We start from the raw sequence: 54,611 nt of genomic DNA on the forward strand, positions 1-54,611 counted from the left end.
TTATGTCGATCGGTGAATCCGGCCCGACAGCGGGCACCGCCTCTTCCACGCGACGCTTGGGCGCCGCCGTTCTCGGCCTGCTTCACAGCCATGTCGAATTGTTCGGCATCGAATTGCAGGAGCAGAAATCACGTACCGTCAGCCTGCTGCTGTTCGCAGGCCTGGCCCTGGTCTTTGCCCTGTTGTTGCTGGTGGGTTTATCGACATTGGTGATGATCGTGTTCTGGGACACCTACCGTCTCGCCGCAATCATCGGCCTGTGCGTGTTTTATACCCTGGCTTCGATCTTCTGCGGGCTGCGTCTCAAGGCTGCGATCTTCGATGAGTCCTCGCCTTTCCACGGCACGCTCGAAGAGCTGGCCAACGACCGGGAGCGCCTGCTGCCATGAGCCTGCCTGAACTGCCACACAACAGCTCGCGTCGGGAAATGCGCAAGGCGTTGATCCGTCTGCGCATGGAAATGCACCGCCAGGAAATCCGTCATGAAGCCGGGCAAGTGCTGCAACCTCTGCATCGCGTGCGCGGCATGACGCAAAACCTGCAAGGTGGCTTCGGCATCAAACACGCGCCATTGTGGGGCGTGGCCGCCGTTACGCTACTGGGCTTTATCACTGGCAAAGGCGCGAAAAGCGGCGGCGTCGGCGGTTTTAGCCGTTTGATCAGGCTCGGCACCAGCCTCGGGCCGCTGATCAAACTGGTCATGCAAAGTTCGGCCAAACGCTGAACAGATACATCTGGCTACATTCTTGCAATACCGGCGGGATGAACCTCTTTATCCGGAGGTTCAATCCCGTGCGCCTACCCGGTCGACGGGGTTCAATCAGAACAAGAACGACTAAGGAGGCCCCGTGATCGACGGGCAACCGCTCGCCTGCTTTCAACCTTTCATCGATACCGCCACGGGACGCATTGCAGGCGTTGAAGCGTTGGGTCGCCTGCGCCAGGCCGACGGCCAACTGAGTTCGGTCGGGCCATTGTTCGCCGACCCGCGTACGCCCGCCATTGCCCTGCGCCGCCTCGACCGGCAGATCCGCGACAACGCCTTGAGCCGCCTGCATGAAGCGCCGGCAGACTGGTTTCTCAGCCTGAACATGTCGCCGCGCTGGATCAGTCGTCTGCGCGCCGATCAGGCCCTGCCCAGCCTCAAGCAGCTGGCGCGCTACAACATCGATCCGCAACGCATTGTTTTCGAGATCACCGAACTGGGCGGCAATGGTCAACGTCTGGCGGAAGTCGTCGCACGTTATCGCCAGGCGGGAGCGAGAATCGCCATCGACGACTTTGGTGCTGGCTACTCGCAATTGGACCGTGTGCTGGCGCTGCAACCGGACATTCTCAAACTCGACATGCGTTTGTTTCAGGCCGCAGCGCTGGGCGGGCCGAGCAGCGACGTGGTCAAGGCCCTGGCGCAGATGGCCGAGAAGACCGGCTGCTGGATCATTGCCGAAGGCGTCGAGACCGAAGCGCAATTGAATTTCGCTCTGGAATGCGGATCGCGCTACGTGCAGGGATTCCTGTTCGCGCGGGCACAAGAGGCGTTCTTTCCCACCGACGCCTTTGTGCAACGCTTCGCCGAGCTGCGCCAGCGCTATGTTCGACAGAAACTCGCGGAGCGCGGGCGGCTGATGCAAATGCGCCAGCAACTCGCCGAACTGATGTCGATCCTGCAAGCCTGGGCTCAGGCACACGCACCGTTGAGCGCATTGCCGCAACTGGACGCCTTCCCCTGGTTGCTGCGTTTTTATCAATGCGATCGCCACGGCACGCAACTGACGCCCAATCTGGAATGGCGACAGCATGGCTGGGTCGCCGACAATCGTTATCTGGGGCACAACTGGTCGTGGCGCCCGTATTTCTATCATTTGCTCGCCGAAGGCTGGGAGGAGCGGCGTTTGACGCTCTCCAATACCTATCGCGATGCCACCAGCAATCAGTACTGCCTGACGGCCGGGCAGTTTTTCGACAACGGCGAGCGTTTGCTGTTGATCGACATCGACGCGGCGGGGCTGTAGTTCCGCTTGCAGGGGCGGGCGTGAACCGGGAAGCTAGCGGTCAACGCCCCCAGTCACCTGACGGAGAGAATCAGCCTTGGATTGGCACACCCTGCTCAACCGCGAACGCCTCGGCAAGCCGCTGCACAGCCCGCAAGAACTTGGCCGCAGCCCTTTCCACAAAGACCATGACCGCATCATTTTCTCCGGCGCCTTCCGCCGTCTCGGGCGCAAGACTCAAGTGCACCCCGTCACCAGCAACGACCACATACACACGCGCCTGACCCATTCGCTGGAAGTCAGTTGCGTCGGCCGTTCGCTGGGCATGCGGGTAGGCGAAACCCTGCGCAGTGCCTTGCCCGAATGGTGCGACCCGGCCGACCTCGGCATGGTCGTGCAATCGGCGTGTCTGGCCCACGACATCGGTAATCCGCCGTTCGGCCATTCCGGCGAAGACGCCATTCGCCACTGGTTCCAGCAGGCCGCCGGACGTGGCTGGCTCGACGGCATGAGCGACGCCGAACGCGGTGACTTCCTCAACTTCGAAGGCAACGCCCAAGGCTTCCGCGTGCTCACTCAGCTGGAGTACCACCAGTTCGACGGCGGCACACGGCTGACCTACGCCACCCTCGGCACTTACCTGAAATACCCGTGGACCGCGCGCCACGCCGATTCGCTTGGCTACAAGAAACACAAATTCGGCTGCTACCAGAGCGAGCTGCCGCTGCTTGAGCAAATCGCCCACAAACTGGGCCTGCCGCAAATCGAAGACCAACGCTGGGCACGGCATCCGCTGGTGTACCTGATGGAGGCCGCCGACGACATCTGCTACGCGCTGATCGATCTGGAAGACGGCCTCGAGATGGAGCTGCTGGAATACGCCGAAGTCGAATCATTGCTGCTCGGGCTGGTGGGCGATGATCTGCCGGAAACCTATCGTCAGCTCGGCCCGCAGGATTCGCGGCGACGCAAACTGGCGATCCTGCGCGGCAAGGCCATCGAGCATTTGACCAACGCTGCGGCGCGGGCCTTTGTCGAACAACAAGACGCACTGCTCGCTGGCACACTGCACGGCGATCTGGTCGAGCACATGCACGGCCCGGCCAAGCGTTGCGTGTTGAATGCCAAGGACATCGCCCGCAAGAAAATCTTTCAGGACAAACGCAAAACCCTGCATGAAATCGGCGCCTACACGACATTGGAGATTCTGCTCAATTCGTTTTGCGGCGCGGCGCTGGAACAACACAACGGTCGTACGCCTTCGTTCAAAAGCCGGCGCATTCTCGATTTGCTGGGCAGCAACGCACCGGATCCGCAGGGTTCGCTGCACACATCGTTTCTGCGCATGATCGACTTTATTGCCGGCATGACCGACAGTTACGCCAGCGATATGGCGCTGGAAATGACCGGTCGCTCCAGTCACTGATCCATTGCACGCGAGCGGCTATTGACATTGGTCGCTCGCAGGCATTGCACTCATTCTCGCCAACCGAGTATTCAGCAACTTTAAACATCTATAAAAAGCCATTGACAGCCCGCACTTGCAAATCAATCAAGGCAAACTATAAGCCCGTTCAAATCCTGTACTTCCTTACGTCAAACCTAGTTAGGCCGTAGTCCGTTTCTTCATTACTTGTAGGAATAATCCGATAACGTGACTGAAGCCATGTCACTTCATGCGAGTGCTCATTCAACTGAGCTAAGGTGCGCGCTTTATTCGTGCTTGCATGGGATTTGATTATGAACTCCGTTTTTATTGTCGACGATCACCCGGTCATCCGTCTCGCCGTTCGAATGCTGCTGGAGCATGAAGGTTACAAGGTCGTCGGCGAAACCGATAACGGCGTCGATGCCATGCAAATGGTGCGCGAATGCATGCCCGACCTGGTCATCCTCGATGTAAGCATTCCCAAGCTGGATGGCCTGGAAGTACTGGCCCGCTTCAACGCCATGGGTTCCCCGCTGAAAATCCTGATTCTGACGGCACAGTGTCCAACGCTGTTCGGCATTCGCTGCATGCAATCCGGCGCATCGGGTTATGTCTGTAAACAGGAAGACTTGAGCGAACTGGTCAGTGCGATCAAAGCGGTACTTTCCGGTTACAACTATTTCCCCAGTCAGGCATTAAACCCGGTACGCAGTGACGACATTCGTTTTGCCGAACTTGAATTGTTCAAATCCGTCAATGATCGCGAGTTAATGGTCCTGCAACTGTTCGCCCAGGGTCGCACTAACAAGGAAATCGCCAAGGGCATGTTTCTGAGCAATAAAACCGTCAGCACTTACAAAAAACGCCTGATGCAAAAACTCAAGGCCAAATCCCTTGTAGAACTTATCGAGATGGCCAAACGAAACGCACTCGTGTGAGAGCCCGCATGCCCAGCCGTTTAAAGGACTATTTAATTGCGTTGAGTGCAGGCATTTGCCTGAGCACCAACGTGTTCGCCATGCCCGGCGCATCATCGGACTATGCCTTGCTCAGCCGGTCGGCGAACGAACCGGTGCCGGTCACGCTTGAACACTCCCAACGGCAATGGTTGCTTGAACGCAACGAACTGGTTCTGGGTACCTCCGCGCCCGACTACCCGCCTTTTGACATGACGGCCAGTGGCAAGGATTACGAAGGTCTGACGGCCGACTACGCCGGGCTCCTCGGCCAGGCCACCGGATTGCCGATCCGGGTGCAGCGATTCCCCTCTCGGGATGCTGCCATTCGCGCACTGGTCGATGGCCAGATCGACCTGCTCGGTACCGCGAACGGCTTCGAAGCGGGCAATGCCAACCTCGCGCTGTCGACCCCCTATGCCATTGACCTGCCGGTGCTGGTCACTCGCGAAGACGAAACCCGCTCACTCACCGAAGGCCTGGCGGGCCTGCGGCTGAGCATGGTCTATCACTATTTGCCAATACCCGAAGTCAAGGCGCTGTATCCCAAAGCGCTCATTACCTGCTACCCCTCCTACCAGAATGCGATCAACGCCGTAGCGTTCGACCAGGCCGATGTATTCCTTGGCGACACCCTTTCAACTCACTACATGATCAATAAGGGTTATTTGAACAATGTGCGCATGGCCAACTTCGGCAAGCAGGAGGCTCAGGGATTCAGCTTCGCCGTGCGCCGCAACAACCCGCAACTGTTGGCCATCATCGACATTGTGCTCAACGCTGTGCCGGCCAGTGAGCGCGACAATATTGCCAAGCGCTGGGGCGCTGGCAGTGACCTGCTGCTTACCGACCAGAAACTGCAACTGACCCAGCGCGAAGAAGCGTGGCTCAAACAGCATCCCGTCATCAGTGTGGTGGTGAATGAAGCGTTCGCGCCGCTGACGTTCTTTGACAATGACGGCAATTTTCGCGGTATCAGTGCCGACCTGCTCGAACTGATACGCCTGCGCACCGGTCTGCGTTTCGAGATCAGGCGCAGCCGCAACGACGCGGAAATGATCCAGCAGATAGACCGCCATCAAGCCGATCTGATCGCCGCACTGCTGCCAACGGCGGAGCGCGAAAAAGCTCTCAACTTCAGTCGTCCCTATCTGGAAAACTCCTACGTTCTGCTGACTCGCAAAAGCGCCGACGGTCCGACCTATCTGGGCCAGCTCAAAGGCAAACAACTGGCGATTGCCCAAGGCAATCCGATGGTTGAATACCTGCGCCGAGAGTATCCGCGCATCCAGTTGATCGAAACGGCGGATACCTTCAGCGCGGTGTCGCTGCTCGCCGAAGGCCATGTCGACGGTGCGGTGAACTCGCTGGTGATTGCCAACTACTTCATTTCTTCGCGGATCTTTAATCAGGCGCTGCAGATCACCACCACCATCGGCACGGGCCAGGCGGCGTTCTCGCTGGCGACGGCCCGGGACAGCACGGAACTGGCGTCGATCATCAACAAGGCATTGTTGAGCATCGCCCCTGATGAACTGGGCGTGATCAATGGCCGCTGGCGCGGTTACTCCACGACATCTCAGAACATCTGGCACAACTACCAGCGTCTGTTCTACCAGGTGATCATCGGCGCGTGCCTGTTACTGCTGCTGCTATTGGCCTGGAATGCCTACATGCGCCACCAGATCAAACAACGCCAGGCCGCCGAACGCGCGCTGAACGACCAGTTCGAATTCATGCGTTCATTGGTCGACGGCACACCGCATCCGATTTATGTGCGCGACCGCCAGGGGCTTTTGCAAAGTTGCAATGAAAGCTATCTCGAAGCGTTCAATGCCAAACGCGAAGACGTCATCGGCAAAAGCGTCATTGAGGGCACCCTGAGCAACGCCTTCGAGGCTCAGGCTTTTCAGGCCGATTACCAGCGAGTGGTCGCTGAAGGCACACCGATGGTGGTCGACCGGCCTTTGCACATCGGCAACCGACGCCTGACGATCTATCACTGGATATTGCCGTACCGCGACTCCAGCGGCGACGTGAAAGGCATCATTGGCGGCTGGATCGACATCAGCGAACGCCGGCAGTTGTTCGATGAACTGCGCACGGCCAAAGAGCAGGCCGATGAAGCCAATCGGGCGAAAAGCACCTTTCTGGCGACCATGAGTCACGAAATCCGTACGCCGATGAATGCCGTGATCGGCATGCTCGAACTGACGCTCAAACGCATGGATCAACACCATCCGGATCGCTCATCGATCGACACCGCCTATCATTCGGCCAAGGATCTGCTGGGTTTGATCGGCGATATTCTCGACATCGCGCGGATCGAATCCGGGCGCCTCAGTCTTTGCCCGGAACGGGTCAATCTGGTCGACACCGTGACATCTGTGGCAAGAATTTTCGATGGCCTCGCCCGGCAGAAAAACCTCACCCTGCAAGTCATCTTCAATCCGCCGGATCTGGCGGTCGATGTGCATCTGGACCCCCTGCGTTTCAAGCAGGTGCTGTCGAATCTGGTCAGCAATGCGATCAAATTCACCGAACAAGGGCATGTGCGGATCACCCTCGACCTCATGAACACCGATCTCCCCGCCCGCGCCCTGATGCAACTGACCGTACAGGACAGCGGCCTCGGTATCAGTGCCGAGGATCAGCAACGTTTGTTCGAACCGTTTGCCCAGGCGGAAAACAGCAGTCAACAAGGCAGAAGCGGCGCGGGCCTGGGGCTGGTGATCAGCCGCAACCTGTGCGAAATGATGGGCGGGCAACTGCAATTGAGCAGCCAGCCGGGCATCGGCACTCAGGTCTGCGTTTCCCTGGCGCTGGAAACCCTGCCGATTCAACCGAGCACGGCCAAAAGTGAACCGGTGATCAGGACCACGCAGACACCCCTGCGTGTACTGGTGGTGGATGACCATCCGGCGAATCGCTTGTTGATGTGCCAGCAACTGGAGTTTCTCGGTCATCACTTCAGCATCGCCGAGAACGGCTGCAGCGGCCTCGAGGTGTGGAAGGCCGGCCATTTCGATCTGGTGATTGTCGACTGCAACATGCCGTTGATGAATGGCTATGAACTGACCCGTGCCATTCGCCAGCATGAACTGCAGGCGCGCTGCCCGCCCTGCACCGTACTGGGCTTCACGGCCAATGCGCAGCCGGAGGAAATCCAGCGCTGCAAACAATCCGGCATGAACGATTGTCTGTTCAAGCCCCTGAGTCTGAGCCTGCTCAGCCAGTGGGTCGATGGCATCACGCCGACGTCAGCGCCACCGGTCTTCAATCTGCAGAACATGAACATGCTGACCGGTGGCAATCCTGCACAGGCTCGTCGCCTGCTGGCCGAGTTGCTCAAAAGCAGCCGTCTCGACCGCCAGGAACTGCTCGCGCTGTCGCCCGAACAGGATCGCGGGGCGCTGGCGGTGGTCGCTCACAAGATCAAGGGGGCGGCGCGTATCGCTCAGGCGTCACGCGTGATCGAGTGTTGCGACGCCCTTGAGCAAGCCTGCGCCGAGGCCATGTCGACAGACGAGATCGCTCGCCGTTGTGAGGCGAGCAACCGGGCGATGCTCGATCTGGAGCAAGCCTTGCAGCAACAAATGGCGGTGTCGGATCGAAGCACAATGAGCTTGCCTTAACTATGCTTGGCGCTGAGCAGTGAGTTAACCATCATGGAGAGCCAGAAATGCCCAGCCCACTGCGCCCGGAGCAACGCCGGTTGCCGCTGCATGTGCACATCAGCGTCATGTTCACGTTTCTGTTGCTGCTCACCGGCGTCGTGCTGGGGCTGTTCAATTACCACCAGACCACGCAGATCATCCTATCGAGCAGCGAAAAGCTGTTCGAGCGGATCGAACAGGACGTGCGGCTGGACATGTCGGCCACCTATCAGCCGATCCGTCACCTGCTGAGTTTGCTGGCGGACAACCCCGCCACTCAGGCCACGCGCCTTGAACAACGCTTGCCCCTGCTCCGACCGTTCAGCCGGTCGCTCACCGACAATCCCAACCTCGCGTCGCTGTACCTGGGTTACGCCAATGGCGACTTCTTCATGGTGCGTCCGCTGCGCAGTGCTGCGCTGAAGACGCTGCTCAAGGCCCCTGAAGCGGCGGCGTATCAGGTCTGGAGTATCGAACATGATCCGCAGGGCGCGGTGCGCTCGCAATCGCTGTTCTTCGATCAGGCACTGAAGCCGATCAGCCGGCTGGACAACCCCGACGATAACTACGATCCGCGCAGCCGTGCCTGGTTTAGCAATGCACGCCAGCAAAACGAGCAGATCACCACCGAACCCTACGTGTTTTTCTCCACGCACAACGTTGGTACGACCCTGGCCCGACGCAGTGGCGAAAACGCCGTTATCGCCGCTGACCTGACGCTGGTCGCCCTGTCCGCCGCGCTGAGTAAACATATGGTCACCCCGTCCACCGAGATTGCCCTGTTCGATGCCGACGGCAACGCCGTGGCTTACCCCGACAGCCAGCGCCTGATCGTCGACGGCAGCACGGCCTCTCTGGCCAAAGCGGCGGACCTGAGTCCGGGCTTGCATACACTGTTGTCCGGCGCCGCCACAGGCAATCGCCTGGAAGCAGAGGGTCGCCAGTGGATCGTCGCCCGCAGCACCCTCCAGGAGGGCGGCCCGAAAGGTTTGCAGTTGGCGCTGCTGGTGCCGGAAGACGAGTTACTGGTCGATGCCTACCGCCTGCGCTGGCAAGGCGCGCTGATCACCCTCGCGACCCTGTTGCTGTGTTTGCCGCTGGGTTGGGTGATTTCGCGAATTCTGGTCAAGCCGCTGCATGCGCTGGTCAAGGAAGCCGACGCGATCCGCAGCTTCGATTTCAATTTTCCGCTGGCACGCCGCTCGCCGGTGCTTGAGGTCGATCAGTTGAGCGTGTCGATGGCGCGAATGAAGGACACCCTGGCGAGTTTCTTCCGGATCACCGATACCCTCGGCGCCGAAACCCGCTTCGCCCCGCTGCTGCAACGGGTGCTGTTCGAAACAGTGCAGATCGCTCAGGCGCAGGCAGGGCTGATCTATCTGCGTGAAAGCGACAGCAGCCGCATGGAGCCTTACGGATTGGTGATCGATGGTACCTCTCAGGCCCTGGAAGCGTTCGACATTCAGGGCCACGACCTGCAACAGAGCAAAGGGCCGGCGTGGTTCGAACAATTGGTCAGCACCAACAACGTGGTCAGCAACTTCGGCGTCGATCAGGCCGGGGATCTGCAGAAGGTTCTGTTGGCGATGCAATCGCCACGCATCCATCTCATCGGTATCCGCCTGCACAATCGCCACGACGAAACCATCGGTCTGCTGATTCTGCTGGTCAACGACAGCGGCGCCGAAGCCGACCTGGAAAAACTTCGCCCCGACCGCATCGCTTTCCTCCAGGCTGTGTCCGGCGCTGCGGCGGTGAGCATCGAGAGTCAGCGCCTGCAAGCCCGCCAGAAACAACTGCTCGACGCTTTCATTCAATTGCTCGCCGGCGCTATCGACGCCAAAAGCCCTTACACCGGCGGGCATTGTCAGCGCGTGCCAGAACTGACGCTGATGCTCGCCCAGGCTGCGGCGGCCAGCCAGGCACCCGCCTTCAGCGCCTATCAACCGAGCGAGGATGAATGGGAAGCCCTGCACATTGCCGCGTGGCTGCACGACTGCGGCAAGGTCACAACACCGGAATACGTGGTCGACAAAGCCACCAAACTGGAAACCATCAACGACCGTATTCATGAGATCCGCACCCGTTTCGAAGTGCTCAAGCGTGATGCCTGGATCAGTTACTGGCAGGCGCGGGCCTTGGGCGGCGACGAGGCCGCGCTGGCCGAGCTGCGCGACACCACACTGGCGGCGCTCGACGACGATTTTGCGTTTGTCGCGCGCTGCAACCTGGGCAGCGAGGCCATGGCCGAAGCAGATCTGCAACGCCTTGATCACCTCGCCGGGCGCACCTGGATGCGCACCCTTGATGACCGACTGGGCGTGTCATGGGAAGAGAATCGGCGTCAGTCGCGCACGCCGGCAGCGGGTTTGCCGGTCAGTGAAAATCTTTTGGCCGACAAACCCGAGCACCTGCTCGAACGCGACCCGAACGAGTTGATTCCCGAAGACAATCCGTGGGGCTTCAAGCTGGATGTGCCGCGCTACAAATACAATCGCGGCGAGCTGTACAATCTGAGTATCAACCGTGGCACCCTGACCCGCGAAGAGCGTTACGTGATCAATCACCACATGGTGCAGACGATCATGATGCTCAGCCACCTGCCCTTCCCCGGCCACCTCGACAGCATTGCCGAAATCGCCGGCGGTCATCATGAAAAAATGGACGGCACCGGTTATCCGAAACGCTTGAAGCGTGAAGAAATGAGCCTGCCGGCGCGGATGATGGCGATTGCCGATATCTTCGAGGCGCTGACCGCAGCCGATCGCCCATACAAGAAAGCCAAAACCTTGAATGAAGCGTTGGCGATCATGGCGACCATGTGCCGCGAGGCGCACATCGATGCCCAGCTGTTTGGCTTGTTCATCAACGAAGGCGTGTACATGCAGTACGCCGTGCGCTTTCTCGATCCCGGGCAGATCGACAGCGTGGATCCGGCCAGCCTGTTGCACAAGGCTGGCCTCACCGCGTGATCAGCAGTCGGTCAGACGCAGGAAAATCGCCGCCAGTTGCTCGATGCCGGCCTGATCCTGCGCGGTAAAACGCGACAGTTTCGGGCTGTCGAGGTCGAGGACACCGATCAGGCGCCCCTCCTTGACCAGCGGCACGACCAGCTCACTGTTCGAGGCGCTGTCGCAGGCGATATGCCCCGGGAACGCATGTACGTCTTCAACGCGCTGGGTTTGCAAAGTGGCCGCCGCCGCACCGCACACGCCACGACCGAAGGGAATGCGCACGCAAGCGATCTGGCCCTGGAACGGGCCCAGCACCAGCTCTTCGTTTCGGTTGAGGTAAAAACCCGCCCAGTTCAAGTCATCGAGCTGGTTGTACAGGAACGCCGAAAACTGCGCGGCGTTGGCAATGAAGTCGCGCTCATCCGCCAGCAGCGATTCCAGTTGCGCGGCCAACATGCCATAGCCTTCGAGGCCCTGGCCGCTTTGTTGCAAATCAATCATGCCTTGTGCTCCAACAATTTCAGTCCCACCCAGTAACGGGCGAATTGGTACGCGCAACGTCCGTTGCGATTACCGCGGCCGGTGGCCCAACGCACGGCAAGGATGTCCAGTGCTTCGTCGCGCTGCCAGCTCAGGCCGGCCTTGGCGGCCAACTGGCCGATCCAGTGCTCGACGACGTTGAGGAAGTGTTCTTGGGTAAACGGGTAGAACGACAGCCACAGACCGAAACGGTCCGACAGCGCGATCTTGTCTTCAACGGCTTCGCTGGGATGCAGTTCGCCGTCGACGCGTTTCCAGTTTTCGTTATCGCTTTCCTTCTCCGGCACCAGGTGGCGACGGTTGGAAGTGGCGTACAGCAAAACGTTGTCCGGCGCCTGCTCAAGCGAGCCGTCGAGCACGCTTTTGAGCACGCGATAATCGCCTTCACCGGATTCGAACGACAAGTCATCGCAGAACAGCACGAAGCGTTGTGGCAGCTTGCCGATCTGCTCGACCACGCGTGGCAAATCCGCCAAGTGATCGCGCTCGATCTCGATCAGGCGCAGGCCGGCGGCGGCGTGTTCCGCCAGCAAGGCCCGCACCAGCGACGATTTGCCGGTGCCGCGCGAGCCCCAGAGCAAGGCGTGGTTGGCCGGCATGCCATCAAGAAATTGTTGGGTATTGCGCCCCAGTTGTTCAAGCTGACGGTCCACACCGATCAGGTCGGACAGGCGCATGTCGAGGCTGACTTCCAGCGGCGACAGATAGCCAGTGCGCCCGTCGCGCTGCCAGCGCGCCGCCAGACAAGTGCCCCAGTCGATCACCGGCCGTGGTGCCGGCAACAATGGTTCGATCCGCGCCAGAACCGACTCGGCGCGTTCAAGAAAAGCATTCAATCGGGAATCCACGTCTTCTCCTCGGGCACGTTCACAGTGATGATGGCGATTGCTGCGACGACGCACAGATGAAAATCACCCTACCAAGCCTTGTTACAAGGCGATTCGGGAACCTCGGTATCCATACATGATCGACTATGCTTGAGCAGCGAAGGGAAACGGAAGTGGTTCAACACCCCATGGATATCAAATTCACCCACCGGCTGTCTTACAAGCAAGCCAGGCTTACTGTGCTGGTCGGGTTCATTCTGGGCACGCTGCTCAGCCTGCTGCAAATCGGCATCGATTATGCCAGTGAAGACGCCTCCATCAACCGTGAAATCCTGTCTTTGCTGGAAATCAGCCATAACCCGGCCTCACGGATTGCTTACAACATCGACGCCGAACTGGCGCAGGAACTGACCTTGGGCCTGCTGCGCTCACCGGCGATCATTTCTGCGCAGCTGATCGACAACAACAATACGGTGCTGGCCAGCGTCAAACGCCCGGAACTGCAAAGTGGCTATCGGGTGATCAGCGACTTCCTGTTTGGCGCCAAGCGCCAGTTCGAGGATCGTCTGTATCTGGATCATCTGCCCAACGAATCGCTGGGGGTGTTGAGCCTTGAAGTCGACACCTACGCCTTCGGCAGCCGTTTCCTGCGCCGGGCGGAAGTCACTCTGCTCAATGGCTTCGCCCGCAGCCTGATTCTCACCGGCCTCCTGTTGGCGCTGTTCTATGTGATGCTGACCAAACCGTTGGTGAGGGTGATCCGCGAACTCAGCGGGCGCGACCCGCGCAGCGCCGAGCCGACCACGCTGGAATGCCCGTCCGGCCACGGCAACGATGAAATCGGCGTGCTGGTCAAAGTCGCCAATCAGCAATTCGAGAACATTGCCACCGAGATCCAGCAGCGGCGCAACGCCGAAAATCGCCTGACCGACTACCTCGGGCAACTGGAAAACATCGTCTCGGCGCGCACCGCCGAACTGAAGGCAATCAACGCGCGGCTCAGCCAGTCCAATCAGGAACTCGAAGTCGCCCGCAGCACCGCGCTGGAAATGGCCGAGGCCCGCTCGGCGTTCCTCGCCAACATGAGCCATGAGATCCGTACGCCGCTCAACGGCCTGCTGGGGATGATCGCGCTGTCACTCGACGGCCCGTTGAATGCCGAACAGCAGCAACAGCTGTCGATCGCCCACGATTCGGGCAAGGTGCTGGTCGAGTTGCTCAACGACATTCTCGACCTGTCGAAATTCGATGCCGGGCAACTGGAACTCGAGCACATCCCGTTCGATCTTGGCTCGTTGATCGAAGACACCGCCAACCTGCTGTCGCAGAATGCCGCGCCGAGCGTCGAACTGACCTGCCTGATCGACCCGCACTTCCCGGCACTGGTGCTGGGCGATCCGACCCGCGTTCGGCAGATCGTCAGCAATCTGCTGTCCAACGCGCTGAAATTCACTCGCTTCGGCCGGGTCGATGTGCGCTTGTCGACCTATAAGGATGGCGTGCGCATCGAGGTCTGCGACACCGGCATCGGTATCGCCCAGGACGCGCAGCTGAAGATCTTCCAGCCGTTCACCCAGGCGGGCGCCGGCATCACCCGACAGTACGGTGGGACCGGGCTGGGACTGGCGCTGACGTACAACCTCTGCGAAGCGATGCAGGGGCGCCTGACCATCAGTTCCGAGACCGGGTTCGGCAGTCAGTTCTGCGCCGAGCTACCGCTGCCCTGTCATACCCGCGCACTGGCCCCGGCGCCGCTGCACGGGAAAATCCTTGCCATCACCGCCGCCAGCAGCGGTCTGGCGGAACTGTTGCAGAGCCTGCTGCCAGTCTGGGGACTGGCGTATGAACAGCGCACCATTGATGACTCACTGCTGGGCCTGACCCCGGATGTGGTGATCACCGATTGCCCTGAGTGCCTGTTCGGCCTGCGCCCGACGCTCGTTGCGCCGATTTTGCTGGTGACCGCCTACGGCAGCTTCCTGCCGAGCGAAGAAGCCGCCGCACTCGCGCCTTTGCAACAACAGGCGCGACCGCTGGCGCGTAACGCGCTTTACCAGAACCTGCGGCGCACGCTGCAACCGGACGTGGTCGCCATCAATGATGCGCAACTTGAAACATCGCCCTCGGTGCGGCGCGGACGGGTGTTGCTGGTCGAGGACAATCCGGTCAATCAACTGGTGGCCAAAGGCATGCTGGGCAAACTGGGCTGCGAAGTCATCGTCGCTGCCCACGGTGCCGAAGCGCTGGATCAGTTGGAGTATCACGAATTCGATCTGGTGCTGATGGACTGCAACATGCCCGTCATGGACGGCTACGAAGCCAGCCGGCAGATCCGCCAGAGCGGGCGCTGGCCGAACCTGCCTATCGTCGCCCTGACCGCCAACGCGATGTCCGAGGAACGCGAACGCTGCCGCGCGGCAGGCATGAGCGACTATCTGGCCAAGCCGTTCCGCCGCGAAGAACTGGCGGCACTGCTTGATCAGTGGATCCCGACTACGACAGCGCTTTGATCTGCCCCAGCAAGTGATCGAGGCCATCACGCAAGTCATTGAGGCGGTCCAGATCGACACCGCTGTCGCACAAGAGTCGGGCCTTGAGCGGCCCGACCTGCTCGCGCAGCGCTTGCCCTGCGGGCGTCAGGCTCAGATGGACTTCCCGCTCGTCGCGCGTCGAACGCTGGCGCTGCACCCATTGCAACTGCTCCAGACGCTTGAGCAACGGCGTCAGCGTGCCCGAGTCCAGCGCCAGGCGTTCGCCCAAGGCCTTGACGGTCGGTTGCTCCGGCGCGGCGTCCTGCCATTCCCACAGCACCAGCATCGCCAGATATTGCGGGTACGTCAGGCCGAGCTGATCGAGCATCGGTTTGTAGGCACGAATCACCGCCCGAGAGGCGGCGTACAGCTTGAAGCACAACTGGTTGTCGAGCTTCAGCGAATCGACCGGCAGGCTGTTCATTTGAGCAGGGCTTCGATCTCGCGGCTCAAGTCCTGCGGCTTGGTCGCCGGGGCGAAGCGCTTGACCAACTGGCCGTCCTTGCCGATGAGGAATTTGGTGAAGTTCCACTTGATACCTTGAGAACCGAGTACACCCGGCGCGCGTTTCTTCAACTGTACGAACAGCGGATGAGCGCCGGCGCCGTTGACTTCGATCTTCTTGAACAGCGGAAAGCTGACACCGAAGTTCAGCTCGCAGAACTCGCTGATCGCCCCTTCGTTACCCGGCTCTTGCTTGCCAAACTGATTGCACGGAAAGCCCAGAACCACCAGGCCCTGGTCCTTGTAGGTCTGCCACAGTTCTTCGAGACCTTTGTATTGCGGGGTGAAACCACATTTGCTCGCGGTGTTGACCACCAATACCGCCTTGCCGGCGAAATCGGCCAGGGTCTTTTGCTCACCTTTGATCGTGGTGCAGGGGATGTTCAGCAGGTTGTCGCTCATGGGACGGGCTCCGTAGGCAGTCGGGAAAGGCCAAACATAGCGAGCAATTAAATTGTGTGCAATTTAATTATCGAATAACAAGGCGACCCAAAGGTCGCCTTCGATCGTTTATGCGCGCGGTTCGAGGTTCAGGCACACCGAGTTGATGCAATAACGCAGGCCGGTCGGCGGCGGGCCGTCGGGGAATACATGACCCAGATGCGCATCGCAGCGCGCGCACTTCACTTCCGTGCGGATCATGCCGTGGCTGATGTCACGGATTTCGGTCATCGCGCTTTCGCCAATCGGCGCGTAGAAGCTCGGCCAGCCGCAGCCGGAATCGAATTTGGTCTTGGAATCGAACAGCGGCTCATTGCAGCAGACGCAGTGATAGACCCCGTCGGTCTTGGTGTCGTTATATTTGCCGGAGAACGGCCGCTCGGTCGCACTCAGACGACAAACGTTGTATTGCTCGGGGTCAAGCATCGCCCGCCATTCTTCCAGGGTTTTTTCCAACTTTTCCATCATCACACCTCAGCGGCTGAAAAAGCCCGATCTGTACCTTTTCCACGGATCGGGCGGCACGTATGATTGCGCCTCGTCACGCACCAGTCTGGCAGCCAGACCGGGCGCATTCAAACGGATTATGGGAGCCACGGCTCAAGACGTCCGCCTGTGTAAAAACACAGGAATCCCAGCACGGTTGTCCATTCGCCGCCTGGATCGTTCATTTTCGGGATCACATCGCCATGCAGTTCAGCAAATCGAACAAGCTCGCCAACGTCTGCTACGACATTCGCGGTCCGGTGCTCAAGCACGCCAAACGACTGGAAGAGGAAGGCCAGCGCATCCTCAAGCTGAACATCGGCAACCCGGCGCCGTTTGGTTTCGAGGCGCCGGACGAAATTCTTCAGGATGTGATCCGCAACCTGCCGACCGCGCAAGGCTACAGCGACTCCAAAGGCCTGTTCAGCGCGCGTAAAGCGGTGATGCAGTACTACCAGCAGAAGAATGTCGAAGGTGTCGGCATCGAAGACATCTATCTGGGCAACGGCGTGTCCGAACTGATCGTGATGTCGCTGCAGGCGCTGCTTAACAACGGCGACGAAGTGCTGGTGCCCGCCCCGGACTATCCGCTGTGGACTGCCGCTGTCAGCCTCGCCGGCGGTAACGCCGTGCATTACCTGTGCGACGAAGGCGCCGACTGGTTCCCGGATCTGGCCGACATCAAGGCCAAGATCACCCCGAACACCAAAGCCATGGTGATCATCAACCCGAACAACCCGACCGGCGCGGTGTATTCGAAGGAAGTGTTGCTGGGCATGCTGGAAATCGCCCGTGCACACAACCTGGTGGTGTTCTCCGACGAGATCTACGACAAGATTCTGTACGACGATGCCGTGCACATCTGCACCGCTTCGCTGGCCCCGGACCTGCTCTGCCTGACCTTTAACGGCCTGTCGAAATCCTACCGTGTGGCCGGTTTCCGCTCCGGCTGGATTGCCATCTCCGGACCGAAACACAACGCGCAGAGCTACATCGAAGGCATCGACATGCTGGCCAACATGCGTCTGTGCGCCAACGTGCCGAGCCAGCACGCGATCCAGACCGCACTGGGCGGCTATCAGAGCATCAACGATCTGGTGCTGCCGCAGGGTCGTCTGCTGGAACAGCGCAACCGCACCTGGGAATTGCTCAACGACATTCCGGGCGTGAGCTGCGTCAAGCCGATGGGCGCACTGTATGCATTCCCGAAAATCGATCCGAAGGTCTGCCCGATCCACAACGACGAGAAGTTCGTCCTCGACCTGCTGCTCTCCGAGAAGCTGCTGGTGGTGCAAGGCACGGCCTTCAACTGGCCGTGGCCGGATCACTTCCGCGTGGTCACCCTGCCCCGCGTCGACGATCTGGAAATGGCCATCGGCCGTATCGGCAACTTCCTCAAGTCCTACCGCCAGTAACTGGCCAGCAGTGCGCAACGGCCAAACGTTGCGCACTGTCTGATTCAGCAACACTTCTGCGTTCCACCTCCGCGCACGCCTTCTACACTTGCGATTCATACCGCTTACCTGCGTCCAGCGTAATGGCGACGGGTCGCGGCTGGCCGTCATCCCTATCAGTTTCTGTCGTGGGAAATGTGCCGAGCACTGAAGAATCCGCTGTAGGACACAGTTTGAAATAGTCACTCAGTTGAATAGCCCGGTGCGGCACCTTATATACCCCGCAGTACGCTACATCTTTAGCTTGAGGAGATTTCTACAACCATGATGCGCATCCTGCTGTTTTTGGCCACTAACCTGGCGGTCGTGCTGATAGCCAGCATCACCCTGAGCCTGTTCGGCTTCAACGGGTTCATGGCGGCCAACGGGGTTGATCTCGACCTTAGTCAGCTGCTGGTTTTCTGTGCGGTCTTTGGTTTCGCCGGCTCGTTGTTCTCGCTGTTCATCTCCAAGTGGATGGCGAAGATGAGCACCGGCACCCAGATCATCAGCCAGCCACGTACCCGGCATGAGCAATGGCTGCTGCAAACCGTCGAGCAACTGTCCCGCGAAGCCGGGATCAAGATGCCCGAAGTCGGCATTTTTCCGGCCTACGAGGCAAACGCCTTCGCCACCGGCTGGAACAAGAACGACGCGCTGGTCGCGGTCAGCCAGGGCTTGCTCGAGCGTTTCTCGCCCGATGAAGTGAAAGCCGTACTGGCCCACGAAATCGGTCACGTGGCCAACGGCGACATGGTCACCCTGGCGCTGATTCAAGGCGTGGTGAACACCTTCGTGATGTTCTTTGCGCGAATCATTGGCAACTTCGTCGACAAGGTGATTTTCAAGAACGAAGAAGGCCAGGGCATCGCTTACTACGTGGCGACCATCTTCGCCGAACTGGTACTGGGCATTCTCGCCAGTGCGATCGTCATGTGGTTCTCGCGCAAGCGCGAATTCCGTGCCGACGAAGCCGGCGCACGCCTGGCCGGCACCAGCGCGATGATCGGCGCACTGCAACGCCTGCGCGCCGAACAGGGCCTGCCGGTGCACATGCCGGACACCCTGAACGCCTTTGGCATCAACGGTGGCATCAAACAGGGCTTTGCCCGCATGTTCATGAGCCACCCACCGCTGGAAGAGCGTATCGACGCGCTGCGTCGTCGCGGTTGATCCGACCGGTGACAATGCAAAGGCCCGCAGTGATGCGGGCCTTTTTTATACCTCTGGATTATGCGGCGACAGTGCCGGCCCTTTCGCGAGCAAGCTCGCTCCCACAGAGATAGGTGATGCTTATGTAATCTGCGCAACAGCACAAATCACTGTGGGAGCGAGCTTGCTCGCGAAGAGGCCCGTAAGGGCGCCAACAAACTATCGGGAAGACACGCGGTACACCCGCTCCTCCAGCCGCGTCACGCCCGCCTGCAGGAACTTCCAGCTCTCCCCCAGCACATCCTTTTCTTCCAGCACCTGCACCTGCCAGGCACCACTCAGCAACCGCTGCACCTCATCATCCCCCACCGCAAACGGCGGCCCCGGCATCTGCGCCTGATCGTAGTCCAGGGTAATCAACAACCCTTGCACAGCCGGCGGCAGAATCTGTTGAAGATGCGCCGCATAACGCTCACGCATCGGCGCCGGCAAGGCAATCAGCGCGGCGCGGTCGTACAACGCGGTGCAATCAGCCACATCGGCGGCGGTCAGCGCGAAGAAGTCGCCGCACCACAGCTCGATGGCTTCACCGCGATAGACCTTGAACGCGCCCTTCTGGCTGATCTGCGGCTGTATCTGATGCTCATTGAAAAAGTCCTCGATAGCCTTTTCCGATAGTTCGATCCCGAGCACCTGATGACCGCGCCCGGCCAGCCACGCCAGATCCAGACTTTTCCCACACAAAGGCACGAGCACTCGCGCCGGTGCCGGGGCCGCCCAGTGCCGCTGCAGATACGGGTTCACCTCCGGCAGATGAAAACCAATCTGCCCCGAAGCCCACTTCTTGTGCCAAAACTCAGGCTGCATGTATCACTCCCAATAATTCGATCAAAAAGCGTTAAAACTTATATTAGATTTAGATCAATGATCTGACTGAAGATGAGGTCATCTTAACGCTCAGGAACCCATCATGTTTCCCAGCCTGTTTATTTCCCACGGCTCACCCATGCTGGCGCTGGAGCCCGGTGCCAGTGGCCCGGCGCTGGCACGTCTGGCCGCCGAATTACCGAAACCCAAAGCCATCGTGATCGTCTCCGCCCATTGGGAAAGCCACGAACTGCTGGTCAGCAGCCATGCGCAACCGGAAACCTGGCACGACTTCGGCGGCTTTCCCCGTGCGTTGTTTGAAGTGCAGTACCCGGCGCCAGGTAATCCGCAGTTGGCCGCTGAGGTGGCCGATCTGTTGACTGCCAACAATCTGCCAGCGCGCCTTGATCCGCAACGTCCGTTCGATCACGGTGTCTGGGTGCCACTGTCGTTGATGTATCCGCAAGCGGATATACCGGTGGTGCAAATCTCGCTGCCAAGTCGCGCGGGCCCGGCGCTGCAAACCCGGGTCGGCCGAGCGCTGGCGAGTCTGCGCGATCAGGGCATTTTGCTCATTGGTTCCGGCAGCATCACCCACAACCTGCGCGAACTGGACTGGCACGCCGGCCCGGAAAGTGTCGAGCCGTGGGCGCGGGATTTCCGTGACTGGGTGATCGAGAAGCTGGCGGCCGACGATGAGGCGGCGCTGCATGATTATCGCCAGCAGGCACCAAATGCGGTGCGCAGCCATCCGAGCGATGAGCATTTGTTGCCGTTGTATTTTGCCAGGGGCGCGGGGGGTGAGTTCAGCGTGGCGCACAAGGGTTTCACGATGGGTGCGCTGGGCATGGATATTTATCGTTTCGGTTGACGCCTTCGCGAGCAGGCTCGCTCCCACAAAGGCAAAAAACAGGCAAAAAAAATCCCCGAACCAGTCGGGGATTTTTTATGTGCGATCAATCAGCCCAGAGGCGGATCAATCTTCGCGGTAGCGACGCAGTTTCAGCTGCTTACCGGCAACGCGAGTGTCCTTCAGCTTGGTCAGGAGTTTGTCCAGACCATCTTCCGGCAGCTCGACGAGGCTGAAGCTGTCACGCACCTGGATGCGACCGATCGCTTCACGGGCCAGACCGCCTTCGTTGAGGATGGCGCCCAGCAGGTTTTTCGCAGCGATACCGTCACGCGCGCCCAGCGCGGTACGGCAACGAGCACGGCCTTCGCCCAAAGGCATTGGCGCGCGACGCTCGCGGTCACCACGATCAGGACGATCACCGGTGCGCTCAGGACGGTCGCCACGCGGTGCGTTGTTCGGCACCAGTGGACGTTCCTTCTCGATCGCCGCCAGGTTCAGCGCTTGACCGTTGGTGGCTTTGCGCAGCAGCGCAGCAGCCAGAGCACGCGGGGTGCAGCCGATGTCTGCAGTCAGACGATCGAGCAGCTCACCGTGAGTCGATTCGGCATCAGCCACCAGCGGCGACAGGCTGTTGGTCAGTTTCTTGATGCGCGCATCGAGAACAGCCTGAGCGTCCGGCAGGCGGACTTCGGCAACTTTCTGACCGGTTACACGCTCGATCACTTGCAGCATGCGGCGCTCACGTGGAGTCACCAGCAGCAGTGCACGACCTTCGCGACCGGCACGGCCAGTACGGCCGATACGGTGAACGTAGGATTCCGGATCGTACGGCATGTCAACGTTGAACACGTGAGTGATGCGCGGAACGTCCAGACCACGAGCAGCAACGTCGGTCGCGACAACGATGTCCAGACGGCCATCTTTCAGCGAGTCGATCACGCGCTCACGCTGGTTCTGAGCGATGTCGCCGTTCAGCGCTGCGGCTTTGTAGCCTTTGGCGTCGAGGGCGCTCGCCAGATCCAGGGTCGCTTGCTTGGTGCGCACGAACATGATCAGAGCGTCGAAATCTTCCACTTCCAGCAAGCTGAGAACGGCCGAAGTCTTCTGGTCAGCGTGAACCAACAGGTGAGCCTGTTCGATCGCGGTAACGGTCTGGGTCTTGGTCTGGATCTTCACATGTTGCGGATCGCGCAGATGGCGTTCGGCAATGGCGCGGATCGACTGCGGCAGGGTAGCCGAGAACAAAACGGTCTGACGGGTCGCTGGCAGAGCCTTGAAGATGACTTCCAGGTCATCCATGAAGCCCAGTTTCAACATTTCGTCAGCTTCGTCGAGAACCAGGTGGTTCACGGTCGACAGCACTTTTTCGTCACGACGCAGGTGGTCGCACAGACGGCCCGGAGTGGCGACAACGATCTGTGCACCATTACGGATTGCTTTCAGTTGTGGGCCCATCGGCGCGCCGCCGTAAACGGCCACAACGGTAACGCCCGGCATTTGCTTGGCGTAGGTTTCGAAAGCGGTTGCTACTTGCAGCGCCAACTCACGAGTTGGCGCCAGGATCAGGGCTTGCGGTTCGCGCTTGGCAGGATCGATGCGGTGCAGAATAGGCAGTGCGAACGCGGCGGTTTTACCGGTACCGGTTTGCGCCTGGCCAATCATGTCCTGGCCGGCCATGATGATCGGGATCGATTGCTGCTGAATCGCCGAAGGCTCTTCGTAGCCAGTCGCTGCGACGGCTGCAAGAATATTCGGGTTAAGATTAAAAGCGGCGAATCCGCCGGTTTCCTGGGTCATGGGTCTGCCTCTAAGTGCATCCGCAAAGACCCATGCTCCAAAGCTGCGCATGCCGTGTTGAGACTCAAGAGTCGCCCTGGCAGCTTTGTCGGCGGGGATTTGCGAAAACGAATGAATGGAAAAAAGAATCGTCCGGGAAGAGCCCGCAATGCGGACGTGCAGCCGAAGCTGACTTCGGGAAATTGCGCTACCTAAACGCGGCCAGGTTAAAGGCCGGCGCGCACTATACCGGATTTTGCCCAAAAAGGGAGCTTTTTTTATCGTCAAAATACCTGTGTCACCGCTGTGTAACGGGGTTTTGCGGATAATCGCGCCAAGGTCTATTTTTCAAAGGCCCGGCCCTGCGGGCGATGACGCTTAAACGATTCATCGATGTGCGGCATACCGTCGCTGCCCCCGCCCTTCCCGCCCGAGGATTCCGCCATGAATCAGCCCTGCCCCGGCCGCGTCAGCCGTGAACGTCGTGGTCACGTCCATCTGATTGGCCTTGATCGAGCGGCCAAGCGCAATGCTTTCGACCTCGACCTGCTCAATGACCTGAGCCTGGCCTACGGCGAGTTTGAGGCCGACAGTGAAGCGCGGGTGGCGGTGGTGTTCGGCCATGGCGAACACTTTACCGCCGGTCTGGATCTGGTGAATGCCAGCTCCGCCCTCGCCCAGGGCTGGCAGGTTCCGAGCGGCGGTTGCGATCCGTGGGGTGTTTTCGTCGGACCACGGGTGAGCAAACCGGTGATTGTCGCCGCGCAGGGCTATTGCCTGACCATCGGCATCGAGTTGATGTTGGCGGCAGATATCAACCTGTGCGCGAGCAATACCCGCTTCGCGCAAATGGAAGTGCAGCGTGGGATCTTTCCTTTTGGTGGGGCGACTTTACGTTTTCAGCAGATCGCCGGTTGGGGCAATGCGATGCGCTGGTTGCTCACTGGCGATGAGTTTGATGCGCACGATGCGCTGCATCTGGGCTTGGTGCAGGAAGTGATGGCCAGTGAGGATCTGCTGCCACGGGCGATTGAGTTGGCTGAGCGGATTGCGCGGCAGGCGCCGTTGGGCGTGCAGGCGACGTTGATGTCGGCGCGACAGGCGCGATATGAAGGTGAGACAGCGGCGGCGCAGGGGTTGCCGGCGCTGGTGAAGAAGTTGCTGGCCAGTGAGGATGCCAAAGAGGGGGTGAGGTCGTTGGTGGAGCGGCGCCCTGGAGTCTTCAAAGGGATCTGAAATATTTGCTGGTTATCAGGTCCTCTTCGCGAGCAGGCTCGCTCCCACAGGGAAAATGCATTCCAATGGGGGAGCGAGCCTGCTCGCGAAGAGGCCGTCACTGACGGCTCAGGTCGCCGGGCGGATCGCGTTGATCAACGACTGCAACGAATACCCCAACCGCGGCGCCAGTGCTTCAGCCCGGGCAGTCAACGCCTGCATGTCCAGTTCCTGATCGAGGTCCGCCGGCACCAGCAAAATCACATTGCCCTCCTTCACCGGCAACTCCCAGTAATGCCGGTGATAAAGCCCACGCAACAACGCCGCGCCCAATGGTCTGCCATCATCGGTGGCCCACTGATTGATTACCAGCCAGCCCCCCGGATTCAGGCGCTTCTGACAGTCGCCGAGAAAACTCCAGGCCAGATGCCCGACACCCGGGCCGACATCGGTATACAGGTCGACAAAGATCAGATCCGCCGGCTCGGCGGTCGGCAGCAGTTCCAGCGCATCGCCAACGCGGATATACAACCGTGGATCATCATCCAGCCCAAGGTATTCGATGGCCAGACGCGGCACGTCCGGGCGCAGTTCAATGGCTTCGACGTCTTCCAATGGCAGAAATTTGAGGCAGGCCTGGGTCAACGTACCAGCACCGAGCCCCAGAAACAGCGCACTTTCCGGCTGTTCATGGCACAACGCGCCAATCAGCATCGCCCGGGTGTAGTCGTATTCCAGCCAGCTCGGATCAGCGGTGAACACGCAGCTTTGCTCGATCGCATCGCCGAACTCGAGAAAGCGGTAATCAGCCACTTCCAGCACGCGAATCACGCCGAACTCATCCTGTACTTCGGCGAGCAGATGCTCGACGCGCTCCTCAGTCATTTCGTCTCCTGATGGTCACCGGGCGCGGTGACGCGATGGCACCGCTGTGGCGCCGTGGCAAAGCGGCGATTGTCGGCGATGGGGCGGGAGCAGGTCACGCACTAATTGCTGCTAACATGGCCTTCCGTGCGTAGACCCCTAGAGACCGTGATGAGCCAACCGTGGAGCCCTGACAGCTGGCGCGCCCTGCCGATCCAGCAACAACCCCAATACCCCGACGCCGCGCACCTGCGCCAGGTCGAGCAAACATTGGCCAGTTATCCGCCGCTGGTGTTTGCCGGCGAGGCGCGCGAGCTGCGCCGTCAGTTTGCCGAGGTCACTCAGGGCCGCGCGTTCCTGCTGCAGGGTGGCGATTGCGCCGAAAGTTTTGCCGAGTTCTCCGCGGCGAAGATTCGCGACACCTTTAAAGTGTTGCTGCAAATGGCGATCGTCATGACCTTCGCCGCCGGTTGCCCGGTGGTCAAGGTCGGGCGCATGGCCGGTCAGTTTGCCAAACCGCGCTCGGCCAACGACGAGACCATCGATGGCGTGACGCTGCCGGCTTATCGCGGCGACATCGTCAACGGCATCGGCTTCGACGAAAAGAGCCGCGTGCCGGATCCCGAGCGTCTGCTGCAGTCCTATCACCAGTCCACCGCGACGCTGAACCTGCTGCGCGCGTTCGCTCAGGGCGGTTTTGCCGACCTGCATCAGGTGCATAAGTGGAACCTCGACTTCATCGCCAACTCGGCGCTGGCCGAAAAATACAGCCACTTGGCCGACCGCATCGATGAAACCCTGGCATTCATGCGCGCCTGCGGCATGGACAGCTCGCCGCAACTGCGCGAAACCAGCTTCTTCACCGCCCACGAAGCGTTGCTGCTGAACTACGAAGAAGCCTTCGTGCGTCGCGACAGCCTGACCAACGATTATTACGATTGCTCGGCGCACATGCTGTGGATCGGCGATCGCACCCGTCAGCTCGACGGCGCGCATGTCGAATTTCTCCGTGGTGTAAACAACCCGATCGGCGTCAAGGTCGGCCCGAGCATGAACCCCGATGACCTGATCCGCCTGATCGACGTGCTCAACCCGGACAACGATCCGGGGCGCCTGAACCTGATCGCGCGGATGGGTGCGAACAAGGTCGGTGATCACCTGCCGGCGCTGATCCGCGCGGTGCAGCGTGAAGGCAAGCAAGTGCTGTGGAGTTCCGACCCGATGCACGGCAATACCATCAAGGCCAGCAGCGGCTACAAGACCCGCGACTTCGCGCAGATCCTTGGCGAGGTTAAACAGTTCTTCCAGGTGCACGAGGCGGAAGGCAGTTATGCCGGCGGCATTCACATCGAGATGACCGGGCAGAACGTCACCGAATGCATTGGTGGCGCGCGGCCGATTACTGAAGACGGGTTGTCGGATCGCTACCACACGCATTGTGATCCGCGGATGAATGCTGATCAGTCGCTTGAGTTGGCGTTTTTGATTGCCGAAACCCTCAAACAGGTTCGCCGCTAGACCGCGTCGCCTCTTTCGCGAGCAGGCTCGCTCCCACACTGGATTTGTGTCGTCCATGTGGGAGCGAGCTTGCTCGCGAAGAGGCCGGCTCAGACACCGCCAATCTCTGCCAATGCCACCCGCAACCGCGCCGCACTCTCGCGCTGACAATTCAACTGCACCCGCGCCAGCCCCAGCCAATCCGCCATCTGCCGCAAGTTCAGCGCCAGCGCCAACATCCCTTCCTCATCCAGCCCCGGCTCTTCCTCGTGCACCGCATGCACTGCCAACTGCCCGGCCGCGCGCTCAGCGCGCAAATCCACCCGCGCGGCAATCCGCTCATTGTGCAAAAACGGCAACACGTAATAGCCGTAAACCCGCTTGTCCTGCGGCGTATAAATCTCCAGTCGATAGCGGAAATCAAACAACCGCTCCGTCCGGCTGCGCTCCCAGATCAACGAATCGAACGGCGATAACAACGCACTGGCAACCACCGTGCGCGGGACTTTCGGCTCCGCCAGGCAATAGGCGATCTGCCGCCAACCGGCGACTTCGCACATCTGCAACTGCCCGGCTTCAACCAACTCCGCCAGTCGCGGGCGCGCGTCGGCAGGATTCAGGCGAAAGTAATCACGCAGGTCTTTTTCAGTGCCAACGCCCAGCGCCTGCGCCGCGTGCAACAGCAACCCGCGCTGCGCCTCAGCCTCATCAGGTAACGCTTGCTGGAGGATCGAAGAGGGAATCACCCGCTCCGGTAAATCATACAAACGCTCAAACCCACGGCGTCCCGCCACCGTCACTTCACCGGCCGCAAACAACCACTCCAGTGCATGCTTTTCCGCACTCCAGTCCCACCACGGTCCGGCCTTGTCTTCGCGAGTCGACAGGCTGCCGGCACCCAACGCGCCCTGCTCTTCAACCGAACTCAACACCCGGCGAACCACGTCCTGCTGCTCGCGACCGAACCTGGCCAGTTGCTGGTAGATATCCTCGCCGCGCCTGGCGCGCTGCATGCGCCAGGCCAGCAACGGATACATCGACAGCGGCAGCAATGACGCTTCGTGTCCCCAATATTCAAATAACGAACGGTGTCGCCCCGAACTCCAGGCAGCCTGATCGAGCAAATCGGAAGAATAGGAACCCAGGCGGGAGAACAGCGGCAGGTAGTGCGAGCGCACCACGGCGTTGACGGAGTCGATTTGCAGCAAGCCCAGCCGTTCGATCAGCCGGTTGAGGTGTGGCGCCTTGACAGTCGGCGGCTGGCGCCCGTTGAAACCTTGGGCCGCCAGCGCCAGACGTCGCGCTTGTTTGAGGGAAAAGGATACTGTTGCGGGCATGAGCATCTCCTTGTCTGCTCGCAACCTACCTCACTGGAAGTTGGTTTGTGTAGCGCTCTGCTCATCATTTATGCAGCGGGTCATTTATGCATCGGGTCATCCCAGAACGGCCGCACGGCTTCGTGTTCAACGTCGGCACGGCTGACCCCGATGTCCTTCAACGCTTCGTCACTCAGACTGGCGAGCAACTCGCGTTCACGGTGCAGTTCGTACCAGCGGCTAAACTTGTGCAGCAGGTCGGAAATAAGATGAACCGGCACGGTTTCATCATTCACATAAGCTTTTTGACCTTTCATCGCATCGCCCTCCTTGTGGGATAGCTCGAGTCTCTGCTCCGCGCTACGATCAATCCAACGAATGTTTCTGATGGCATGCATCACGGAGATTCATCAATTGTCGGCCTACCCCAGTATCGATACCGATGTCCTGCGCACCTTTGTCGCCATCGCTGATCAGGGCGGTTTCACCCGCGCCGGCGAAATGGTCAACCGCACGCAATCGGCGGTGAGCATGCAGATGAAGCGTCTGGAAGAAGACGTGTTGCAGCGCCAGTTGTTCGAGCGCGACGGGCGCCAAGTGCGCCTGACGGCCGAAGGTCAGGTGCTGCTCGGTTATGCGCGGCGCATCCTCAAGCTGCACAGCGAGGTGTTCAATACTCTGCGTGAGCCACACATGGTCGGCACCGTGCGCATCGGTACCCCGGATGATTACGTGATGCGCTTTCTGCCGGGGATCCTGTCGCGGTTTGCACAGTTCTATCCGTTGATCCAGATCGAAGTGCACTGCGAATCGACCAAGCAATTGTTGCAACGCACCGATCTGGACTTGTCGATCGTTACCCGTGAGCCGGGCAACGAGATCGGCCAGTTGTTGCGCAAGGAGCGTTTCGTCTGGGCCGAGGCGCAAAACTTCAGCGCCCACGAACAAACGCCGCTGCCCCTGGCGATGTTCAACAGTGATTGCTTCTGCCGCTTGTGGGCGTGCAATGCGCTGGATGCGATGGGCCGCGATTATCGCATCGCTTACAACAGCACCAGCCTGTCGGCGCTGATGGCGGTGGTGAGCGCGGGTCTGGCGATCACCGCGCAACTGGAAAGCCTGATCACCCCGGACATGCGTATCCTTGGCGACGCCGAAGATCTGCCGTTGCTGCCCGAGGCCAGCATCATGCTGATCCGCAACCTGAACAATCCGTCGCCAATCACCGAGTGCCTGGCCGAGCACATCGTCGAAGGCTTCAAACTTTAAACGCGAGCATCACCGCACACAGCACCAGAAACCCGCAGAACAGCCCACGCAGGAGTTTTTCCGGCATGGCGTGGGCGACTTTCACGCCCCAACTGATGCTGGCTAGGCCGCCGATGGCCAGTGGCAGGCCGATCATCCAGTCCACTTCGTGGTGCACCGCGTAAGTCACCAGGGTCACGCCGGTACTGGGCAAGGCCAGCGCCAGCGACAAGCCCTGAGCCACGACCTGCGTGGTGCCGAACAGACTGGTCAGCACTGGCGTTGCCACCACCGCGCCGCCGACACCGAACAATCCGCCCATGGTTCCGGACGCCGCGCCGAGTACGCCCAGCCATGGCCACGAATAGCGCATTTCGGACGTAGCAGCGGGTTGCTTGCCGAACATTTTCAGCAGGTTATAAGCCGAGAGCACCACAAGGAACACGACAAAACCAATGCGCATGGTTTGCGCATCAATGCCCACCGCCCAGATCGAACCGATCCAGGCAAAGCAGAACCCCATCACCGCCAAGGGCAGCGCATGCCGCAGTTCGATACGGTTGCGCTGGTGATAACGCCACAGCGCCAGCATCACGTTCGGTACAACCATGACCAGCGCTGTGCCTTGGGCAATTTGCTGATCCAGACCAAACCACACGCCGAGCAACGGAATGGCGATCAGGCCACCGCCGATACCGAATATTCCGCCGAGCGTGCCAAGGGCGACGCCAAACAGCAGGTACAACAAAAACTCCATCACAGCCGAATTCCTCTTACGTCAGGCGATTCATCCTACGCAGTCGTGGCTGGCGGGGAAACGCATAGCAACGCACAATGGCTATGCCGATTTCGCACAAGCGTTGAACCGATATGAACCCCAATCAACTGACCGAGCAACTCGGGCTGTTTCTCGACGTGCTGGAAAGTGGCAGTTTCTCTGCGGCTTCACGTCGTCACCCACTGACGCCCTCGGCGGTCGCCCGGCGAATCGACAATCTGGAAAGCGCCGTCGGCAGCCAGTTATTTGTTCGCAGCACTCACGCTGTGCGCGCAACGCCGGCGGGTCTGGCGTTTGCCGAACGCGCGCGGCGGATCGTCGCCGAGTTGCAACTGGCCCGCGCGGAAGCCGTGTCCCTGAGCAGTGCACCCGAGGGTTTGATCCGCATCGATGCCCCCGCCGCATTTGGACGGCGCCATCTGGCGCCAGTGATCGCCGACTTTCTCGTCCTCTACCCTGGGCTCAATGTGCAACTGCACCTGATCGACAGTTTCGTCGACATGGGCGGCTCGAACCTGGGCAAAGTCGATCTGGTGCTGCGCGCCGGGCAAATGGCTGATACGCGGCTGGTCGCCACGCCATTGGCGAGCATGGTGCGCATTGCCTGCGCCAGTCCTGACTATCTCAAACGCCGTGGCGTGCCCGACAGTCCGGCACAGCTGAGCGAGCATGATGGTCTGGACTGGGAAGGCCTCGCCCCGCCCTTCGCCTGGCGGTTCGAGCAGGACGGTCAGATGCAATTGCACCGTCCGGCACGGATCCGCATGAGCGCCAACAATGCAGAGGCACTGGTGTGTGGTGCCTTGGCGGGATTAGGGGTTGCGCACTTGCCGACTTGGCTGGCAAGCGAATACCTGCTGCGCGGGGAACTGGTCCCGCTGTTCTGCGAAAGCGGCCTGCCGAAACCGGAATCCACCGGTATCTACGCGTTGCGCATGGAACAGCAAACCAACTCGCGCAGCCGTTTACTCCTCGAATATCTCAAGACCCGTTTCAGCCCCGTGCCGCCTTGGGATCTGGCGCTGCAGCGGGATCTGGGCCGACACTAGCCCTGGAAAATTATCTGGCGCATTAAAGATTCGAGCGCTAGATTCATGACCATCAACGACCAAGGCTTTGACATGACTTCCGAACGCGACACCTGCGACGACCTGCTGCTCGATAATCAGGCCTGCTTTGCCCTGCACTCCACTTCGCTGATGATGACAAAGGTCTACAAACCGCTGCTGCAAGCGCTTGGCCTGACCTATCCGCAGTACCTGGCGATGATGGTGCTGTGGGAGAAGGATGCTTTGACCGTCGGAGAAATCAGCACTCGGCTGCTGACCGATCCCGGATCGCTGACGCCACTGCTCAAGCGCCTGGAAGGCGAAGGTTTGCTCAGCCGCACGCGCAGTCGTGAAGATGAGCGGGTGGTGATTGTCGAGCTGACCGAGCAAGGCCGAGCGTTGAAAGAAAAAGCCCAGACCGTTCCGCAATGTATCCTCGGCGCCAGCGGCTTCTCTCTGCAACGCCTGCAAAACCTGCAATCAGAGTTGCAGGCGCTGCGTAGCCATCTGCAGAACAGCCTGATCTAAGACCCACCAATCCCTGTAGGAGTGAGCCTGCTCGCGATAGCGGTGGTTCAGTCAACTCACAAGTCAACTGAACCACCGCTATCGCGAGCAGGCTCACTCCTACATATGATCTCGTCGTCTGAAGAATATTTTTCAACGCCTGATCTCCCCGCCATCCCCTCTAAATCGCACTTTTCAGGCTGATCGAGCGATTCGCCGTTTTGCCGAAACGCAGATCTCTCAAAAATTTATCTTGCGCACTAAATATTCGCGCGATACATTCATCTCGCACTTACTTAGCGCGCAAACAATTAGCGCAACAAATCACACCGACGAGGCTCACACCATGCAAACTCTCTACACCGCAATCGCAACCTCCACTGGCGGCCGTGATGGTCGTGCGATCTCCAGCGACAACGTTCTCGACGTCAAACTCGCCACCCCGAAAGAACTCGGCGGTGCCGGCGGCGCTGCGACCAACCCTGAGCAACTGTTCGCTGCCGGCTACTCGGCCTGCTTCATCGGCGCTCTGAAATTCGTCGCCAGCCAGACCAAACGCAAAATCCCTGACGATGCCTCGATCACCGCCCACGTCGGTATCGGCCAGATCCCTGGCGGTTTCGGTCTGGACATCGACCTGCACATCAGCCTGCCAGGCCTGGAACAGGCCGACGCGCAATCGCTGGTCGATGCTGCTCACCAGGTCTGCCCGTACTCCAATGCCACCCGTGGCAACGTTGATGTGCGCCTGCACGTCAACGTCTGAAGCCATACGCAAATTCCAATGTAGGAGTGAGCCTGCTCGCGATAGCGGTTGAGTCAGTCAATGTAGATGTCGACTGGAATGACGCTATCGCGAGCAGGCTCACTCCTACAGGGGATCCTGCGGCGTGACACATATCGCAGGCACAAAAAAGCCCGACTCAATGGTCGGGCTTTTTCTTTCCGCAAAAACCAGTGCTTATTTGGCACGGCCTTTGTAGGAACCGCCTTCGCGGGTGTCGATTTCGATCTTGTCACCGATTTCGATGAAGTCGGCAACTTGCAGCTCAGTACCGTTAGCCAGCTTGGCTGGCTTCATGACTTTGCCGGAAGTGTCGCCGCGAGCCGAACCTTCGGTGTAGTCAACTACGCGCACGATGGTGGTCGGCAACTCTACGGAAACCAGACGCTCTTCGAAGAAGATTGCTTCGCAAACATCGGTCATGCCTTCTTCAACGAAAGGCAGAACGGCTTCGATGTCTTCAGCGTTCAGCTCGTACATGGTGTAGTCGGTGGTGTCCATGAACGTGTAGGTGTCGCCGCTGATGAAGGACAGGGTCGCTTCTTTGCGGTCGAGGATTACGTCGTCCAGTTTGTCGTCAGCGCTGTAAACGATCTCGGTCTTGTAACCGGTCAGCAGGTTTTTCAGCTTGGTCTTCATGATCGCGCTGTTACGGCCCGATTTGGTGAATTCAGCTTTCTGAACCAGCCAAGGATCGTTTTCGAGACGGATCACGGTACCGGGTTTCAGTTCTTTACCAGTTTTCATTGCGAATATCCGAATTTGGATGGGATTTACAAAAATCTAGGCCGCGTATCATATCCAATTTAGGTAAAACTGTACCAGCGCTGCGGCAAGATCGGCCTGCAAGCCTTGTTCCAGAGACCACGCTTCGGCATTTTTCTGCAGTTCTGGCCAATGATTACGGGCGGCGAGCCAGTGTTCACCGATAGGTTGACCGGCACTCCAGGCGCGCCAGAGGCCGTTCATCGCCTCGGCAGCGGCCGGAGACAGGCCTTTTGTGTAGAGCGCGAGGAAGGCGTCGAGCTTGTCCAGATGGATGTCTTCGTCCTGCTGATAGATGTGCCAGAGCATCGGCCGCCCCGCCCATTGCGCACGCACAAACGAATCTTCACCGCGCACGGCGTTGAAATCGCAGCACCAGAGCAAGTGATCATATTGATCCTGTCGGACGAACGGCAGCACCTGCACGGTGAGCGACTGACGCACATGAATCGCACCGACCGCCAGGGCTTCCACCTCGAGCCAGCGCGCCACATCGCCAAGAATCCGCCCTTCCGGCACCAGCAAATGCGTCGGTGCAGCGTCCGTCGCCAAAACGTCCAGCCAACCGGCCAACCCGGCGTTCTCGTAGGCAAACAGCGAAATCAGCTGGGCGTCAGGTGCAGGATCGATTCCGAGACTTTGCACGAACTGGCGCTGAGCCTCGGCATCCTGCTGAAACTGTCGACGCTGATCGAGCAAGCCGCGCTCACGCAACAGTCCGCCAGTGCCTGGCTGGAATCCCGGAAAGAAAAAGAACTTCTGCACCGATTTGTATTTGACCGATGGCAATCCGTGACACCCCGTCACCCAATCTTCGGCACTGAGATAATCGAGGTTCATCCACAGCGGCGGCTGTTCACGCCCGGCCATCGCGTCCATGTAATCACTCGGTAACTGACAGGCAAACGCGGCGATCACAACATCCGCCGCATCTGTGTGCACCCAGTCAGCCGGCCAGTGCCGCACTTCGACGCCTTGTTGCGATTGCTGCACGGCGTTGATATCAATCGCCGGGCAAATGCGTTCGAATGCGCGCAGATCATCGACCCACAAGCGCACTGCCAAACCATGCTCAGTCACCAATTGCCGAGCCAGACGCCAGGTCACGCCGATGTCGCCAAAGTTGTCGACCACCGTGCAGAAAATATCCCAGCGGGGTTTCACTTCCGACATTCAAGACTCCCGTTGGCAAAAGCTGCGATTGTCCGCATAAATCACCTCGCGCAGAAGTCCCGACGGCGATTAATCTTCGTGCGACAATCGCCACTTGCTCGACATCACACGCCAGGAGGCAGCCATGCCCTATCGCCCCAACCCGCGCCGTCCGTTGCCAGTTCAGCTTAGCGCGCTGCATTTGACCGGCAGCATTGCCCTGGGCATGTGGCTGGGTTTTCTCGCCATTGCGCTGACCTGCTGGCTGCTGTCGCAGTTTCTGTTCAAAGAACAACTGGCCCCGGTTGCTCAAGCTGTGCAGCAATTGGCCAACCCACCGGCGGTAGTCCAGCCCCAGCCAGATATTCCGCCGCAGAGTCCGCTGTTCGAACAATACGAAGAAAACCTGCGCAAGAACGAGCAACAGGCGCGCCTGGATCAGGCACGCGGCAGCACACGTAATTTGTCGAATCCAAAGTGCCAGTTCTGGCTGCAGCAGGATCAGACCGCTCCGAGCGAAAAGAGTCGCGCCAACGTTTTGCAATTCTGCGATTGATCATGAACAAGCACATCGTCCACCAACTGATTCTCGACAAACTGCGCATCGACCTCGACATCGCCGAACGCGCCGCGCAAACCGCTTACGAAACCGCGACGCACGAAGAAAACATCGCCGAAAACAAGTACGACACGCTGGGTCTGGAAGCTTCGTATCTGGCGGCCGGGCAAGCGAAACGGGTCGAGGAAATCCGTCAGTCACTGGCGCTGTGCCAGAACCTGACCCTTCGTGCCTATGACGAACACCGTGGAATTGAGGTCGGCGCCCTGCTCGGTCTGGAAGACGAAAAGGGTCGCGAGCAATGGCTGTTTCTGGCGCCCGATGCGGCAGGCCTGAAAGTCGATGTGGTCGGTCAGCCGATTACCGTCATCACCCCGCGCTCGCCGCTGGGTAAAAGCCTGCTGGGCAAGTGCGAAGGCGATGAGGTGGAGATTCTGGTGGCGGGCACACGGCAACAGTTTGCTGTCACCGAGGTGCTTTGAAACAAGTGCTTAGTGAACGGGCAGTTCGACGCCGTCGAACAGTTCTTCCAGTTCCTGCTTGTTGTGGCACTGAATGGCTTTGGCCATCACTTCGCGGGTCAGGTGCGGGGCGAACTTCTCGATGAAGTCGCACATGAAACCACGCAGAAAAGTGCCGCGACGGAAACCGATTTTGGTAATGCTCGATTCGAACAATTCACTGGCATCCAGCACCACCAGGTCGTTGTCGAGCTTGGTGTCGACTGCCATTTTAGCGACGATGCCCACACCCAGACCCAGACGCACGTAAGTCTTGATCACGTCGGCGTCGGCGGCGGTGAACACCACTTTCGGCGTCAGGCCGCGATGGCTGAAGGCTTCGTCGAGTTTCGAACGACCAGTGAAACCGAACACGTACGTCACGATCGGGTATTCGGCCAGTGCTTCCAGGGTCAGCTTCGGCAACTTGGTCAGCGGGTGGCCCTGCGGCACGACCACGCAACGGTTCCAGCGGTAGCACGGCATCATCACCAGATCGCCGAACAGCTCCAGCGCTTCGGTGGCAATGGCGAAATCGACGGTGCCGTCAGCAGCCATTTCGGCGATCTGCATCGGCGAACCCTGGTGCATGTGCAGCGCCACGTCCGGGTATTGCTTGATGAAATTGCTGATCACCGGCGGCAGTGCATAACGTGCCTGGGTGTGCGTGGTGGCGATCGACAGGGTGCCTTTTTTCTCGTTGGAGAATTCCTGGGCGATCTGCTTGATGCTTTCGACCTTGCGCAGAATCTCACCGGCGGTGGTGATGATGCGCTCGCCGGCCGGGGTCACGCGGGTCAGGTGCTTGCCGCTGCGGGCAAACACTTCGACGCCGAGTTCGTCTTCCAGCAGGCGGATTTGTTTACTGATGCCCGGTTGCGAGGTGTAAAGGCTTTGGGCTGTAGCGGAAACGTTGAGGTCGTGGTGCGCCACTTCCCAGATGTAGCGCAATTGTTGAAGCTTCATATGTATCCCTCAAAGCAGGTAGACGCCACGGGCATCAGCGACGGTATATAACTATATTAATGGTTTGAATAATAAATCTAGAACTTTTTTATCAAAGCGCCATTATTCCTGCTTCAGCGATCCTCCCGCCGCCGACGCTCCACTAACGGCACCAGATAAACCGGCACCTTGGCCAATTGCAGGACCCGCGCCGCCGTGCGCCCCAACGGCGTTTCCGCGCCCACCCCGTGGCTATGACTGCCGACGATCAGCAGATCGACAGAGAGTTTCTGCACCTGGTCGAGAATCACCTGCGACGGATCACCCTGCAGCACGCGCACGGCGCGAATTCGCTGCAGATCCTGCTCGCCTTCATCTCCCAGTTCCTCGCGAAAACTTTCCAGCACCCGCTGCTCGATATTGGCGATGACTGTTTTCAGACCTTGGCTGTGAAATTCGTTCAATGCCTGCTCGTCGAGGTAACTCTGCAACACCGATTCGGCGAACAGCCCCATCGGCTCCACCGCGTGCACCACGTACAAATCGGCATTGAACGTTCGCGCCAATGCCAGGGCATGCTGCATCACTAACGGTGCGTACAGACCGAGGTCAGTGGCATACAGCATCGAACGAATCATATGACCTCCTCGCAAGCCAACATGGCGGAGATTTGATTCAGCTTAGCAGTGCCTTGGCGAGTACGACGTGCGACGCAACGTCTTGAACCAAAGGGCTTTAGACCGACGGTTCGTTGCTGATGCCGTGCGGCACGTGGCCAGTGGCGACCACTTCACGAGCGAGTTCACAGTGGCCGGCCTGATCGTCGAAAAACACGTCGGCGGCAAACGCTTCGAGAAACGCCGATTTGGTCAGCCCGCCAAGGAACAGTGATTCGTCGAGACGAATGTCCCACTCGCGCAAGGTACGGATCACCCGTTCATGGGCCGGTGCTGAACGCGCGGTGACCAGCGCCGTGCGGATCGGGCAGTCATCATCGGGAAACTCGCGTTGCAACAGGTTGAGCGCTGCCAGAAAGCCTTTGAACGGCCCACCGCGCAACGGCTCGCGGGCCGACTCGCGCTCCTTGGCCTGGAACGCTTCCAATCCGCCGGATTGATAGACGCGCTCCGACTCATCGGAAAAGATCACCGCGTCGCCGTCGAAGGCGATACGCAATTCGTCACTGGCCGCGCGACTGGCGCCACCGGACAGAATCGTCGCCGCTGCGAATCCGGCATCCAGCGCCGCGCGCACGTCTTCGGCATGGGTCGAAAGAAACAGGTCGCAGCCGAAAGCCTTCAGATACGGATACGGACTGCGGCCGCCGACGAACGCCGCGCGAGAAATCGCCAGACCGTAATGATGAATCGAGTTGAACACGCGCAGCCCGGTGTCGGCGCTGTTGCGCGAGACCAGAATCACCTCGACCCGTGCACGGCCGAGGCGACTGTTCAGGCTCAGGAGTTTTTCCACCAACGGGAAAGCATCGCCGGGCGCCAGAATCTCGTCTTCGTGCTCGATCTGGTATTGCCGATAGGCTTCGACGCCGCTCGACAGGTAGACCTTATGGCTCTCGCTCAGGTCGAACAAGGCGCGCGACGAAATCGCCAGCACCAGTTTGTCATCGATATTCTTGGCCATGCCTTCCCCCAATTCGATCGGCTTAAACGTTGCGCCGATCGATAAATCGTAAATTGCGATACAACGCTTCGATGCGCGGCAGTTCACAGCCCGCCGCTTTCGCTGCCGCCAATGGCCGAGCGTAGATCGCTTCCAGCTCCAGCGGTCGTTTGTGTAAAAAGTCGTGGTACATGCTCGGCCAGTAGTCGGGCATTTTCTCGGTCATCATGAACAGATAGTCGGCGTAGCCCGCTGGCACGTCGTGGCCGCACGCCTTGGCGCCCTGTACCACTTCGGCCATCAACGCCTGGATCAACGCGCGGCTGTCGGCATCGGCCATCAGCGGAGTGGTGCTGGCGCCGAGCAGAGCCGAAAGTCCGTTATAAGGAATGTTCCACACCAGTTTCTGCCAGCGCGCCTGTTGCAGATTGGGCATGGCCTGGGAGTCGAGACCGGCACTGCGGAACAGTCCGGAGCCCTCTTCGACGATCGCCATGCGTGCGGCGTCATCACTGGCCGGACCGCTGTGATAACCCACGTTCACCGCGCCCAAGGCTTGGTGAGTGACTTGTCCAGGTCCCTCGCGGTGCACACAGATCAGGCACAAGCCGCCCAGCAGGTGAAGGGAATCGGGGAGCCGTTCACGCAAGCTGTCTTCGACGTCGAGACCGTTTTGCAGGACCAGCACTTTCGCGTCCGGTTTGGCCGCTTGAATGATGGATGGCGCGAGGCCGGCGTTGCTGGTGGTTTTGGCCCCCACCAGCAACCAGTCGCACTTGGGCATGTCTTCGGCAGCCGCATAGGCCTGCGCCGGATGCAACGTCAGCGGGCCATGCACCGCGCTGTTGATTTGCAAACCGCGCTCGGCGACCGCCGAAAACTCGCTGCGCAACAGAAAGTGCACATCGAAGCCGGCACGCGCCAGCATCACACCGTAAAAACCACCAATCGCGCCGGTGCCGATAATCCCTACGACCGGTTTATTCTCTGCCCCCATCATGGCAACTCCTCAGCAATTCGACCCAGTGCCTGCGCCAGCGCTGCGTTCAGCGCATCGGCCGTCAGGCGCGTGTGCAATGCCCCAAAGAACTCGCCGTCGCGCACCACAAACAGCGCCGGCAAATGAAAGACCTGATAGCGCTCGACCAACCCGCCGTTGTCACCGGCATCGATCCAGCACAGGCGATCAATGGCCAACGCCATATCCGGCAACACTTCGCGGGCATAACGACAACTGGCGCAGCCGACACTGGTGAAAATCACCAGCGAAACACCGCTCATCGCCAATAGCCGTTGATCGGCGTCGAAATCGGTCAGTTCGGATTCGACCACTATACTGGGGGAAACAATGTCAAATGGCCGACACAGGGAGTCTGTGCTCATGGGACGTTTCATTCCTCATCCGGACGAGGTGCCGGTTGAATTAACCTTGCTCAAGCCTGAGTGCATTTCCAGGCAACAGCTGCACACTATCAGCCTCGGCGGCATCGCTTGCAATTACCACCGTGCCTGGCGCCATGGCACGGCCCTGCAAGTGCGCATGCCGACACTCAATGCCGACATCTGTTATCCGGGCTATGTGGCGTGGTGCCTGCGGCGCAAAAAAGGCTATCTGGTGGGCATCGCCTTCACCGATGAGCAGACGCTGTTCAGCGCGCGAATGGGTGAGCAGGTGTGTCAGATCGAACGGTACTGCCGCATGCACGACACCCACGATGATTTGCAGGAAATTCAGGCGGTGGCCCTGCAATGGGTCGAGCAACACGCCGATGAGTTCTCCCACGACAGCGTGCGCAAGGCTTTCGCCCAGCCAGTGCTGGACTGACCGTCTTCTCTAAACCGTTACATGCCCATTGTCGAGCAGGCGCTTTACGCGCTAAGGTTCCGCTCCCCGACGCGCTTAAATCTGCTGTGCTCCGCCGCGCGGGGATCGCTGGCGGCCGGCACCCGTGACCTGACGAGTAAACGATGGCTGATTTACCGATCAACGACCTAAACGTCGCCTCTAACGAGACCCTGATCACTCCCGATCAGCTCAAGCGTGATATCCCTCTGAGCGACGCTGCCCTGCGCACCGTCACCAAGGGCCGCGAAGTCATTCGCAACATTCTTGATGGCACCGACCACCGTCTGTTCGTAGTGATCGGCCCCTGCTCGATCCACGACATCAAGGCTGCCCACGAATACGCCGATCGCCTCAAGGTGCTGGCGGAGGAAGTCTCCGACACCCTGTATCTGGTCATGCGCGTGTATTTCGAGAAGCCACGCACCACCGTTGGCTGGAAAGGCCTGATCAACGATCCGTACCTGGACGACTCGTTCAAGATCCAGGATGGTCTGCACATCGGTCGTCAGTTGCTGCTGGACCTGGCTGAAAAAGGCCTGCCAACCGCCACCGAAGCCCTCGACCCGATCTCCCCGCAGTATCTGCAGGACCTGATCAGCTGGTCGGCCATCGGCGCACGTACCACCGAATCGCAGACTCACCGGGAAATGGCTTCCGGCCTGTCCTCGGCCGTCGGCTTCAAGAACGGCACTGACGGCGGTCTGACTGTGGCGATCAACGCCTTGCAGTCGGTCTCCAGCCCGCACCGTTTCCTCGGTATCAACCAGGAAGGTGGCGTGTCGATCGTCACCACCAAAGGCAACGCCTACGGTCACGTGGTGCTGCGCGGTGGCAACGGCAAGCCGAACTACGATTCGGTCAGCGTTGCCCTGTGCGAACAGGCGCTGGACAAGGCGAAGATCAAGCCGAACATCATGGTCGATTGCAGCCACGCCAACTCCAACAAGGACCCGGCCCTGCAACCGCTGGTAATGGAGAACGTCGCCAACCAGATCCTCGAAGGCAACCAGTCGATCATCGGCCTGATGGTCGAAAGTCACCTGAACTGGGGCTGCCAGGCGATTCCGAAAGACCTCGCCGACCTGCAATACGGCGTGTCGATCACCGATGCCTGCATCGACTGGTCTGCCACCGAGAACACCCTGCGCAGCATGCACGCCAAGCTCAAGGACGTGTTGCCGAAACGCCAGCGCAGCTGATCAGCGTTTTGCAGGCATAAAAAAACGCCGGGCATTGCCCGGCGTTTTTGTGTGTGCGGTTCAGATCTTCGCGGCGCGACGCTGATGACGCTCCATGTAGCGCTCGACGTAGGAGCACGACGGAATCACCGTGTAGCCCATTTCTTCGGCGTACTGCAATGCGCTCTCGGTCAGCGCTGCGGCAATGCCACGGCCACGCAGGGCATTGGGCACGAACGTACGATAGATATCCAGGGTCTGTTTTCCCAGATCCATATAGGTCAGGTAGGCACGATGACCGTCCACATTGGTCTCGAACTGATGACCAGCCTGGTCATGGTGGATGGACAACGCCTCGCTCATCACTACTCCTCGCGGGTCTTGAATTCTGACCCCTACCTTACCGATGTTTTTCCGGCGAAGGAACATCTACGCCACCCCGTGCCTGATGGACACCGAGAAGAGCCACACCGATCTCGCGCAACCTGGCACCTGATAAATAGTAGGCACCATTGGCAAAAATGCTCAAGATGCGCTCGTCATCAAGCGGGTTGACGGGGGTTGCTCCGAGGGACGCAGAGGTGACTGGGGAGAAGATCTTCCCGGGCCACTCACCTGAACATTGCCGGATGTTGAGACTTAAGACGTGCCGCCTTTTTTAAAGTCACCTCAACATGGACAAAGATAAGCGAAGCAGCGCGCAAAATCGGAACAAAAGTGTGGACGAATTCATCTAGACAGACTTTAGCCAAGACTGCAAAAACAGCACGTGGCAACGGGAACTTTTTCTCATTAACTCGCTCAGCTCGGGGCTTGCAGCTGGGTATTTTTTAAACAGCGCAGTTAAAAGTTGCTCGAAAAAGAATCAACGCCTACAATTTTTTTTGCTTCTTGCCTTACGTCAGTTTACTTACTACAAGTAATGGGTAGTATGTACGCCGGCTATTTCCTCAATCGTGAGGAGACAGCCACTTAATTTGAAAGTCCTTGAAGGGGAACACGATGAACAACGTTCTGAAATTCTCTGCTCTGGCTCTGGCCGCAGTTCTGGCTACCGGTTGCAGCAGCGCATCGAAAGAAACCGAAGCACGTCTGACCGCTACTGAAGACGCAGCTGCTCGCTCCCAGGCTCGTGCAGACGAAGCTTACCGTAAAGCTGATGAAGCTCTGGCTGCTGCTCAAAAAGCACAACAGACTGCTGACGAAGCTAACGAGCGTGCTCTGCGCATGCTGGACAAAGCTAGCCGCAAGTAATAATCCTTCGGGGTTGTTATCAAGCCGATCCGATGTCTGGGTCGGCTTTTTTGTGCCTGACGCTTTTGTCCGGGCAATAAAAAACCCGCCGACGCATCACGCATCGACGGGCTCTTGACCGCTGGCTTATTGCTGCAGATCGATCGGTGCGCTGGAAACGATCGGCGCCGAAGTATTCGGCGTGCCGATTTCCGTTGGCAGGCCATCTTCGGCCGCGACCACATCACGCACCACATCCCAGTTCACACGCAGGTTGCTGGTGACGTCTTCACGTTTGAGCATCGCGTTGATTACCGCAGTGTGCTTGTCGACCACCGACGGGTTGCCCTTGTCGTCGATCGGCGTGTGCGCTTCCAGATAAACCTTGCCGCCACTGCTGCCGAACTTGTAGGCGTCGTTGAGGATACGCACCGACGTCCCGACCGGCACCATGCCGGCCATTTCCAGCACGTTGTTGTTGAACATGCGGAAGCAGCCGTGGCTGGTGCGCATGCCGATACCGAATTTCTTGTTCGAACCGTGAATCAGGTAACCCGGCGTACCCAGAGTGAACTTGAACGGGCCCAACGGGTTGTCCGGGCCGGCCGGCACGACGTTTGGCAGCGGATCACCATCAGCGGCGTGTTCCGCCTTGATCGACGCTGGAGGCGTCCAGGTCGGGTTTGGCGTTTTGGCGGTGATCGAGGTGTGCGCGATCGGCGACCCCCAGCCCTCACGACCGATCCCCAGCGGGAACGTGTACACCACGTTGCGGCCTTTCGGGAAATAGTAGAGGCGGTATTCGGCAAGGTTGATGACGATGCCTTCGCGCGGACCCGGCGGCAGAATGAAACGGGTCGGCAAGACGATTTCGGTGCCGGCGCCCGGCAACCAGGCATCGACGCCCGGGTTGGCCGCGACCATCTCCGAGTAACCCAGATCGTACTTCGTGCCCAGATCGGCGAAGGTGTCTTCGTACTTGGCTTTGATCACCTGCACCTGACCGATGATGTCTTCACCGGGTGGTGGCAGGGGAAACTCCAATGCAGCAACGGGACCGGCCACACACAGGGCGGCAAGTGACAGGCAGCGGGTGACGGCAGGAAAGCGCGGCAACATCCGGAAAATCCTTCGCATGATCAACAAGGGTATAAGAGCGCGATTGTACACCGCGCTTTGAATATTCGGGGAGACACGCCGATGGACCGTGCTGAATGCGAAAAGATCGCAGCCTTCGGCAGCTCCTACAGGATTACGCGAACCCATGTAGGAGCTGACGCAGGCTGCGATCTTTTGCTCTTAAAGCTCGAAACGCAGCTCTGGCCAGATCGGCGACGTCCCGCGTTTTTGCGACTCCAGAATCGCCCGGCACAGCGAACACAGGCGCTGATCCTGAAACACCCGGCGATCGACGCTCGACCAGCGCGGTTGCGCCGGCAGCAGACTGCCGCACAGGGTGCGATCGGCCGAGCCACCGAGTTCGAGTTGACGGGTCACCAGATGCACCCGCACTTCCTGGCAGGCGAACAGATCCAGCTGCTCGTCAGGCTCGATCAGTTGATAGGCAAACAGGGACCAGGCAGAACGCGACATCGGGGGCTCCAAATAAGGGGGCGCCACATTAGCCGAAAGCCTGCCCTTAGAAAAGCCTCATAACAGCGGTTTTAGCGTCGGCCAGACATTTTCCAGCAACTTGCCCTGAGCCCCGGCCGCCGGGTGCAGACCATCGGCCTGCATCAGGTCCGGATGACCGCCGACGCCGTCGAGGAAAAGCGGCAGCAGCGGCAGACTTTTCATAGGCACGTCAGCCTGAAAACTACCTTCTTTGTAACGTCTGTCGGATTTTCTCTGCGGAACGCTCAACCAAGTTAATTCCATATTGACATCACGATCTTCTGACGGAGAGACTCAGCGAGTAACCCCACCCCTGATAAGGAAATCCAATAATGAAAAATCGCTCCTTTCTGGTACCGATGGCGACTTTGGCAGCAGCAGTTGCTACAGAGCATGCTTCAGCTTCAGTACCTCACCAGATGACCGACCCCGCCATTGACCAAACTATCGCAACTCAGTCGCATCCTCAGAGCGAAAACCTTTCGGTACGCAGCGGTAACGATCTGTTCACATTTGTGTTGAAACGCGGAGACCAAGGTCAATTCATGGCCTATCACAGCTCTCACAGTTCCCATTCGTCGCACAGTTCTCACAGCTCCCATCATTCGGGCTCCTGACATGGAGCGGGAGGTGACGCTCGTATTTGACCAGCAGCTTTACGAAGCACAAGTGCTGCAAAAAGCTGCTTATCGGGCAATGAACTCGCTGACGATTGATATTGCGTGCGCTGATGGAAAATTCAGCTGCGTTTTGTCCTCGAATATCGGCATCGAAGAGCCTTCATTTCTACTCGCTGTGCAAGAATTCAAGAAAGACGTGATCGACTACCAACTGCGTCACCAGTTGAATACTGAAACGTTGCCCATCAAAAATCTGATCCTTGGGCTGGCCTTTTCGAAAACCGGACTGATCAGTGAGTAAATTTCAGAAGCTGGAGTTCTATGCTCAGCAACGCCCTTACGAGCTGCTGCCGTTCAAATTCGACCGTTTGAATGACTGCGAATACATCATTACTAATATGGCGGGCGAGTACCACGTCTTGCCCATGGCGGTACTCGAACCGCTGATCAACAGAACGCTACCGCTTACCTCAGAGCTGATCCCAACACTCCGTTCGAAGCAGTTCATTCGATTTCCAGAAGAGAAGGCGCCTCTTCAGCTACTCGCTCTCAAGATACGCACCCGCTTGTCCAGGCTCGCTCAGTTCACCAATCTGCATATCTTTGTAGTAACCCTTCGATGTGACCATAGCTGCCCCTATTGCCAAGTTTCACGGCAATCGGAAAGCAGAGATGAATTCGACATGACCTCAGAGATGGCTGACCGGTCATTGGATTTCGTTTTCATGTCTCCGAATCCGGCCATCAAAATTGAGTTTCAGGGCGGAGAGCCCTTGCTGAATTTTGAGATGGTGAAATACGTTGTCCTTGAGGCTGAAAAACGCAACCTCAAAGAGGGTCGTGACCTTCAGTTCGTGATTGCAACCACGCTTTCGCTGTTAACTGATGAAATGCTTATTTTCTGCAAGCAGCATCGCATTGTCCTTTCATCCTCCCTCGACGGACCGACGAATCTCCACAATGTCAATCGCCCGCGCCCCGGACGGGACAGTCACCAACGTTTCGAAGTAGGGTTAACAAAAGCACGCGCAGCACTCGGGTACGATCAAGTGTCTGCTCTGATGACAACCACCGACAAGAGCCTACCCCACGTTAGGGCCATCATTGATGAGTACCTGCGCCTCGGTTTTGATGGGATATTTCTCCGAACTCTCTCGCCGTATGGCTTTGCAATCAAGACCAAAAAATTCCTCTCATATGACACTGAACGCTGGCTAGACTTTTACAAAGAAGGTCTTGAATACATCATCAAGCTGAACAAGTCCGGCATACGATTTGTGGAGCAGTACTCATCGCTTGTGCTGGCAAAGATGCTCACATCAACAGACCCCGGATTTGTTGATCTGATGAACCCCGCAGGTGCTGGAATTGCTGCCATCGTGTTCAATTACGATGGCTCCGTCTATGCTTCGGATGAGAGTCGCATGCTTGCTGAGATGGGCGACCAGACCTTCAGATTAGGCAATATTCTGGAACAATCATATGAGGAAATCATCCTCTCGGATCAACTCTTAGATGCCCTGGAAGATTCCTTCACACTGAGTTCTCCCATGTGCTCAGACTGCGCATTTGAACCCTTCTGCGGCTCAGAACCTGTTTACCATCACGCCATGCATAAGGATCTGGTAGGAAGAAAGCCAGAGTCCTCCTTCTGTAAACGGAACATGGCGATCTTCAAACACCTCATTGAATTGATGGAAAACGACGAAGATACGAAGCGGATTTTTATGGGATGGGCGAATCGATGCTGAAGCTCAGCGGAAAAATAATCCGTATCCATGCAGTTGATGTCTCCAAGGATCTCACGCTCATCAAGGTCTCCACTAACCGAAACCTTCCCGAAATCCTACGAAGAGAAATGGCCTATCTGGCGACCGAATGCCCTATCCCCTTCGGATTTGCACACTATCTTCTGACTGAACAGCATCAGGATTTGGCTCAAGAACTCCCCGAGGGCTCCGACTACTCGATCCTGCCGAATGACTACGACTACATTGGCAACAATGACATTGTCCGGCTTTCCACTGATCGTCAAAGCATTCGGGTTCTGTTTCGGGCCTCGTCGCCGAACAACAGCATCCTGCTAACTGAGCAATGCAATAACTATTGCCTGATGTGCTCACAGCCTCCTAAAGCAGCCGATGACTCTTGGATACTCGATGAAATCGAAAGCTTGATCCCATTGATCCCAAAAGAAACCCGCGAGCTAGGATTCACTGGTGGAGAGCCAACCACCAATAAGGAGCGTTTTCTCAAAATAGTTAGCCTGACGAAAAGCTACCTACCAAGAACCGCCATTCATATCCTTTCGAATGGAAGAAGCTTCAGAGACCCAAGGTTTGCTGAAAAATATGCGGAGATAGGATTACCAGATGCAATGGTCGGGATTCCCGTCTATTCAGATGATCCAACTCTTCATGACTATATCGTTCAGGCTCAAGGCGCATTCGACGAAACCATTCAAGGCATTCTGAACCTGAAACGCTTGGGGCAGAGGGTCGAGATTCGGGTCGTCTTACACAAATTGTCGATCCAGCGGCTTCCTCAGCTATGTGAGTTCATTGCGCGCAATCTCTTGTTCGTCGATCAGGTTGCTTTGATGGGACTTGAAATGATGGGGTTTACCCGTGCCAATCTTGATGAGCTTTGGATTGATCCCATCGAATACAAAGACACTCTCAGCAAATCGGTACAGATCCTTACCAAATATGGAATGAACGTTTCGGTCTACAACCATCAGTTGTGTTTGGTTAACCCAGACATTCTTCCGTACTACCGAAAATCAATCAGTGACTGGAAAAATGAGTTTGCGCCGGAATGCCTGACCTGCCGAAAGCAAAGCGAATGCGGAGGTTTTTTCGCGTCAGGGATCAAGTTTGGATACAGCAAAAAGCTCACTCCCTTCTGACGCCTCCGCACGGTAAATTCAAAGCAAGGGTTTTAGCGTCGGCCAGACATTTTCCAGCAACTTGCCCTGAGCCCCGGCCGCCGGGTGCAGACCATCGGCCTGCATCAGGTCCGGATGACCGCCGACGCCGTCGAGGAAAAACGGTACCAACGGGATCTTTTTATCGTCGGCCAGTTTGCCGTAGACCTCGGCAAAGGCATCGGTGTAGCGCTTGCCGTAATTGGGCGGCAGTTGCATGCCGAGCAACAACACCTTGGCGCCACTCTGGCGTGAGCTGTCGATCATCGAGGCAAGATTTTGTTGCAATTGAGTTGGCGGCATTCCGCGCAAGCCATCATTGCCGCCCAGTTCGAGGATCACCAGTTCCGGCTTATGCTCTGCAAGCAGCGCCGGCAGCCGCGCCTGGCCTCCGGCACTGGTGTCGCCGCTGATCGAGGCATTGACCACTTTGTCGTCGAAACCCTCCTGTTTGAGCCGTTGTTCGAGCAACGACACCCACCCCAAGCGGGTATCCAGTCCGAAACCGGCGCTGATACTATCGCCAACGATCAGGACAGTACCCGCCGCTGCGTTCTGGGCCATGCACATCAAGGCCAGGCCAGCACTCAAAAACCACACACGCATCGGATTCTCCATGGGCGCAAGCATTCTCACCGCGAAGAACCTCAGCAAAGTGGTTCCCAGCGCGGAAGGTGAACTGACTATCCTGCACGAACTCAGCCTGGAACTGAACAAGGGCGACAGCCTGGCCATCGTTGGCGCATCCGGTTCGGGCAAATCCACCCTCCTCGGCCTGCTCGCTGGTCTCGATCTGCCGAGCAGTGGCGAAGTCATTCTCGCCGGCCAGGGCCTGAGCAATCTTGATGAAGACCAGCGCGCGCGTATTCGTGCCGAGCACGTGGGTTTCGTCTTCCAGTCCTTTCAGTTGCTCGACAGTCTCAACGCACTGGAAAACGTCATGCTGCCGCTGGAACTTGATGGCCGCAAAGATGCGCGCGAGCGTGCAACCGAATTGCTCCAGCGCGTCGGCCTCGGCCAGCGCCTCACGCACTCGCCGCGCCAGCTCTCCGGTGGTGAGCAACAACGGGTGGCCATTGCCCGTGCCTTTGCTGCCGAGCCTGACGTGCTGTTTGCCGACGAACCCACCGGCAACCTCGACAGCCACACCGGCGAGCGCATCAGCGACTTGCTCTTCGAATTGAACAAGGAACGCGGCACCACTCTGGTGCTGGTGACCCACGACGAACGCCTGGCCCATCGCTGCCGGCGCCTGATCCGACTTGAAGCCGGGCTGTTGGTCGCCCCTCTGGAGCCTTGATGGCACGCTTGCCGCTGTTGCGCCTGTTCAGTCTCGCCATACGCCAACTCATGCGCGATGCCCGCGCCGGGGAATTGCGGGTGTTGTTCTTCGCTTTGGTTGTGGCAGTGGCGGCAAGCACCGCCATCGGTTACTTCGGTGCCCGCCTCAACGGCGCCATGATGCTGCGCGCGACTGAATTTCTCGGTGCCGATCTGGTGCTGGAGGGCAGCTCGCCGGCCCGAGAAGAACAGATCAGGAGTGGCACCGAGCTGCGCCTGAAGCATGCGCAAGTGGTGGAGTTTTCCAGCGTCATCGCCACCGACAACGGCATTCAACTGTCGAGCATCAAAGCCGTCGACCGCGCCTATCCGTTACGCGGTGAACTGAAGAGTGCGCCCGCCCCTTTCGCCACCGAAGAAACCGGCGGCGAACCGCAACCCGGCGAAGCCTGGGTCGAGGCACGCCTGCTGACCGCGCTGGATCTGAAGATCGGTGACAGCATCGATGTCGGCATGAAGACCTTGAAACTGACCCGCGTGCTGACCTACGAACCGGATCGCGCCGGCAACTTCTACAGCCTGACGCCGCGGGTGATGATCAACCTCGATGACCTCGCCGCCACCGGCGTGGTGCAACCCGGTAGCCGCGTGAGTTACCGCGAACTGTGGCGCGGTGAACCGCAGGCGCTGGAAACCTATCGGCAACTGATTAAACCCGGGCTTGCGGCCAACCAGCGGATACAGGATGCCCGCGATGGCAACCGGCAAATTGGCGGTGCGCTGGGCAAGGCCGAACGTTATCTGAACATGGCCAGTCTGGTCGCGGTATTGTTGGCCGGGGTCGCGGTGGCGTTGTCGGCTAACCGTTTCGCCAGTCGCCGCTTCGATGCCAGTGCCTTGCTGCGCTGCCTTGGATTGTCGCGCCGGGAAACCATGGTGCTGTTCAGTTTGCAGCTGACCGTGCTCGGGCTGCTCGCCGCGCTCAGCGGGGCTTTGCTCGGCTGGTTGGCGCAGTTGGGTTTGTTCGCACTGCTGCATGATCTGTTGCCAAGCGATGTGCCACCGGGCGGTCTGTTTCCAGCCATCGCCGGGATCGGCACCGGGCTGGTGGCCTTGGCCGGTTTCGCTTTACCGCCGCTGGCCGCACTGGGTCGCGTGCCGCCGCTGCGTGTGCTGCGCCGCGACATGCTGCCGATTCCGTCGAGTACGTGGATGGTTTATGGCGCCGCTCTGGGTGCGCTCGGCCTGATCATGTGGCGCCTGAGTCTGGACCTGCTGCTGACCTTCGCCCTGCTCGGCGGTGGCGTGGTCGCCGCGCTGGTATTGGGCGGCCTGTTGCTGTTGCTATTGCAGAGCCTGCGGCGGATGCTCGCCCGTGCGTCGCTGCCATGGCGCTTGGGCCTGGGCCAGTTGCTGCGCCATCCGTTGGCAGCGGCCGGTCAGTCGTTGGCGTTCGGTCTGATTCTGCTGTCGATGGCCTTGATCGCCCTGCTGCGTGGCGAACTGCTCGACACCTGGCAAAACCAGCTACCGAAAAACGCGCCGAACTACTTCGCCCTGAATATTCTGCCGGCAGACAAACAGGCCTTCACCGATCACCTGATCAAGGTCTCCGCGCAAGCGGCACCACTGTATCCGGTGGTACCGGGACGACTGATCAGCATCAATGGCGAAGCGGTGCAGCAAATCGTCAGCAAGGATTCGGCGGGCGACCGCGCCGTGCAACGCGACTTGAGCCTGACCTGGGCTGCTGATTTACCGGCGGGCAACAAGCTCACGGCGGGTGCATGGTGGAAAGATCAGCCAACCGACGGTGTTCCCGGTGTCTCGGTGGAAGGCAAAGTCGCCGAAAGCCTAAAACTCAAACTCGGCGATCACATGGTGTTCAGCGTCGGCGGGGTCAATCGCGAGGCGAAGGTCACCAGCCTGCGCGAAATCAACTGGGACAACTTCCAGCCGAACTTCTTCATGATCTTCCAGCCCGGTACGTTGAAGGATCTGCCGGCGACTTACCTGACCAGCTTCTATCTGGCGCCAGGTCATGACCAGCAGATCGTCGAACTGTCACGCACGTTCCCGGCAGTGACCATTCTTCAGGTCGAAGCGTTGCTCGAACAACTGCGCAGCATCCTCGCCCAAGTCACCCTGGCGGTCGAATATGTGTTGTTGTTTGTGTTGGCGGCGGGCATGGCCGTGCTGTTTTCCGGCTTGCAGTCGACGCTCGATGAACGCATTCGCCAAGGTGCGCTGTTGCGTGCTTTGGGGGCCGAGCGCAAGTTACTGGTCAAGGCACGGCGCATCGAATTCGGCCTGCTCGGTGCAGTCAGCGGCTTGCTCGCGGCCATCGGCTCGGAAGTGGTGAGTCTGGTGCTCTATCGCTACGCGTTCGATCTGCCGTGGCACCCGCATCCGTGGTTGTTGGTGCTGCCGTTGATTGGCGCGGCGCTGATTGGTGGTGCCGGCGTGTTCGGTACGCGCCGGGCACTCAACGCAAGTCCACTGACAGTGTTGCGTGAGGGTTGATAGACTCAAGCGGTCTTAATCACAAGAAGTTGCCATGAGCCGTTATCGCCCTCCACGCCCCGCCGGCACCGCGCTGATCACCCCCGAAGGTGAAGCGCGGATGCGCGCCGAATTTCATGAGTTGTGGCATGTGCGCCGCCCGCAGGTGACGCAATCGGTCAGCGAGGCAGCGGCACAGGGTGATCGTTCGGAAAACGCCGAATACACCTACGGCAAGAAAATGCTCCGCGAGATCGACAGTCGCGTGCGCTTTCTCACCAAACGCCTGGAAGCGCTCAAGGTCGTCAGCGAGAAACCCAGCGATCCGAACAAGGTCTACTTCGGCGCCTGGGTGACCATCGAAGACGAAGACGGCAAGCAATCGCGCTACCGCATCGTCGGCCCGGATGAACTGGATCTGAAACTGGGCCTGATCAGCATCGACTCGCCACTGGCCCGCGCCTTGATCGGCAAGGCGCTGGATGCAGAGGTGCGGGTACAGACTCCGACGGGTGAACAGTTCGTTTACATCGTCGCCATCGACTATCCGTAAAGCCTATCAGCGACGAGTGATCAGCCCCTGACGCGCCACGCGGGTCAGTTGTTTGATCATCTCCGGTGCATCCTCAGCACTCGGCGCCTGAATCACCGCCAGATCAAAACTGTCACTGGCAAAACGCGCCAGCGACTCGCCGTCTTCGACAAACTGGATGAGGAACGCGGCAGGACCGCCGCTGCGACGTGGCCAGCCATCGAGATAACGCAACAGCGTCGGCTGATGTTTGCCGCCAAGAAGGATTTTCGGGTTGCGCTGGGTGATATGCGCAGTGATCGGCGCGGGACGTGCTGGAGGGCGTAGTGCATTCATCGTGTCGTGTCTCTGCCTCAAAAGTCTGCATGGCAGGTGAGAGGCAACACCGAACCAGCGCTTTAGCGGTATTTCGAAGCCCTGTTCCGGCTTCTGACGGCAACTGTTGAAGTCACCTGGCGCCCCGCAAGTAGCTGTTTAAATCGGCGCATGGGCAACATCGTAGAGAACGTGACCGATCAGTGTCAAGAATCAGCCGCAACAAAAAAGGCCCGCACAATGCGGGCCTTTTCCTTGAGCCAGAGCGCTTAACCGGCGATGGCGCGGTCCACCGAGAGCTTGCCGGCGCCTTCGATCAGCACGGCGAGGCTGCCACCGAGCAGGGCCAGAGCGAACTCGTAACCGTTGTTGGCCATAAACAGACCGTTACTGATGTGTACGGTGAAGATTGCCACCAGCGACAGAAAGGTCAGACCCAGCGCCGCCGGACGCACCAGCAGGCCGATGATCAAGGCCAGACCGGCGAAGAACTCAGTACCGCCTGCCAGCGTCGCCATCAGGTAGCCCGGGTGCAGACCGATGCTGTCCATGTACTGCGCGGTGCCCGCCAGACCGTAGCCACCAAACAGACCGAAGAGTTTTTGCGAGCCGTGAGCGGCGAAGATCACACCGACAGCGATGCGCAGGATGGTCAGACCGTAGCCGGCGCGGGTGAACAGTATTTTGTTGATCAGAGAGCTCATGGGGCATTCCTTGTTTTTGCGAGAAGTTGTGTGTGTTGGTTGGCCGCTATATTAATCAGTAAATTTCATGTTAAAAGCGCAAATATTCCGCCATAACAATCAGTTTATTAGATCATTTCCGTGAGGCGACTTTTTGCGTCCCGGGCTCCAACGACTCCCGCTCCCGGTCGAACGCCAAGTAATACTTGTTCACGCTATTAACATAGCTGACCGGCCCCATTCCTACCTGCTCCATGGCAATACGCTCGACCTGGAAGAACCACTGGTTAGGATTCAGCCCACGCCGCCGGGCCTCGGCGCGCATGCCCTGCACGCGTTCGGGGCCAATGTTGTAAGCCGCCAGGGTGAAGGCCATGCGTTCGCGCTCATTGAGCTTGGGGCTGTTGAAAAACTTGCGGCGAATCATCGCCAGGTACTTGGCTCCGGCCTGCACGTTTGCATCGAGATTCTGAATGTTGTTCACGCCGACACGCTGGGCGGCGGACGGCGTGATCTGCATCAGTCCGGTCGGGCCGCTGCCACTGCCACTGCGAGCATTGGGTTGCAGCGCCGATTCCTTGAACGCCAGTGCGGCAAGATTCAACCAGTCCATGTTCTGCGCCTGCGCGTGCTTCTGCAGGGTCGGGCGCAGTTTTTCCAGACGCTGGCGATCAGCCTTGGCCAATGGATAGTGGACTTGGTAAAGACGGCGATAAATGCGCAGAAACGCGGCATCTTCATTCGACGGTTTCTTGTAACCGTCGAGGAAGCGGTCAATGCTTGCGCGCAACATCGAAGCATCACGGCGCACGAACCAGTATTCCTCGCCCGGCTCGCTGATCATCAGTTGCCGGTCAAAGCGAAGTTTCGGCAGGATCTTGCCCCAGCGCTCGGCGATCGGTTGCTCAACGATGGTCAGGTGGAAAATCCCGCCCTGAACCATCTCCAGCACATCTTCAACCGCCAGGGTCGGATCGACCCATTCGATCTTGATCGGCGCCAGTTTGTGCAGCGCGAGTTTCTGGTTGAGCTGACTGACCGCCTCCCCCGCCGCACTGCCGGTGGGCAACGCCAGGGTTTTGCCGGAAAGTTGCTCGACCTTGGTGTAGCGGCGCTCGCCCTTGATCCCGACCAGCAGCAGCGGCACATTGCTGGCGATCGGTTCGCTGCTGGCCACCGCGTAGCCCGATTGCAGCTCAAGCAATTCGCCCGGCGCGACCAGATCACCTTCGCCACGCTGCAAGGCGCCGAGCAGTTGATCCTTGGCTTTGGGAATGATCTTGAGGGTGATTTCCTGGCCATCACGGGCGTGGCCATTGAGGTATTGCTCGAACGCGCGCAGACGATGGTATTCGACGCCGATGGCCTGGCCCTGCACTTCGCCGGAGCTGTTGCGGCTCTGATTGACCAACACGCGCAACACGCGGCTGCTGCGAATCTCGGACAAGTCCCGCACCTTGGCCGCCGGCACGGCTTGCAGCGGCCCGGGCAGGCGCGCAACCGCCGTCATCGGCAGCAGCAACGATCCACACAACAGCAGCAAAACCGAGGGACGAACCATCCACTCTCCGGAAAGAATACGGGGCGATTTCAGCTTTAAAATGTCGAAATCACCGACGAAAACAGAGCGCTATGAGCGCTGGCAACGTGCGAGAGACTGGCACAGTAATGGCACTTCTACCAAACCGGTCTGCATCGCGGCATCAACAGACAGCTATAACTCGTTGTAGTTCTTGGCTTTTCTTATGAATCTACAGCTCTGGTATGCTTTCCGGCCTTCGGCCCGAGGTAGCAACCATGCAACTCATCGATATCGGCGTCAACCTGACCAACCCCAGTTTCGCCGACAAACACCAGGCCGTGCTCGAGCGCGCCTATGCCGCCGGGGTTTGCCAACTGGTGCTGACCGGCACCAGCGTCGAGGGCAGCGAGCAAGCCCTGGAGCTGTGCCAGCAACTGGATGAGAGCGGTCAACGGCTGTTCGCCACCGCCGGTATTCACCCGCATTCGGCCAGTGACTGGAACGCTGACAGTGCCCGTCGTTTGCGCGGTCTGTTGCAAGAGAAAAACGTGGTCGCCGTGGGTGAGTGCGGCCTGGATTTCAACCGTGATTTCTCGCCGCGCCCACAGCAGGAAAAAGTCCTCGAAGAGCATTTGGCCCTGGCCGTTGAACTGCAATTGCCGGTGTTCCTGCATGAGCGTGATGCCAGCCAGCGCCTGCTGGAAATCCTCAAGGACTTCCGCGATCACCTGCCCGCCGCTGTGGTGCATTGCTTCACCGGTGAGCAAAAAGCCCTGTTCAGCTATCTCGATCTGGATATGCACATCGGCATTACCGGCTGGATCTGCGACGAGCGCCGTGGCACGCATTTGCATCCGCTGGTGAAAGAGATCAAGCGTGGACGCTTGATGCTGGAAAGCGACGCGCCTTATCTGCTGCCGCGCACCCTGCGACCGAAGCCGAAGAACGGCCGCAATGAGCCGGCGTATCTGACAGAAGTGCTGCGCGAAGTGGCGTTGCATCGCGGCGAAACCGAGGAGGATCTGGCGGCACACACCACCGCGTGTGCTCGCGCGTTCTACAACCTCCCCGCCCTTTCCTGACACACCCCAATTTCCTTGTGGCGAAACCCCCCCCCCCCGCGGGGGGCCCCTCTTCACTTATGGGGGAGTAAAACCCCCCCCC

At 59.0% G+C, this 54,611-nt stretch carries 55 protein-coding genes and 1 pseudogene; 30 read left to right on the plus strand and 26 right to left on the minus strand.

Annotation, left to right across the window (positions count from 1 at the left end; translation table 11 throughout):
* Positions 1-2: 2 nt before the first annotated feature.
* From ACWR1S_RS24380 to ACWR1S_RS24410, 7 genes are all read left to right on the plus strand, one after another.
* Entirely contained in the window at positions 3-389 is a 387-nt protein-coding gene (locus ACWR1S_RS24380; RefSeq protein WP_016985474.1) for a phage holin family protein, read from the plus strand.
* Positions 386-724: a hypothetical protein gene (locus tag ACWR1S_RS24385; protein WP_454565278.1), complete on the plus strand. Its 339-nt coding sequence runs from the start codon at positions 386-388 to the stop codon at positions 722-724. The genes ACWR1S_RS24380 and ACWR1S_RS24385 overlap by 4 nt, the downstream gene beginning before the upstream one ends.
* 124 nt (positions 725-848) lie before the next feature.
* Positions 849-2,012 (plus strand): EAL domain-containing protein, encoded by a 1,164-nt coding sequence (locus tag ACWR1S_RS24390; RefSeq protein ID WP_454565279.1) that lies wholly within the window; start codon positions 849-851, stop codon positions 2,010-2,012.
* A 76-nt stretch (positions 2,013-2,088) separates the two neighbouring features.
* The gene (locus ACWR1S_RS24395; RefSeq protein ID WP_454565280.1) at positions 2,089-3,417 is read left to right on the plus strand and encodes a deoxyguanosinetriphosphate triphosphohydrolase; all 1,329 of its coding nucleotides are present in this window, start codon (positions 2,089-2,091) and stop codon (positions 3,415-3,417) included.
* A 314-nt stretch (positions 3,418-3,731) separates the two neighbouring features.
* Positions 3,732-4,358: a response regulator transcription factor gene (locus ACWR1S_RS24400; RefSeq protein WP_007908640.1), complete on the plus strand. Its 627-nt coding sequence runs from the start codon at positions 3,732-3,734 to the stop codon at positions 4,356-4,358.
* An 8-nt stretch (positions 4,359-4,366) separates the two neighbouring features.
* A complete protein-coding gene (locus ACWR1S_RS24405; RefSeq protein WP_454565281.1) occupies positions 4,367-8,011 on the plus strand; it encodes a transporter substrate-binding domain-containing protein in 3,645 nt (1,214 codons plus the stop codon).
* Between the two features lie 47 nt (positions 8,012-8,058).
* On the plus strand, positions 8,059-11,004 hold the full coding sequence (locus ACWR1S_RS24410; RefSeq protein WP_454565282.1) for an HD domain-containing phosphohydrolase: 2,946 nt from the start codon (positions 8,059-8,061) through the stop codon (positions 11,002-11,004).
* Here the strand turns inward: ACWR1S_RS24410 and ACWR1S_RS24415 are convergent, their stop codons facing one another.
* Together ACWR1S_RS24415 and ACWR1S_RS24420 are read right to left on the minus strand one after the other, a co-directional pair.
* Positions 11,005-11,487 (minus strand): GAF domain-containing protein, encoded by a 483-nt coding sequence (locus ACWR1S_RS24415; protein ID WP_454565283.1) that lies wholly within the window; start codon positions 11,485-11,487, stop codon positions 11,005-11,007.
* Entirely contained in the window at positions 11,484-12,374 is an 891-nt protein-coding gene (locus ACWR1S_RS24420; protein ID WP_454565284.1) for an ATP-binding protein, read from the minus strand. Before ACWR1S_RS24420 ends, ACWR1S_RS24415 begins: the two co-directional genes overlap by 4 nt.
* 167 nt (positions 12,375-12,541) lie before the next feature.
* On the opposite strand from ACWR1S_RS24420, the gene ACWR1S_RS24425 reads away from it, so the two are divergent.
* Complete coding sequence (locus ACWR1S_RS24425) at positions 12,542-14,863, plus strand: response regulator (protein ID WP_454565285.1); 2,322 nt, start codon at positions 12,542-12,544, stop codon at positions 14,861-14,863.
* Here the strand turns inward: ACWR1S_RS24425 and ACWR1S_RS24430 are convergent.
* The 3 genes from ACWR1S_RS24430 to msrB form a co-directional block, all read right to left on the minus strand.
* Positions 14,847-15,308, minus strand: a complete 462-nt coding sequence (locus tag ACWR1S_RS24430; protein ID WP_123452999.1) for a MarR family winged helix-turn-helix transcriptional regulator — start codon at positions 15,306-15,308, stop codon at positions 14,847-14,849. The genes ACWR1S_RS24425 and ACWR1S_RS24430 overlap by 17 nt on opposite strands.
* Complete coding sequence (locus tag ACWR1S_RS24435) at positions 15,305-15,790, minus strand: glutathione peroxidase (protein WP_034155230.1); 486 nt, start codon at positions 15,788-15,790, stop codon at positions 15,305-15,307. Before ACWR1S_RS24435 ends, ACWR1S_RS24430 begins: the two co-directional genes overlap by 4 nt.
* A gap of 108 nt (positions 15,791-15,898) precedes the next feature.
* Positions 15,899-16,294, minus strand: a complete 396-nt coding sequence (gene msrB / locus ACWR1S_RS24440; RefSeq protein ID WP_123453001.1) for a peptide-methionine (R)-S-oxide reductase MsrB — start codon at positions 16,292-16,294, stop codon at positions 15,899-15,901.
* 224 nt (positions 16,295-16,518) lie between these two features.
* On the opposite strand from msrB, the gene ACWR1S_RS24445 reads away from it, so the two are divergent.
* Both ACWR1S_RS24445 and htpX read left to right on the plus strand, forming a co-directional pair.
* Positions 16,519-17,730 carry a pyridoxal phosphate-dependent aminotransferase gene (locus tag ACWR1S_RS24445; RefSeq protein ID WP_007908620.1) on the plus strand — a complete coding sequence of 404 codons (1,212 nt, stop codon included), beginning with the start codon at positions 16,519-16,521 and terminating at the stop codon, positions 17,728-17,730.
* Positions 17,731-18,033: 303 nt separating this feature from the next.
* A complete protein-coding gene (htpX, locus tag ACWR1S_RS24450; RefSeq protein WP_007908619.1) occupies positions 18,034-18,921 on the plus strand; it encodes a protease HtpX in 888 nt (295 codons plus the stop codon).
* 198 nt (positions 18,922-19,119) lie between these two features.
* On the opposite strand, the gene ACWR1S_RS24455 is transcribed toward htpX, so the two are convergent.
* Positions 19,120-19,767 carry a thiopurine S-methyltransferase gene (locus tag ACWR1S_RS24455; protein ID WP_454565286.1) on the minus strand — a complete coding sequence of 216 codons (648 nt, stop codon included), beginning with the start codon at positions 19,765-19,767 and terminating at the stop codon, positions 19,120-19,122.
* Positions 19,768-19,870: 103 nt separating this feature from the next.
* Between ACWR1S_RS24455 and ACWR1S_RS24460 the strand changes: the two genes are divergently transcribed.
* The gene (locus ACWR1S_RS24460; RefSeq protein ID WP_454565287.1) at positions 19,871-20,638 is read left to right on the plus strand and encodes a DODA-type extradiol aromatic ring-opening family dioxygenase; all 768 of its coding nucleotides are present in this window, start codon (positions 19,871-19,873) and stop codon (positions 20,636-20,638) included.
* A gap of 105 nt (positions 20,639-20,743) precedes the next feature.
* Here ACWR1S_RS24460 and ACWR1S_RS24465 read toward each other — a convergent pair whose 3' ends face one another.
* The gene (locus ACWR1S_RS24465) at positions 20,744-22,417 is read right to left on the minus strand and encodes a DEAD/DEAH box helicase (protein WP_008088238.1); all 1,674 of its coding nucleotides are present in this window, start codon (positions 22,415-22,417) and stop codon (positions 20,744-20,746) included.
* Positions 22,418-22,840: 423 nt separating this feature from the next.
* On the opposite strand from ACWR1S_RS24465, the gene ACWR1S_RS24470 reads away from it, so the two are divergent.
* Positions 22,841-23,632, plus strand: a complete 792-nt coding sequence (locus ACWR1S_RS24470) for a crotonase/enoyl-CoA hydratase family protein (protein ID WP_454565288.1) — start codon at positions 22,841-22,843, stop codon at positions 23,630-23,632.
* 108 nt (positions 23,633-23,740) lie between these two features.
* Here the strand turns inward: ACWR1S_RS24470 and ACWR1S_RS24475 are convergent, their stop codons facing one another.
* Positions 23,741-24,496, minus strand: coding sequence for a spermidine synthase (locus ACWR1S_RS24475; RefSeq protein WP_454565289.1), 756 nt, complete (start codon positions 24,494-24,496; stop codon positions 23,741-23,743).
* 150 nt (positions 24,497-24,646) lie between these two features.
* On the opposite strand from ACWR1S_RS24475, the gene ACWR1S_RS24480 reads away from it, so the two are divergent.
* Positions 24,647-25,993 (plus strand): class II 3-deoxy-7-phosphoheptulonate synthase, encoded by a 1,347-nt coding sequence (locus ACWR1S_RS24480; protein ID WP_003226774.1) that lies wholly within the window; start codon positions 24,647-24,649, stop codon positions 25,991-25,993.
* 89 nt (positions 25,994-26,082) lie between these two features.
* Here the strand turns inward: ACWR1S_RS24480 and ACWR1S_RS24485 are convergent, their stop codons facing one another.
* Together ACWR1S_RS24485 and ACWR1S_RS24490 are read right to left on the minus strand one after the other, a co-directional pair.
* Positions 26,083-27,309, minus strand: coding sequence for a winged helix-turn-helix domain-containing protein (locus ACWR1S_RS24485; protein WP_454565290.1), 1,227 nt, complete (start codon positions 27,307-27,309; stop codon positions 26,083-26,085).
* Positions 27,310-27,389: 80 nt separating this feature from the next.
* Entirely contained in the window at positions 27,390-27,605 is a 216-nt protein-coding gene (locus tag ACWR1S_RS24490) for a DUF1127 domain-containing protein (RefSeq protein ID WP_454565291.1), read from the minus strand.
* A 97-nt stretch (positions 27,606-27,702) separates the two neighbouring features.
* Here ACWR1S_RS24490 and ACWR1S_RS24495 point away from each other — a divergent pair, with 97 nt between their 5' ends.
* The gene (locus ACWR1S_RS24495; protein ID WP_454565309.1) at positions 27,703-28,557 is read left to right on the plus strand and encodes a LysR substrate-binding domain-containing protein; all 855 of its coding nucleotides are present in this window, start codon (positions 27,703-27,705) and stop codon (positions 28,555-28,557) included.
* Here the strand turns inward: ACWR1S_RS24495 and ACWR1S_RS24500 are convergent.
* Entirely contained in the window at positions 28,547-29,296 is a 750-nt protein-coding gene (locus ACWR1S_RS24500) for a sulfite exporter TauE/SafE family protein (protein ID WP_454565292.1), read from the minus strand. The genes ACWR1S_RS24495 and ACWR1S_RS24500 overlap by 11 nt on opposite strands.
* A gap of 110 nt (positions 29,297-29,406) precedes the next feature.
* Here ACWR1S_RS24500 and ACWR1S_RS24505 point away from each other — a divergent pair, with 110 nt between their 5' ends.
* From ACWR1S_RS24505 to ACWR1S_RS24515, 3 genes are all read left to right on the plus strand, one after another.
* Entirely contained in the window at positions 29,407-30,363 is a 957-nt protein-coding gene (locus ACWR1S_RS24505; protein ID WP_454565293.1) for a LysR family transcriptional regulator, read from the plus strand.
* Positions 30,364-30,435: 72 nt separating this feature from the next.
* Complete coding sequence (locus ACWR1S_RS24510) at positions 30,436-30,891, plus strand: MarR family winged helix-turn-helix transcriptional regulator (protein ID WP_454565294.1); 456 nt, start codon at positions 30,436-30,438, stop codon at positions 30,889-30,891.
* A gap of 325 nt (positions 30,892-31,216) precedes the next feature.
* Positions 31,217-31,636 (plus strand): organic hydroperoxide resistance protein, encoded by a 420-nt coding sequence (locus tag ACWR1S_RS24515; RefSeq protein ID WP_454565295.1) that lies wholly within the window; start codon positions 31,217-31,219, stop codon positions 31,634-31,636.
* A 195-nt stretch (positions 31,637-31,831) separates the two neighbouring features.
* Here the strand turns inward: ACWR1S_RS24515 and ACWR1S_RS24520 are convergent, their stop codons facing one another.
* Positions 31,832-32,401, minus strand: coding sequence for an elongation factor P (locus ACWR1S_RS24520; protein WP_007908599.1), 570 nt, complete (start codon positions 32,399-32,401; stop codon positions 31,832-31,834).
* Between the two features lie 48 nt (positions 32,402-32,449).
* Positions 32,450-33,592, minus strand: coding sequence for an elongation factor P maturation arginine rhamnosyltransferase EarP (earP, locus tag ACWR1S_RS24525; RefSeq protein ID WP_454565296.1), 1,143 nt, complete (start codon positions 33,590-33,592; stop codon positions 32,450-32,452).
* A 124-nt stretch (positions 33,593-33,716) separates the two neighbouring features.
* Between earP and ACWR1S_RS24530 the strand changes: the two genes are divergently transcribed.
* Positions 33,717-34,127: a hypothetical protein gene (locus ACWR1S_RS24530; RefSeq protein WP_454565297.1), complete on the plus strand. Its 411-nt coding sequence runs from the start codon at positions 33,717-33,719 to the stop codon at positions 34,125-34,127.
* Between the two features lie 2 nt (positions 34,128-34,129).
* Positions 34,130-34,612 (plus strand): GreA/GreB family elongation factor, encoded by a 483-nt coding sequence (locus ACWR1S_RS24535; protein ID WP_454565298.1) that lies wholly within the window; start codon positions 34,130-34,132, stop codon positions 34,610-34,612.
* A gap of 9 nt (positions 34,613-34,621) precedes the next feature.
* Here ACWR1S_RS24535 and cysB read toward each other — a convergent pair whose 3' ends face one another.
* The 5 genes from cysB to ACWR1S_RS24560 form a co-directional block, all read right to left on the minus strand.
* Positions 34,622-35,596 carry an HTH-type transcriptional regulator CysB gene (gene cysB / locus ACWR1S_RS24540; protein ID WP_007908591.1) on the minus strand — a complete coding sequence of 325 codons (975 nt, stop codon included), beginning with the start codon at positions 35,594-35,596 and terminating at the stop codon, positions 34,622-34,624.
* Between the two features lie 113 nt (positions 35,597-35,709).
* Complete coding sequence (locus ACWR1S_RS24545; protein ID WP_007908589.1) at positions 35,710-36,213, minus strand: universal stress protein; 504 nt, start codon at positions 36,211-36,213, stop codon at positions 35,710-35,712.
* Positions 36,214-36,310: 97 nt separating this feature from the next.
* Complete coding sequence (locus ACWR1S_RS24550; protein ID WP_122844743.1) at positions 36,311-37,216, minus strand: 5'-nucleotidase; 906 nt, start codon at positions 37,214-37,216, stop codon at positions 36,311-36,313.
* A 22-nt stretch (positions 37,217-37,238) separates the two neighbouring features.
* Entirely contained in the window at positions 37,239-38,195 is a 957-nt protein-coding gene (locus tag ACWR1S_RS24555; protein ID WP_454565299.1) for a putative 2-dehydropantoate 2-reductase, read from the minus strand.
* On the minus strand, positions 38,192-38,578 hold the full coding sequence (locus tag ACWR1S_RS24560) for a thioredoxin family protein (protein WP_034155249.1): 387 nt from the start codon (positions 38,576-38,578) through the stop codon (positions 38,192-38,194). Before ACWR1S_RS24560 ends, ACWR1S_RS24555 begins: the two co-directional genes overlap by 4 nt.
* On the opposite strand from ACWR1S_RS24560, the gene ACWR1S_RS24565 reads away from it, so the two are divergent.
* Both ACWR1S_RS24565 and ACWR1S_RS24570 read left to right on the plus strand, forming a co-directional pair.
* Positions 38,577-39,020, plus strand: a complete 444-nt coding sequence (locus ACWR1S_RS24565; RefSeq protein WP_454565300.1) for a PilZ domain-containing protein — start codon at positions 38,577-38,579, stop codon at positions 39,018-39,020. The two genes, ACWR1S_RS24560 and ACWR1S_RS24565, sit on opposite strands and share 2 nt — an antisense overlap.
* Before the next feature lie 143 nt (positions 39,021-39,163).
* A complete protein-coding gene (locus ACWR1S_RS24570; protein ID WP_102900377.1) occupies positions 39,164-40,240 on the plus strand; it encodes a 3-deoxy-7-phosphoheptulonate synthase in 1,077 nt (358 codons plus the stop codon).
* Positions 40,241-40,300: 60 nt separating this feature from the next.
* Here ACWR1S_RS24570 and ACWR1S_RS24575 read toward each other — a convergent pair whose 3' ends face one another.
* Positions 40,301-40,582 (minus strand): GNAT family N-acetyltransferase, encoded by a 282-nt coding sequence (locus ACWR1S_RS24575; RefSeq protein ID WP_003226804.1) that lies wholly within the window; start codon positions 40,580-40,582, stop codon positions 40,301-40,303.
* Positions 40,583-41,221: 639 nt separating this feature from the next.
* Between ACWR1S_RS24575 and oprI the strand changes: the two genes are divergently transcribed.
* Entirely contained in the window at positions 41,222-41,473 is a 252-nt protein-coding gene (gene oprI, locus ACWR1S_RS24580; protein WP_003199355.1) for an outer membrane lipoprotei OprI, read from the plus strand.
* 126 nt (positions 41,474-41,599) lie between these two features.
* Here oprI and ACWR1S_RS24585 read toward each other — a convergent pair whose 3' ends face one another.
* From ACWR1S_RS24585 to ACWR1S_RS24595, 3 genes and pseudogenes are all read right to left on the minus strand, one after another.
* On the minus strand, positions 41,600-42,571 hold the full coding sequence (locus ACWR1S_RS24585) for a L,D-transpeptidase family protein (RefSeq protein WP_454565301.1): 972 nt from the start codon (positions 42,569-42,571) through the stop codon (positions 41,600-41,602).
* 180 nt (positions 42,572-42,751) lie between these two features.
* Positions 42,752-43,045, minus strand: coding sequence for a hypothetical protein (locus ACWR1S_RS24590; protein WP_007908575.1), 294 nt, complete (start codon positions 43,043-43,045; stop codon positions 42,752-42,754).
* Positions 43,046-43,102: 57 nt separating this feature from the next.
* Positions 43,103-43,234 (minus strand): annotated as a pseudogene (locus ACWR1S_RS24595) (arylesterase); the annotation flags it as partial.
* Between the two features lie 164 nt (positions 43,235-43,398).
* On the opposite strand from ACWR1S_RS24595, the gene hxsA2 reads away from it, so the two are divergent.
* Genes hxsA2 through hxsC form a run of 4 tightly spaced genes read left to right on the plus strand, consistent with a single transcriptional unit; the run spans position 43,399 to position 46,594 of the window.
* Entirely contained in the window at positions 43,399-43,683 is a 285-nt protein-coding gene (gene hxsA2 / locus ACWR1S_RS24600; RefSeq protein ID WP_454565302.1) for a His-Xaa-Ser repeat protein HxsA2, read from the plus strand.
* A 1-nt stretch (position 43,684) separates the two neighbouring features.
* Complete coding sequence (hxsD, locus tag ACWR1S_RS24605) at positions 43,685-43,987, plus strand: His-Xaa-Ser system protein HxsD (RefSeq protein WP_454565303.1); 303 nt, start codon at positions 43,685-43,687, stop codon at positions 43,985-43,987.
* A complete protein-coding gene (hxsB, locus tag ACWR1S_RS24610; protein WP_454565304.1) occupies positions 43,980-45,437 on the plus strand; it encodes a His-Xaa-Ser system radical SAM maturase HxsB in 1,458 nt (485 codons plus the stop codon). The genes hxsD and hxsB overlap by 8 nt, the downstream gene beginning before the upstream one ends.
* Positions 45,431-46,594 carry a His-Xaa-Ser system radical SAM maturase HxsC gene (gene hxsC / locus ACWR1S_RS24615; RefSeq protein ID WP_454565310.1) on the plus strand — a complete coding sequence of 388 codons (1,164 nt, stop codon included), beginning with the start codon at positions 45,431-45,433 and terminating at the stop codon, positions 46,592-46,594. Before hxsB ends, hxsC begins: the two co-directional genes overlap by 7 nt.
* Positions 46,595-46,612: 18 nt before the next feature.
* Here the strand turns inward: hxsC and ACWR1S_RS24620 are convergent, their stop codons facing one another.
* Entirely contained in the window at positions 46,613-47,218 is a 606-nt protein-coding gene (locus ACWR1S_RS24620) for an arylesterase (RefSeq protein ID WP_016985507.1), read from the minus strand.
* A gap of 10 nt (positions 47,219-47,228) precedes the next feature.
* Here ACWR1S_RS24620 and ACWR1S_RS24625 point away from each other — a divergent pair, with 10 nt between their 5' ends.
* The 3 genes from ACWR1S_RS24625 to greB are packed head-to-tail and all read left to right on the plus strand — an operon-like array spanning position 47,229 to position 50,948.
* Complete coding sequence (locus tag ACWR1S_RS24625) at positions 47,229-47,912, plus strand: ABC transporter ATP-binding protein (protein ID WP_007908572.1); 684 nt, start codon at positions 47,229-47,231, stop codon at positions 47,910-47,912.
* Positions 47,912-50,416, plus strand: coding sequence for an ABC transporter permease (locus ACWR1S_RS24630; RefSeq protein WP_454565305.1), 2,505 nt, complete (start codon positions 47,912-47,914; stop codon positions 50,414-50,416). Before ACWR1S_RS24625 ends, ACWR1S_RS24630 begins: the two co-directional genes overlap by 1 nt.
* A gap of 34 nt (positions 50,417-50,450) precedes the next feature.
* Positions 50,451-50,948, plus strand: a complete 498-nt coding sequence (greB, locus tag ACWR1S_RS24635) for a transcription elongation factor GreB (RefSeq protein WP_016985509.1) — start codon at positions 50,451-50,453, stop codon at positions 50,946-50,948.
* Between the two features lie 6 nt (positions 50,949-50,954).
* Here the strand turns inward: greB and ACWR1S_RS24640 are convergent, their stop codons facing one another.
* From ACWR1S_RS24640 to ACWR1S_RS24650, 3 genes are all read right to left on the minus strand, one after another.
* Positions 50,955-51,263 carry a hypothetical protein gene (locus tag ACWR1S_RS24640; protein ID WP_003226820.1) on the minus strand — a complete coding sequence of 103 codons (309 nt, stop codon included), beginning with the start codon at positions 51,261-51,263 and terminating at the stop codon, positions 50,955-50,957.
* 248 nt (positions 51,264-51,511) lie between these two features.
* A complete protein-coding gene (locus ACWR1S_RS24645) occupies positions 51,512-51,946 on the minus strand; it encodes a DoxX family protein (protein ID WP_454565306.1) in 435 nt (144 codons plus the stop codon).
* Positions 51,947-52,058: 112 nt separating this feature from the next.
* Positions 52,059-53,486 (minus strand): transglycosylase SLT domain-containing protein, encoded by a 1,428-nt coding sequence (locus ACWR1S_RS24650; RefSeq protein WP_454565307.1) that lies wholly within the window; start codon positions 53,484-53,486, stop codon positions 52,059-52,061.
* A gap of 236 nt (positions 53,487-53,722) precedes the next feature.
* Here ACWR1S_RS24650 and ACWR1S_RS24655 point away from each other — a divergent pair, with 236 nt between their 5' ends.
* The gene (locus tag ACWR1S_RS24655) at positions 53,723-54,529 is read left to right on the plus strand and encodes a TatD family hydrolase (protein WP_454565308.1); all 807 of its coding nucleotides are present in this window, start codon (positions 53,723-53,725) and stop codon (positions 54,527-54,529) included.
* Positions 54,530-54,611: the final 82 nt, after the last annotated feature.

Source organism: Pseudomonas sp. AIG (assembly GCF_977020205.1).

Coding starts and splice junctions, on each gene's coding strand:
- cysB (WP_007908591.1), bottom strand. CDS start 35,596: ATGAAGCTTCAACAATTGCGCTACATCTGGGAAGTGGCGCACCACGAC.
- ACWR1S_RS24505 (WP_454565293.1), top strand. CDS start 29,407: ATGAACCCCAATCAACTGACCGAGCAACTCGGGCTGTTTCTCGACGTG.
- ACWR1S_RS24400 (WP_007908640.1), top strand. CDS start 3,732: ATGAACTCCGTTTTTATTGTCGACGATCACCCGGTCATCCGTCTCGCC.
- ACWR1S_RS24545 (WP_007908589.1), bottom strand. CDS start 36,213: ATGATTCGTTCGATGCTGTATGCCACTGACCTCGGTCTGTACGCACCG.
- hxsD (WP_454565303.1), top strand. CDS start 43,685: ATGGAGCGGGAGGTGACGCTCGTATTTGACCAGCAGCTTTACGAAGCA.
- oprI (WP_003199355.1), top strand. CDS start 41,222: ATGAACAACGTTCTGAAATTCTCTGCTCTGGCTCTGGCCGCAGTTCTG.
- ACWR1S_RS24585 (WP_454565301.1), bottom strand. CDS start 42,571: ATGTTGCCGCGCTTTCCTGCCGTCACCCGCTGCCTGTCACTTGCCGCC.
- ACWR1S_RS24620 (WP_016985507.1), bottom strand. CDS start 47,218: ATGCGTGTGTGGTTTTTGAGTGCTGGCCTGGCCTTGATGTGCATGGCC.
- ACWR1S_RS24475 (WP_454565289.1), bottom strand. CDS start 24,496: ATGACTGAGGAGCGCGTCGAGCATCTGCTCGCCGAAGTACAGGATGAG.
- ACWR1S_RS24480 (WP_003226774.1), top strand. CDS start 24,647: ATGAGCCAACCGTGGAGCCCTGACAGCTGGCGCGCCCTGCCGATCCAG.
- ACWR1S_RS24510 (WP_454565294.1), top strand. CDS start 30,436: ATGACTTCCGAACGCGACACCTGCGACGACCTGCTGCTCGATAATCAG.
- ACWR1S_RS24650 (WP_454565307.1), bottom strand. CDS start 53,486: ATGGTTCGTCCCTCGGTTTTGCTGCTGTTGTGTGGATCGTTGCTGCTG.
- ACWR1S_RS24625 (WP_007908572.1), top strand. CDS start 47,229: ATGGGCGCAAGCATTCTCACCGCGAAGAACCTCAGCAAAGTGGTTCCC.
- ACWR1S_RS24560 (WP_034155249.1), bottom strand. CDS start 38,578: ATGAGCACAGACTCCCTGTGTCGGCCATTTGACATTGTTTCCCCCAGT.
- ACWR1S_RS24630 (WP_454565305.1), top strand. CDS start 47,912: ATGGCACGCTTGCCGCTGTTGCGCCTGTTCAGTCTCGCCATACGCCAA.
- ACWR1S_RS24590 (WP_007908575.1), bottom strand. CDS start 43,045: ATGTCGCGTTCTGCCTGGTCCCTGTTTGCCTATCAACTGATCGAGCCT.
- ACWR1S_RS24565 (WP_454565300.1), top strand. CDS start 38,577: ATGGGACGTTTCATTCCTCATCCGGACGAGGTGCCGGTTGAATTAACC.
- greB (WP_016985509.1), top strand. CDS start 50,451: ATGAGCCGTTATCGCCCTCCACGCCCCGCCGGCACCGCGCTGATCACC.
- ACWR1S_RS24640 (WP_003226820.1), bottom strand. CDS start 51,263: ATGAATGCACTACGCCCTCCAGCACGTCCCGCGCCGATCACTGCGCAT.
- ACWR1S_RS24465 (WP_008088238.1), bottom strand. CDS start 22,417: ATGACCCAGGAAACCGGCGGATTCGCCGCTTTTAATCTTAACCCGAAT.
- earP (WP_454565296.1), bottom strand. CDS start 33,592: ATGTCGGAAGTGAAACCCCGCTGGGATATTTTCTGCACGGTGGTCGAC.
- ACWR1S_RS24470 (WP_454565288.1), top strand. CDS start 22,841: ATGAATCAGCCCTGCCCCGGCCGCGTCAGCCGTGAACGTCGTGGTCAC.
- ACWR1S_RS24460 (WP_454565287.1), top strand. CDS start 19,871: ATGTTTCCCAGCCTGTTTATTTCCCACGGCTCACCCATGCTGGCGCTG.
- hxsC (WP_454565310.1), top strand. CDS start 45,431: ATGCTGAAGCTCAGCGGAAAAATAATCCGTATCCATGCAGTTGATGTC.
- ACWR1S_RS24555 (WP_454565299.1), bottom strand. CDS start 38,195: ATGATGGGGGCAGAGAATAAACCGGTCGTAGGGATTATCGGCACCGGC.
- ACWR1S_RS24550 (WP_122844743.1), bottom strand. CDS start 37,216: ATGGCCAAGAATATCGATGACAAACTGGTGCTGGCGATTTCGTCGCGC.
- ACWR1S_RS24515 (WP_454565295.1), top strand. CDS start 31,217: ATGCAAACTCTCTACACCGCAATCGCAACCTCCACTGGCGGCCGTGAT.
- ACWR1S_RS24410 (WP_454565282.1), top strand. CDS start 8,059: ATGCCCAGCCCACTGCGCCCGGAGCAACGCCGGTTGCCGCTGCATGTG.
- ACWR1S_RS24485 (WP_454565290.1), bottom strand. CDS start 27,309: ATGCCCGCAACAGTATCCTTTTCCCTCAAACAAGCGCGACGTCTGGCG.
- ACWR1S_RS24385 (WP_454565278.1), top strand. CDS start 386: ATGAGCCTGCCTGAACTGCCACACAACAGCTCGCGTCGGGAAATGCGC.
- htpX (WP_007908619.1), top strand. CDS start 18,034: ATGATGCGCATCCTGCTGTTTTTGGCCACTAACCTGGCGGTCGTGCTG.
- ACWR1S_RS24575 (WP_003226804.1), bottom strand. CDS start 40,582: ATGAGCGAGGCGTTGTCCATCCACCATGACCAGGCTGGTCATCAGTTC.
- ACWR1S_RS24645 (WP_454565306.1), bottom strand. CDS start 51,946: ATGAGCTCTCTGATCAACAAAATACTGTTCACCCGCGCCGGCTACGGT.
- ACWR1S_RS24380 (WP_016985474.1), top strand. CDS start 3: ATGTCGATCGGTGAATCCGGCCCGACAGCGGGCACCGCCTCTTCCACG.
- ACWR1S_RS24445 (WP_007908620.1), top strand. CDS start 16,519: ATGCAGTTCAGCAAATCGAACAAGCTCGCCAACGTCTGCTACGACATT.
- ACWR1S_RS24415 (WP_454565283.1), bottom strand. CDS start 11,487: ATGATTGATTTGCAACAAAGCGGCCAGGGCCTCGAAGGCTATGGCATG.
- msrB (WP_123453001.1), bottom strand. CDS start 16,294: ATGGAAAAGTTGGAAAAAACCCTGGAAGAATGGCGGGCGATGCTTGAC.
- ACWR1S_RS24535 (WP_454565298.1), top strand. CDS start 34,130: ATGAACAAGCACATCGTCCACCAACTGATTCTCGACAAACTGCGCATC.
- ACWR1S_RS24425 (WP_454565285.1), top strand. CDS start 12,542: ATGGATATCAAATTCACCCACCGGCTGTCTTACAAGCAAGCCAGGCTT.
- ACWR1S_RS24430 (WP_123452999.1), bottom strand. CDS start 15,308: ATGAACAGCCTGCCGGTCGATTCGCTGAAGCTCGACAACCAGTTGTGC.
- ACWR1S_RS24405 (WP_454565281.1), top strand. CDS start 4,367: ATGCCCAGCCGTTTAAAGGACTATTTAATTGCGTTGAGTGCAGGCATT.
- ACWR1S_RS24520 (WP_007908599.1), bottom strand. CDS start 32,401: ATGAAAACTGGTAAAGAACTGAAACCCGGTACCGTGATCCGTCTCGAA.
- ACWR1S_RS24655 (WP_454565308.1), top strand. CDS start 53,723: ATGCAACTCATCGATATCGGCGTCAACCTGACCAACCCCAGTTTCGCC.
- ACWR1S_RS24490 (WP_454565291.1), bottom strand. CDS start 27,605: ATGAAAGGTCAAAAAGCTTATGTGAATGATGAAACCGTGCCGGTTCAT.
- ACWR1S_RS24530 (WP_454565297.1), top strand. CDS start 33,717: ATGCCCTATCGCCCCAACCCGCGCCGTCCGTTGCCAGTTCAGCTTAGC.
- ACWR1S_RS24455 (WP_454565286.1), bottom strand. CDS start 19,767: ATGCAGCCTGAGTTTTGGCACAAGAAGTGGGCTTCGGGGCAGATTGGT.
- ACWR1S_RS24435 (WP_034155230.1), bottom strand. CDS start 15,790: ATGAGCGACAACCTGCTGAACATCCCCTGCACCACGATCAAAGGTGAG.
- ACWR1S_RS24570 (WP_102900377.1), top strand. CDS start 39,164: ATGGCTGATTTACCGATCAACGACCTAAACGTCGCCTCTAACGAGACC.
- hxsA2 (WP_454565302.1), top strand. CDS start 43,399: ATGAAAAATCGCTCCTTTCTGGTACCGATGGCGACTTTGGCAGCAGCA.